The 54,400-nt window shown below is 64.7% G+C and carries 58 protein-coding genes, 1 tRNA gene and 2 pseudogenes (1 of these 61 cut by a window edge); 23 read left to right on the forward strand and 38 right to left on the reverse strand.

The window, feature by feature from the left end:
* Nucleotides 1-655: 655 nt before the first annotated feature.
* Nucleotides 656-1,453 (reverse strand): class I SAM-dependent methyltransferase, encoded by a 798-nt coding sequence (locus LG661_RS06495; RefSeq protein WP_407666667.1) that lies wholly within the window; start codon nt 1,451-1,453, stop codon nt 656-658.
* A 187-nt stretch (nt 1,454-1,640) separates the two neighbouring features.
* Between LG661_RS06495 and LG661_RS06500 the strand changes: the two genes are divergently transcribed.
* The 7 genes and pseudogenes from LG661_RS06500 (at nt 1,641) to rnd (ending at nt 9,981) form a co-directional block, all read left to right on the forward strand.
* On the forward strand, nt 1,641-2,777 hold the full coding sequence (locus LG661_RS06500) for an ABC transporter substrate-binding protein (RefSeq protein WP_230531067.1): 1,137 nt from the start codon (nt 1,641-1,643) through the stop codon (nt 2,775-2,777).
* A 4-nt stretch (nt 2,778-2,781) separates the two neighbouring features.
* Nucleotides 2,782-3,846: a FecCD family ABC transporter permease gene (locus LG661_RS06505; RefSeq protein WP_230531068.1), complete on the forward strand. Its 1,065-nt coding sequence runs from the start codon at nt 2,782-2,784 to the stop codon at nt 3,844-3,846.
* Complete coding sequence (locus LG661_RS06510) at nt 3,840-4,610, forward strand: ABC transporter ATP-binding protein (RefSeq protein ID WP_230531069.1); 771 nt, start codon at nt 3,840-3,842, stop codon at nt 4,608-4,610. The genes LG661_RS06505 and LG661_RS06510 overlap by 7 nt, the downstream gene beginning before the upstream one ends.
* Before the next feature lie 90 nt (nt 4,611-4,700).
* Entirely contained in the window at nt 4,701-5,072 is a 372-nt protein-coding gene (locus LG661_RS06515) for a hypothetical protein (RefSeq protein WP_230531070.1), read from the forward strand.
* Between the two features lie 98 nt (nt 5,073-5,170).
* The gene (locus tag LG661_RS06520; RefSeq protein ID WP_230531071.1) at nt 5,171-6,340 is read left to right on the forward strand and encodes an HlyD family efflux transporter periplasmic adaptor subunit; all 1,170 of its coding nucleotides are present in this window, start codon (nt 5,171-5,173) and stop codon (nt 6,338-6,340) included.
* A 21-nt stretch (nt 6,341-6,361) separates the two neighbouring features.
* Nucleotides 6,362-8,485: pseudogene (locus tag LG661_RS25345) on the forward strand (cysteine peptidase family C39 domain-containing protein); the annotation flags it as partial.
* Between the two features lie 335 nt (nt 8,486-8,820).
* Nucleotides 8,821-9,981, forward strand: coding sequence for a ribonuclease D (gene rnd, locus LG661_RS06535; protein WP_230531074.1), 1,161 nt, complete (start codon nt 8,821-8,823; stop codon nt 9,979-9,981).
* 108 nt (nt 9,982-10,089) lie between these two features.
* Here rnd and LG661_RS06540 read toward each other — a convergent pair whose 3' ends face one another.
* The 11 genes and pseudogenes from LG661_RS06540 to LG661_RS06590 all read right to left on the reverse strand — a co-directional run bounded on the left by LG661_RS06540 (nt 10,090) and on the right by LG661_RS06590 (nt 20,455).
* Nucleotides 10,090-10,584 carry a M10 family metallopeptidase C-terminal domain-containing protein gene (locus LG661_RS06540; RefSeq protein ID WP_230531075.1) on the reverse strand — a complete coding sequence of 165 codons (495 nt, stop codon included), beginning with the start codon at nt 10,582-10,584 and terminating at the stop codon, nt 10,090-10,092.
* On the reverse strand, nt 10,544-11,608 hold the full coding sequence (locus LG661_RS06545; protein ID WP_230531076.1) for a calcium-binding protein: 1,065 nt from the start codon (nt 11,606-11,608) through the stop codon (nt 10,544-10,546). The genes LG661_RS06540 and LG661_RS06545 overlap by 41 nt, the downstream gene beginning before the upstream one ends.
* 329 nt (nt 11,609-11,937) lie before the next feature.
* On the reverse strand, nt 11,938-12,504 hold the full coding sequence (locus LG661_RS06550; RefSeq protein WP_230531077.1) for a hypothetical protein: 567 nt from the start codon (nt 12,502-12,504) through the stop codon (nt 11,938-11,940).
* Nucleotides 12,504-12,928: pseudogene (locus tag LG661_RS06555) on the reverse strand (DUF305 domain-containing protein). The gene LG661_RS06550 and the pseudogene LG661_RS06555 overlap by 1 nt, the downstream one beginning before the upstream one ends.
* Complete coding sequence (locus tag LG661_RS06560; RefSeq protein ID WP_230531078.1) at nt 12,901-13,620, reverse strand: c-type cytochrome; 720 nt, start codon at nt 13,618-13,620, stop codon at nt 12,901-12,903. Before LG661_RS06560 ends, LG661_RS06555 begins: the two are co-directional and overlap by 28 nt.
* 137 nt (nt 13,621-13,757) lie before the next feature.
* The gene (gene ppx, locus LG661_RS06565; protein ID WP_230531079.1) at nt 13,758-15,284 is read right to left on the reverse strand and encodes an exopolyphosphatase; all 1,527 of its coding nucleotides are present in this window, start codon (nt 15,282-15,284) and stop codon (nt 13,758-13,760) included.
* A gap of 1 nt (nt 15,285) precedes the next feature.
* A complete protein-coding gene (locus LG661_RS06570) occupies nt 15,286-17,553 on the reverse strand; it encodes an RNA degradosome polyphosphate kinase (protein ID WP_407666668.1) in 2,268 nt (755 codons plus the stop codon).
* 44 nt (nt 17,554-17,597) lie between these two features.
* Entirely contained in the window at nt 17,598-18,290 is a 693-nt protein-coding gene (locus LG661_RS06575; protein ID WP_230531080.1) for a P-loop NTPase family protein, read from the reverse strand.
* Nucleotides 18,283-19,410, reverse strand: a complete 1,128-nt coding sequence (locus LG661_RS06580) for an AI-2E family transporter (RefSeq protein ID WP_230531081.1) — start codon at nt 19,408-19,410, stop codon at nt 18,283-18,285. The genes LG661_RS06575 and LG661_RS06580 overlap by 8 nt, the downstream gene beginning before the upstream one ends.
* A gap of 27 nt (nt 19,411-19,437) precedes the next feature.
* On the reverse strand, nt 19,438-19,968 hold the full coding sequence (locus LG661_RS06585) for a CDP-alcohol phosphatidyltransferase family protein (protein WP_230531082.1): 531 nt from the start codon (nt 19,966-19,968) through the stop codon (nt 19,438-19,440).
* Between the two features lie 184 nt (nt 19,969-20,152).
* Nucleotides 20,153-20,455 (reverse strand): hypothetical protein, encoded by a 303-nt coding sequence (locus LG661_RS06590; protein ID WP_230531083.1) that lies wholly within the window; start codon nt 20,453-20,455, stop codon nt 20,153-20,155.
* 102 nt (nt 20,456-20,557) lie between these two features.
* On the opposite strand from LG661_RS06590, the gene LG661_RS06595 reads away from it, so the two are divergent.
* The 3 genes from LG661_RS06595 to purN all read left to right on the forward strand — a co-directional run bounded on the left by LG661_RS06595 (nt 20,558) and on the right by purN (nt 23,054).
* Nucleotides 20,558-21,241, forward strand: coding sequence for a helix-turn-helix transcriptional regulator (locus tag LG661_RS06595; RefSeq protein ID WP_230531084.1), 684 nt, complete (start codon nt 20,558-20,560; stop codon nt 21,239-21,241).
* A gap of 82 nt (nt 21,242-21,323) precedes the next feature.
* The gene (gene purM, locus LG661_RS06600; RefSeq protein ID WP_230531085.1) at nt 21,324-22,403 is read left to right on the forward strand and encodes a phosphoribosylformylglycinamidine cyclo-ligase; all 1,080 of its coding nucleotides are present in this window, start codon (nt 21,324-21,326) and stop codon (nt 22,401-22,403) included.
* A gap of 3 nt (nt 22,404-22,406) precedes the next feature.
* Entirely contained in the window at nt 22,407-23,054 is a 648-nt protein-coding gene (purN, locus tag LG661_RS06605; RefSeq protein ID WP_230531086.1) for a phosphoribosylglycinamide formyltransferase, read from the forward strand.
* Nucleotides 23,055-23,080: 26 nt separating this feature from the next.
* Here purN and LG661_RS06610 read toward each other — a convergent pair whose 3' ends face one another.
* The 4 genes from LG661_RS06610 to ndk all read right to left on the reverse strand — a co-directional run bounded on the left by LG661_RS06610 (nt 23,081) and on the right by ndk (nt 27,506).
* On the reverse strand, nt 23,081-24,097 hold the full coding sequence (locus tag LG661_RS06610; protein WP_230531087.1) for a sensor histidine kinase: 1,017 nt from the start codon (nt 24,095-24,097) through the stop codon (nt 23,081-23,083).
* A gap of 208 nt (nt 24,098-24,305) precedes the next feature.
* Nucleotides 24,306-24,668, reverse strand: a complete 363-nt coding sequence (locus tag LG661_RS06615) for a hypothetical protein (RefSeq protein WP_230531088.1) — start codon at nt 24,666-24,668, stop codon at nt 24,306-24,308.
* An 82-nt stretch (nt 24,669-24,750) separates the two neighbouring features.
* Nucleotides 24,751-26,889, reverse strand: coding sequence for a molybdopterin-containing oxidoreductase family protein (locus LG661_RS06620; RefSeq protein ID WP_230531089.1), 2,139 nt, complete (start codon nt 26,887-26,889; stop codon nt 24,751-24,753).
* A gap of 194 nt (nt 26,890-27,083) precedes the next feature.
* The gene (ndk, locus tag LG661_RS06625) at nt 27,084-27,506 is read right to left on the reverse strand and encodes a nucleoside-diphosphate kinase (RefSeq protein ID WP_173948225.1); all 423 of its coding nucleotides are present in this window, start codon (nt 27,504-27,506) and stop codon (nt 27,084-27,086) included.
* A 290-nt stretch (nt 27,507-27,796) separates the two neighbouring features.
* On the opposite strand from ndk, the gene LG661_RS06630 reads away from it, so the two are divergent.
* Together LG661_RS06630 and LG661_RS06635 are read left to right on the forward strand one after the other, a co-directional pair.
* Entirely contained in the window at nt 27,797-28,204 is a 408-nt protein-coding gene (locus tag LG661_RS06630; protein WP_230531090.1) for a DUF2147 domain-containing protein, read from the forward strand.
* 77 nt (nt 28,205-28,281) lie between these two features.
* A complete protein-coding gene (locus LG661_RS06635; RefSeq protein WP_230531091.1) occupies nt 28,282-28,632 on the forward strand; it encodes a hypothetical protein in 351 nt (116 codons plus the stop codon).
* A 35-nt stretch (nt 28,633-28,667) separates the two neighbouring features.
* Here the strand turns inward: LG661_RS06635 and LG661_RS06640 are convergent, their stop codons facing one another.
* Nucleotides 28,668-29,375 carry a glutathione S-transferase N-terminal domain-containing protein gene (locus LG661_RS06640; protein WP_230531092.1) on the reverse strand — a complete coding sequence of 236 codons (708 nt, stop codon included), beginning with the start codon at nt 29,373-29,375 and terminating at the stop codon, nt 28,668-28,670.
* Nucleotides 29,376-29,567: 192 nt separating this feature from the next.
* Between LG661_RS06640 and LG661_RS06645 the strand changes: the two genes are divergently transcribed.
* Nucleotides 29,568-29,732 (forward strand): hypothetical protein, encoded by a 165-nt coding sequence (locus LG661_RS06645; protein ID WP_230531093.1) that lies wholly within the window; start codon nt 29,568-29,570, stop codon nt 29,730-29,732.
* Between the two features lie 96 nt (nt 29,733-29,828).
* Here LG661_RS06645 and LG661_RS06650 read toward each other — a convergent pair whose 3' ends face one another.
* On the reverse strand, nt 29,829-30,287 hold the full coding sequence (locus LG661_RS06650; protein ID WP_230531094.1) for a GNAT family N-acetyltransferase: 459 nt from the start codon (nt 30,285-30,287) through the stop codon (nt 29,829-29,831).
* Nucleotides 30,284-30,925: a glutathione S-transferase family protein gene (locus tag LG661_RS06655; RefSeq protein WP_230531095.1), complete on the reverse strand. Its 642-nt coding sequence runs from the start codon at nt 30,923-30,925 to the stop codon at nt 30,284-30,286. The genes LG661_RS06650 and LG661_RS06655 overlap by 4 nt, the downstream gene beginning before the upstream one ends.
* A gap of 255 nt (nt 30,926-31,180) precedes the next feature.
* Between LG661_RS06655 and LG661_RS06660 the strand changes: the two genes are divergently transcribed.
* Nucleotides 31,181-32,587 carry an adenylate/guanylate cyclase domain-containing protein gene (locus LG661_RS06660; protein ID WP_230531096.1) on the forward strand — a complete coding sequence of 469 codons (1,407 nt, stop codon included), beginning with the start codon at nt 31,181-31,183 and terminating at the stop codon, nt 32,585-32,587.
* A 9-nt stretch (nt 32,588-32,596) separates the two neighbouring features.
* On the opposite strand, the gene LG661_RS06665 is transcribed toward LG661_RS06660, so the two are convergent.
* The 4 genes from LG661_RS06665 to gatB form a co-directional block, all read right to left on the reverse strand.
* Nucleotides 32,597-33,112: a GNAT family N-acetyltransferase gene (locus LG661_RS06665; RefSeq protein ID WP_230531097.1), complete on the reverse strand. Its 516-nt coding sequence runs from the start codon at nt 33,110-33,112 to the stop codon at nt 32,597-32,599.
* A gap of 15 nt (nt 33,113-33,127) precedes the next feature.
* Nucleotides 33,128-33,613, reverse strand: a complete 486-nt coding sequence (locus LG661_RS06670) for an acyltransferase family protein (RefSeq protein ID WP_230531098.1) — start codon at nt 33,611-33,613, stop codon at nt 33,128-33,130.
* Entirely contained in the window at nt 33,535-34,239 is a 705-nt protein-coding gene (locus LG661_RS06675; protein ID WP_268995439.1) for an acyltransferase family protein, read from the reverse strand. The genes LG661_RS06670 and LG661_RS06675 overlap by 79 nt, the downstream gene beginning before the upstream one ends.
* Before the next feature lie 117 nt (nt 34,240-34,356).
* Nucleotides 34,357-35,832 (reverse strand): Asp-tRNA(Asn)/Glu-tRNA(Gln) amidotransferase subunit GatB, encoded by a 1,476-nt coding sequence (gene gatB / locus LG661_RS06680; protein WP_230531099.1) that lies wholly within the window; start codon nt 35,830-35,832, stop codon nt 34,357-34,359.
* A 220-nt stretch (nt 35,833-36,052) separates the two neighbouring features.
* Here gatB and LG661_RS06685 point away from each other — a divergent pair, with 220 nt between their 5' ends.
* A complete protein-coding gene (locus LG661_RS06685) occupies nt 36,053-36,361 on the forward strand; it encodes a hypothetical protein (protein ID WP_230531100.1) in 309 nt (102 codons plus the stop codon).
* Between the two features lie 66 nt (nt 36,362-36,427).
* On the opposite strand, the gene LG661_RS06690 is transcribed toward LG661_RS06685, so the two are convergent.
* Nucleotides 36,428-37,348 carry a DMT family transporter gene (locus LG661_RS06690; RefSeq protein WP_230531101.1) on the reverse strand — a complete coding sequence of 307 codons (921 nt, stop codon included), beginning with the start codon at nt 37,346-37,348 and terminating at the stop codon, nt 36,428-36,430.
* Nucleotides 37,349-37,483: 135 nt separating this feature from the next.
* On the opposite strand from LG661_RS06690, the gene LG661_RS06695 reads away from it, so the two are divergent.
* On the forward strand, nt 37,484-38,182 hold the full coding sequence (locus tag LG661_RS06695) for an ArsR/SmtB family transcription factor (RefSeq protein ID WP_322098842.1): 699 nt from the start codon (nt 37,484-37,486) through the stop codon (nt 38,180-38,182).
* Between the two features lie 5 nt (nt 38,183-38,187).
* On the opposite strand, the gene LG661_RS06700 is transcribed toward LG661_RS06695, so the two are convergent.
* The 4 genes from LG661_RS06700 to LG661_RS06715 all read right to left on the reverse strand — a co-directional run bounded on the left by LG661_RS06700 (nt 38,188) and on the right by LG661_RS06715 (nt 41,311).
* On the reverse strand, nt 38,188-38,487 hold the full coding sequence (locus LG661_RS06700; RefSeq protein ID WP_230531102.1) for a hypothetical protein: 300 nt from the start codon (nt 38,485-38,487) through the stop codon (nt 38,188-38,190).
* Nucleotides 38,484-40,004, reverse strand: coding sequence for an Asp-tRNA(Asn)/Glu-tRNA(Gln) amidotransferase subunit GatA (gatA, locus tag LG661_RS06705; RefSeq protein WP_230531103.1), 1,521 nt, complete (start codon nt 40,002-40,004; stop codon nt 38,484-38,486). Before gatA ends, LG661_RS06700 begins: the two co-directional genes overlap by 4 nt.
* Nucleotides 40,005-40,124: 120 nt before the next feature.
* Nucleotides 40,125-40,412 carry an Asp-tRNA(Asn)/Glu-tRNA(Gln) amidotransferase subunit GatC gene (gene gatC / locus LG661_RS06710; protein WP_230531104.1) on the reverse strand — a complete coding sequence of 96 codons (288 nt, stop codon included), beginning with the start codon at nt 40,410-40,412 and terminating at the stop codon, nt 40,125-40,127.
* Nucleotides 40,413-40,609: 197 nt separating this feature from the next.
* The gene (locus LG661_RS06715; RefSeq protein WP_230531105.1) at nt 40,610-41,311 is read right to left on the reverse strand and encodes a metal-dependent hydrolase; all 702 of its coding nucleotides are present in this window, start codon (nt 41,309-41,311) and stop codon (nt 40,610-40,612) included.
* 129 nt (nt 41,312-41,440) lie between these two features.
* On the opposite strand from LG661_RS06715, the gene LG661_RS06720 reads away from it, so the two are divergent.
* The 5 genes from LG661_RS06720 to ruvX all read left to right on the forward strand — a co-directional run bounded on the left by LG661_RS06720 (nt 41,441) and on the right by ruvX (nt 46,305).
* Entirely contained in the window at nt 41,441-42,706 is a 1,266-nt protein-coding gene (locus LG661_RS06720) for an ABC transporter substrate-binding protein (protein WP_230531106.1), read from the forward strand.
* Nucleotides 42,703-43,674 (forward strand): carbohydrate ABC transporter permease, encoded by a 972-nt coding sequence (locus LG661_RS06725; RefSeq protein ID WP_230531107.1) that lies wholly within the window; start codon nt 42,703-42,705, stop codon nt 43,672-43,674. The genes LG661_RS06720 and LG661_RS06725 overlap by 4 nt, the downstream gene beginning before the upstream one ends.
* Nucleotides 43,671-44,495 carry a carbohydrate ABC transporter permease gene (locus tag LG661_RS06730; RefSeq protein ID WP_230531108.1) on the forward strand — a complete coding sequence of 275 codons (825 nt, stop codon included), beginning with the start codon at nt 43,671-43,673 and terminating at the stop codon, nt 44,493-44,495. Before LG661_RS06725 ends, LG661_RS06730 begins: the two co-directional genes overlap by 4 nt.
* Nucleotides 44,496-44,514: 19 nt before the next feature.
* Nucleotides 44,515-45,654 (forward strand): ABC transporter ATP-binding protein, encoded by a 1,140-nt coding sequence (locus LG661_RS06735; RefSeq protein WP_230531109.1) that lies wholly within the window; start codon nt 44,515-44,517, stop codon nt 45,652-45,654.
* A gap of 75 nt (nt 45,655-45,729) precedes the next feature.
* The gene (gene ruvX / locus LG661_RS06740) at nt 45,730-46,305 is read left to right on the forward strand and encodes a Holliday junction resolvase RuvX (RefSeq protein WP_230531110.1); all 576 of its coding nucleotides are present in this window, start codon (nt 45,730-45,732) and stop codon (nt 46,303-46,305) included.
* Nucleotides 46,306-46,310: 5 nt separating this feature from the next.
* Here ruvX and LG661_RS06745 read toward each other — a convergent pair whose 3' ends face one another.
* The 3 genes from LG661_RS06745 to LG661_RS06755 all read right to left on the reverse strand — a co-directional run bounded on the left by LG661_RS06745 (nt 46,311) and on the right by LG661_RS06755 (nt 47,790).
* Nucleotides 46,311-46,724, reverse strand: coding sequence for a hypothetical protein (locus LG661_RS06745; protein ID WP_230531111.1), 414 nt, complete (start codon nt 46,722-46,724; stop codon nt 46,311-46,313).
* Between the two features lie 158 nt (nt 46,725-46,882).
* The gene (locus tag LG661_RS06750) at nt 46,883-47,050 is read right to left on the reverse strand and encodes a hypothetical protein (protein ID WP_230531112.1); all 168 of its coding nucleotides are present in this window, start codon (nt 47,048-47,050) and stop codon (nt 46,883-46,885) included.
* A 185-nt stretch (nt 47,051-47,235) separates the two neighbouring features.
* Nucleotides 47,236-47,790, reverse strand: coding sequence for a M10 family metallopeptidase C-terminal domain-containing protein (locus tag LG661_RS06755; protein WP_268995438.1), 555 nt, complete (start codon nt 47,788-47,790; stop codon nt 47,236-47,238).
* A 326-nt stretch (nt 47,791-48,116) separates the two neighbouring features.
* Here LG661_RS06755 and LG661_RS06760 point away from each other — a divergent pair.
* Nucleotides 48,117-48,190, forward strand: a tRNA-Gln gene (locus tag LG661_RS06760).
* Nucleotides 48,191-49,021: 831 nt separating this feature from the next.
* Here the strand turns inward: LG661_RS06760 and LG661_RS06765 are convergent.
* Nucleotides 49,022-49,612: a hypothetical protein gene (locus tag LG661_RS06765; RefSeq protein WP_230531114.1), complete on the reverse strand. Its 591-nt coding sequence runs from the start codon at nt 49,610-49,612 to the stop codon at nt 49,022-49,024.
* A gap of 89 nt (nt 49,613-49,701) precedes the next feature.
* Here LG661_RS06765 and LG661_RS06770 point away from each other — a divergent pair, with 89 nt between their 5' ends.
* Nucleotides 49,702-49,992, forward strand: coding sequence for a DUF7696 family protein (locus LG661_RS06770; protein WP_230531115.1), 291 nt, complete (start codon nt 49,702-49,704; stop codon nt 49,990-49,992).
* 1,118 nt (nt 49,993-51,110) lie between these two features.
* On the opposite strand, the gene LG661_RS06775 is transcribed toward LG661_RS06770, so the two are convergent.
* From LG661_RS06775 to LG661_RS06800, 6 genes are all read right to left on the reverse strand, one after another.
* Nucleotides 51,111-51,470: a hypothetical protein gene (locus LG661_RS06775; RefSeq protein WP_230531116.1), complete on the reverse strand. Its 360-nt coding sequence runs from the start codon at nt 51,468-51,470 to the stop codon at nt 51,111-51,113.
* A gap of 53 nt (nt 51,471-51,523) precedes the next feature.
* On the reverse strand, nt 51,524-51,709 hold the full coding sequence (locus LG661_RS06780; RefSeq protein ID WP_230531117.1) for a hypothetical protein: 186 nt from the start codon (nt 51,707-51,709) through the stop codon (nt 51,524-51,526).
* A gap of 51 nt (nt 51,710-51,760) precedes the next feature.
* Nucleotides 51,761-52,471: an NlpC/P60 family protein gene (locus LG661_RS06785; protein WP_230531118.1), complete on the reverse strand. Its 711-nt coding sequence runs from the start codon at nt 52,469-52,471 to the stop codon at nt 51,761-51,763.
* A 68-nt stretch (nt 52,472-52,539) separates the two neighbouring features.
* Nucleotides 52,540-53,568: an acyltransferase family protein gene (locus LG661_RS06790; protein WP_230531119.1), complete on the reverse strand. Its 1,029-nt coding sequence runs from the start codon at nt 53,566-53,568 to the stop codon at nt 52,540-52,542.
* A gap of 62 nt (nt 53,569-53,630) precedes the next feature.
* Complete coding sequence (locus tag LG661_RS06795; RefSeq protein WP_230531120.1) at nt 53,631-54,029, reverse strand: hypothetical protein; 399 nt, start codon at nt 54,027-54,029, stop codon at nt 53,631-53,633.
* Nucleotides 54,029-54,400, reverse strand: the final stretch of a protein-coding gene (locus LG661_RS06800) for a glycine-rich domain-containing protein (protein ID WP_230531121.1). The gene runs 528 nt beyond the window's last position; only the last 372 of its 900 coding nucleotides appear in the window; the start codon falls outside the window, past its right edge; its stop codon occupies nt 54,029-54,031. The genes LG661_RS06795 and LG661_RS06800 overlap by 1 nt, the downstream gene beginning before the upstream one ends.

The following is a 54,400-nucleotide window of genomic DNA, read 5'->3' on the forward strand; positions in this document are numbered from 1 at the left end:
ATATAGCTCAGCTTAGGACAGCAATCAAGAACAAAAGCAGAACATTCTTGCCTGCCCCGTCTCCATCCTCATCCTGGGAGTTCGGCTCCTATGGCGCGACAGCCCTCCTCCCCCAAAGGCCCGGGCCTGCCCGGGACCTGCTTGCTCTTGCGCAAGTCGGGAACACCCGACTTGCGGTGGGGAGGAGTGGGAGGTGGGGGAGTGAGCGATAGCCTATGAGGGTCAGGCGCCGGCCCCCCCACCCCCACCCTTGATCCCTCTCCACAAGGGGGAGGGAGAAGACGTGTGCGCCTCAGAATGAACCATCAAAGTCCGCCCTGCCCCACCTCATCCTGAGGAGCCGCGAAAGCGGCGTCTCGAAGGAGGCTCCAGTGCGCGCTGGAGACGCCCTCGTCCTTCGAGACGCTTCGCTCCTCAGGATGAGGGCTAGGGGGGTCAGAGAGGACTGCGGGGAACAAAACAAGCCCGGATGTGGTGGGTGTCATTCCCGGCCGGAGATGGCGCAGCCATCGCAGGGGAAGGGACTCCATAGCGCCGCGCCTGTGCGTGGATCCCCTTCCCGGCTGCTTCGCCGCCGCCGGGGATGACACGTGCATTCCCCTCCCCCTTGGGGAGGGGCCGGGGGTGCCAGTGCCTCACCTAGGCTACGGCCCCCTCACCTCTTCACGGCGGCGATGGCGTAGCGGTGCTGGATGGCCCGCTCGAGGCCTTTGAGCAGGGGCATGTGCCTGGCCTGCTCGCGGTGGATCCGCTTGAGATCGCGGTCCACAGCAATTTCGGAGAAGCCGGCCTCGCGGAGCAGCTTCTTGAGCTCGGCCGCCTGCGCTCCCTTCGAGAAATAGACCTGCCGGAGGATCCGTTCGTGGGTCTCGCGCATGGCGTCCGGCATGTGCGGAGCCGATGCGCCATTGCCGGAGAAGCGCTGGAGGACGCGGATCATGCGCTTGATGAACGTGTCCGAGACGAAGTCGCCGTCAACGATGAGGACCTTGCCGCCCGGCTTCAGGAGGGAATGCCACTCCCGGAACGCCGCCGGAGGATCGACCAGCGTCCAGACCAGGTGGCGCGTGACGATCACGTCGTAGCTCTCCGGGGTCTCGAGGGTGCGCTCCGCATCGCCCATGACGAAGCGAATGTCGGCTCCGCGGGTTTCGGCCTTGGCGCGGGCCCGCGACAGCATCGCCTCCGACCAGTCGAGCCCGGTCACCTGGAAGCCGAGCCCGTGGAGCAGGTGCGAGATCACCCCCGTCCCGCTCGCAAGGTCCAGCGCCCGGCGGCCCTCGCCGGGACCGAGATGGCGCAGGAATAGCTCGCGCCAGGCCTCTCGCTCTGCCTCCGAGAAGATTTCGTGCCCGACCTGTTCATCGAAGGTCGCCGCACGGGCCGACCAATAATCGCGGATTTCATCACGAAGAGAATAGTTCGATGTCGTCAAAGGGAGCCCCTCATCCATCAGGCGCCGCGTGCACTACCGTTCGAACAAAGAATAGTCAAACTATATTCATTCTAAACTACGGAATATAAATGTTCTAAACAACGCCTGTTCTGGCGCTCATTGAAGTATTTCTAAAAGATAATTCTTGATGTACTTCAAACGCCATCATAGGAGGAGCCACTTCCCTCACGACATGAGGCACATCATGCAACTTCCAAAACTCGCCCTCTGCGCGGCCCTGGCGCTCGTCGCCCTTCTGCCCGTTCCCTCCAAGGCGGCCGACACGATCAAGGTCACCGATGTCACCGGCCGCCAGGTCGAGGTGAAAGCCTCGGTCAACAAAGTGATCCTGGGCGAAGGACGGCAGATCTATTTCGTCGCCGCCCTCGACAGTGAGGATCCGTTCAAGCGCGTCGTCGGCTGGCGCGACGATTTCGAGAAGGCCGATCTCGACGGCTACAGGGATTACCTTGCCAAGTACCCGCATATCGCCAAGCTGCCGAAGTTCGGCGGATCGAAGGAAGGCACCTTCGACATCGAGCAGGCCGTCGCGCTCGCTCCCGACGTCATGATCATGAACGTCGAGTCAAAGACGGCGACCGACGATTCGAAGCTGATCGAGAAGCTCGCCAAGGTCGGCATCCCGGTGGTCTTCGTGGACTTCCGCGACAAGCCCTTCGAGAACACCGAGCCGAGCATGCGCCTGATCGGCAAGCTCTTCGGCAAAGAAGCCAAGGCCGAGGAGTTCATCGCCTTCCGCAAGGAGCAGATCGCGCGCGTCACCGAGCGCCTCGCCAAGGCGAACCCCGCCAAGCCCGTGGTGATGATGGAGCGCGCCGCGGGCTACAGCGACGATTGCTGCATGTCCTTCGGCAACGAGAATTTCGGCAAGATGGTCGAGATCGCGGGCGGCACCAACATGGCCTCCAAGATCATTCCCGGCACCTTCGGCGTCGTGAACCCGGAGCAGATCATCGCCTCGAACCCGGACCATGTCATCGCCACGGGCTCGAACTGGGAACTCTACGTGCCCGGCGGCAAGTGGGTCGGCGTGGGCTCGGGCGCCGACAAGGCCGTCGCCCGCAAGAAGCTCGCGGACCTGATGACTCGTCCCGCCTATACCGGCGTGAAGGCGGTGCAGGACAAGCAGGTCCACGCCATCTGGCACCAGTTCTACAACAGCCCCTACCAGTTCGTGGCCGTCCAGCAGATCGCCAAGTGGCTGCATCCGGAGCTGTTCAAGGACCTCGATCCGGACCAGACCATGCGCACCCTCTACGAGCGCTTCCTGCCGGTGGCCTACAAGCCGGGCTACTGGGTGTCCCTGTCGGACAAGGAATAACCCCTTGGCCCATTCGGCATCCATTGCAGCAAGACCGGGGCGCGGTGCCTACCGCGCCCTCGTCCAGCGCAAGAAGCTCGTGCTTCTTGCGCTGTCCGCCGTCCTGATCCTCTCCGTCATTGCAGACCTGGCCCTGGGGCCGGCCCGCTACAGCATGCGCGAGGTCGTGCTCGCGCTCGCAGGATCGCCTGAAATATCCCACCAGGTCTCCGTCGTGATCTGGGACATCCGGATGCCGGTCGCCCTCATGGCGGTGGTCGTGGGCGCGGCGCTCTCGGCGGCGGGCGCGCAGATGCAGACCATCCTCAACAATCCGCTCGCCAGCCCGTTCACGCTCGGCATCTCGGCGGCTGCGAGCTTCGGCGCGTCCATCGCCCTGGTCTTCGGGGTCGGCCTCCTTCCCTTCGCCATCGAATACGTGGTGTCGATCAACGCCCTGCTCATGGCGATGGGGGCTGCCCTGTTCATCCACCTGATGAGCCAGAGGCGCGGCGTGACGGTCGAGACCATCGTGCTTCTTGGCATCACCCTCGTCTTCACCTTCAATGCCCTGCTCGCCCTCGTGCAGTTCCTCGCCTCCGAGCAGGCGCTGGCGGCCGTCGTGTTCTGGACCATGGGCAGCCTCACCCGCGCGACCTGGCCGAAGCTTGCGATCACGACCCTTGTGGTTGTCGTCGCCCTCCCGCTCTTCTTCCGCCGCGCCTGGGGCCTGACAGCGCTTCGCCTGGGCGAGGACAAGGCGGCGAGCTTCGGGGTGAATGTCCGCTGGCTTCGCCTAGAGACGATGCTGATCGTCAGCGTGCTCGCGGCCGTGCCCGTCGCCTTCGTGGGCACCATCGGCTTCGTCGGGCTCGTCGGCCCGCACATCGCCCGCATGATGATCGGCGAGGACCAGCGCTTCTTCCTGCCGGCCTCCGCCTTGTCCGGAGCCGCGATGCTGTCGCTGACCTCGGTGATCAGCAAGTCCCTCATTCCGGGCAGCATCATCCCCATCGGCATCATCACCGCGCTCGTCGGCGTGCCGTTCCTGTTCAGCCTGATCATGACCAACCGGAGACGGGCATGGTAGCCACATTGCAGCTCAACGACGTGGGCGTCCGCTACGGGAAACTGGATGTCCTCTCGGGGATCACCACCCCCGTGCTGAAGGGCGGCGAGGTGACGGCGGTGATCGGCCCGAACGCCGCCGGCAAGTCGAGCCTGTTCCGCCGCATCGCGGGGCTGCTCGGCGGACCGGGAGACATTGCGGTCGGCGGCCTCTCGGGCGGGTTTTCGTCCGGCATCTGCTACATGCCCCAGGACACCTCCGTGAACACGGTCCTGACAGTCTACGAGTCCGTTCTGCTGGCGCGCAAGCAGGGCGCGGACCTCCGGGTCGGCGACGAGGACCTCGAAGCCGTGGACGCGATTCTGGCCTCGCTCAACATCGAGCGCATCGCCTTCAAGAGCCTGTGCGAGCTCAGCGGCGGACAGCGGCAGCTGGTGTCGCTCGCCCAGACCCTGGTGCGGGAGCCGGAGATCCTGCTCTTGGACGAGCCGACGAGCGCCCTCGACCTCCACCGGCAGGTCGAGGTCTTGGCTCTCATCAGGAGCCTGTCGCAGCAGCGGCAGATCTGCGTGGTGTTGGCGATCCATGACCTCAACCAGGTCCTGCGGGTGGCGGATCGGGTCATGGTGATCGATGCGGGAACGATGGTGAAATGCGGTCCCGCCGAGGCCGTGATCACGCCGGATCTCCTGCGAAATGTCTACAGGGTCGACGGCCGGATCGAGCGATGCTCCCGCCTCTGCGCACAGGTCATCATCGACGGCCCGGTCGAACCCCACGACTAGGGTCGGAAACAGGCCACGACCCTTGAAATTCAAGGGTTTTCAGCACTCAAAGGCCTTGCAGAACAAAGCAGGAATCCCCATATCCTGCCTATGGTCACCACCTTTGCGACATCCCTGCTGAAGCCCGCCCGGAACGCGCCCGTCGAGGAGCGGATCGAGGGCAATTGGCGCGTCTATCCCCTGGAGGGCGCGCTGGAGCTCGACTATGTGGACCAGGCCGGAAACCAGAGCCGGCGCTGGGTGATCGCGCGCGAGCTGAAGGTCGGCCCCGGCAAGATGCTGCTCGGCGGCATCGACATCCTGTCCGACGACGGCTATCGCGGCTTCCGGGTCGACCGGATCCAGCGCCTGGAGGATGCGGAGACCGGTCTCGCGGTCGAGCACAACATCCTGGACTGGCTGATGAAGCGGGCCGAGCGGCAGACTCGCGACCGGCGCAGATACGCCCGCCAGATGGCCTGATCCTGAGCCGCGGTTTTCTCTGACGCAGCCCCGAAGCCTTTTCGAACAACCACCTTTCTGCGACATAGTATCACATCATGTTGCGTTGAGGGGTTCGGGTGTCGCGTCAGTCCTTGTTCCGGCCGCAGGCCGTCGCGGCGGCGACGGGTGAGCACTCGGCCGTATCGCTGCCGGTCGCGCCGCTCTTGTGGCTGCTGCTCGGCGGCTTTCTCGTCGCCTGCGCCCTGATCGTCGTCCTCTTTCTCGGCACCGCCGAATATGCCCGCAAGGAAACCGCGAAAGGCGAGCGGATCGCGGCGGGTGCGCCGCCCTTCACGATCGGCTCGCAGCAGGGGCTAGAGGCCGGCGGCACCCTGGACGGGGCGGTTCTCGCCTCCCTCGAAACCCAGGTTCAGGTACTCAAGGATCAGATCGCCGCCGATCCGGCCCGCACGGAGAACGAGATCCGCCGCCTCGATGCGACGATCGCCGCAGCAACCGCCGAGCGGGATGCGCTTTCCGCTCAGCGCAGCCTGATGGCTGAGCGCATCCGCATGACGGAGGAGCGGCGGGACACCGTCGCCGCCCTCGCCCGGCAGGGCCACACCACCCGCGCCGCCCTGCAGGAGCAGGACGAGGCGCTGCTCTCCCGGAAGCAGTCCCTCGCCGAGATCGACAGGGCGCTGGCGGCAGCCGAAAAGGAACTGGGTCAGACGAAGCTCCAGCGCGAGCAACTGCCCGTGCAGCAGGCCGAGCGCCTGTCGCAGCTGCGGCTCAACCTCGCCGACCGGGAGCGCCAGCGGGCGGAGGTGCTGTCGCAGCGGGGCGCAGGTCATCGCCGCCCCATCGCAGGCCGCATCACGGCGCTGCAGGCCGCCCCCGGCCAGATCGTCGATGCGAACCGTCCCCTCCTCACCATCCTGCCGGAGGATGCGGGGCTTCTTGCGGAGCTCTTCGTGCCGAGCCGGGCCATCGGCTTCGTTGAGCCGGGCCAGCGGGTGCGGCTGATGGTGGACGCCTTCCCCTATCAGCGCTTCGGCACGCAGCACGGCACGGTCGAAACGGTCTCGCAGGCGGTGCTCTCGCCCGACGAGGTCATCGGCAAGGTCTCGCTCAGCGAACCCGCCTACCGGGTCACCGTGCGCCTCGACCGGCAGGACGTGGACGCCTTCGGGCGTCGGGTCGCCCTCCAGCCGGACATGACCCTCAAGGCCGATATCGTGCTGGAGGACCGCTCCCTGCTGGCTTGGCTGTTCGAGCCCCTCATCAGCGTCAGGGGACGGATGTGAAGCTCTCCGCCTCCCTCGATTATTTCGGCGCTCCGCGCCTGCCCGCCATCATCCAGTCCGAGGCGGCGGAATGCGGGCTGGCCTGCCTCGCCATGGTCGCGACCTATCACGGGCGCGAGGTGGACCTCGCCGCCCTGCGGCGCCTGTTCTCGATCTCGCTAAAGGGCGTCACGCTCAAGGACGTGCTCGTCATGGGCCAGCGCCTCGGCATGACCGGGCGCGGCCTGAGGCTGGAGCCGGAACAGCTCAAGGCCATCAAGCTCCCCTGCATCCTGCACTGGGACATGAACCATTTCGTGGTGCTCAAAGAGGTCGGCGCCCGGAAGGTGACGATCCACGATCCTGCGCTGGGCATCCGCACCCTCTCCCTCGACGAGGTGGGGCATCACTTCACCGGCATCGCGCTCGAGCTGACCCCGACCGAAGGTTTCGAGCGCAAGAAGGAGCGCTCCCGTTTGAGCCTTACCGCCCTCTGGGGGCGGATGCGGGGCGTGAGGCGCGCGCTCGCCCAGGCGCTGGCGCTCTCGGCCGTGCTGCAGCTCGTCGTGCTCGCCGCCCCCTTCTACATGCAGCTTGCCGTAGACGAGGCGGTGATGAAGGGCGACCAGGGGCTGCTCGCGGCGCTTGCCCTCGGCTTCGGCCTTCTCATGCTCATCCATATCGGTGCGGATTGGCTGCGCTCTCATGTGCTGCTGTTCCTGGGCGGCGCGCTCAATTTCCAGATGGGGGCGAACCTCTTCCACCATCTCGTGCGCCTTCCCTTGAGCTGGTTCGAGAAGCGGCACATCGGCGATCTCGTCTCGCGCTTCCGCTCGGCCGAGCCGATCCAGAACCTGATTTCCGAGGGGCTCGTGGCGGCTTTGGTCGACGGGGTCATGGCGACGCTCACCCTCGTCATGATCCTGATCTACAGCCCGAGCCTGTCGGGCATCGTCTTTGCGGCGCTCGCGCTCTATGCGCTTCGCGCTCTACCGGGCGCTGCGCCAGCGGCAGGAGGAGATGGTCGAGGCGGCCGCCAAGGAGCAGACCACCTTCATCGAGACCGCCCGCGCCATCCAGAGCATCAAGATCTTCGGGCGCGAGCCGGACCGGGAAGCCGTGTGGCAGAACCGCTATGCAGAATCCATCAGCCGCGGCATCCGGCAGGGCCGCTTCACCATCGGCTTCAAGACGGCCAACGACCTGATCTACGGCATCGAGAACGTGCTCGTGGTCTGGCTCGGCGCCAAGGCCATCATGGCGAACGACATGACCATCGGCATGCTCTACGCCTTCATGGCCTACAAGGAGCAGTTCCTCTCCAAGGCCACGAACCTGATCGAGACCGGCATCCAGTACCGGATGCTCGACCTCCATCTCGACCGCCTCTCCGACATCGCGCTTGCCGAGCGCGAGCAGGACCGGCAAGGCGACAGCCTCGTGGCGCGGCCCGTCCAGGGCTCCGTGGAGCTGAAAGGCGTGAGCTTCCGCTACGCCGACACCGAGCCGGAGGTTCTCACCGGCGTGGGCCTGAAGGTCGAGGCGGGCGAGTTCGTCGCCATCACCAGTCCCTCGGGCGGGGGCAAGACGACCCTGCTCAAGGTCATGCTGGGCCTGTTCCGGCCGCTGGAGGGAACGGTGCTCGTGGACGGCACGCCCCTCGACCATCTCGGTCGCCAGGCCTTCCGTTCGCAGGTCGGCGTGGTGATGCAGGACGACCAGCTGCTCTCAGGGTCCATCGCCGAGAACATCTGCTTCTTCGAGATGCGCATCGATCTCGACTGGATGCGCGCCTGCGCCGGCATCGCCGGGATCGACGACGAGATCATGGCCATGCCCATGAACTACAACACGCTCATCGGCGACATGGGCACGACGCTGTCCGGCGGGCAGCGCCAGCGGGTGCTGCTGGCCCGCGCCCTCTACCGCAGGCCCCGCATCCTCTTCATGGACGAGGGCACCTCGAACCTCGATCTCGACAAGGAGCGGGAGGTGAACCGGGCGCTGGCGGAGCTGAAGATCACACGGATCGTCATCGCCCACCGCCCGGAGACGATCCGCGCGGCGGACCGGATCGTGGTCCTGCGCGACGGCCGCGTCTCCCCGCCCCTGGATGCCGACGCCCTCGCCTTCGCGGAAGCGGCCCGGCAGGGATTGGGGCGCGCCTGAAAGCGACAGGGGCGCAACCTGCGATAGGCTACGCCCCTGCCGTAATCCGAACGAGCTCGGATCAGTAGAGAATGACCCGACGGCCACCGCCGACCTCAGCGAGTTCCTTCTCGCTCAGCTCGACGGGCGTCTCGTCCTTCATCACTTCGGTCATGATGACCTCCTCACCCTGTGGGTGCAGTGGTTATTCCCTGGCCGACGGTCTGAGTTACAACATAACAATATCCGGCTACGAGGAGTCAATTCCTCTTATTTTACCTTACCTTAGAGCAATTGGCGGGAAGCCTTCACTCGGACTCGCAGGCTGTTTCCGGATCGGCTATGAACGAGCCATGGACCTGATCACCTCCACCGACGCGCTTTCCGCCGCCTGCAGCCGCCTCGCAGCCCATCCGTTCGTCACGGTCGATACGGAGTTCCTGCGCGAGACCACCTATTATCCGAAGCTCTGCCTGATCCAGATGGCGGGGCCGGAGCCCGCGGACGCCTACCTCATCGATCCCCTCGCCGAGGGCATGAGCCTCGAGCCCTTCATGGCGCTGATGGCGGACCCGAACGTGGTGAAGGTCTTCCACTCCGCCCGCCAGGACCTGGAGATCATCTGGAACTTAGGGGGCATCGTGCCCACCCCCCTCTTCGACACGCAGGTCGCCGCCATGGTCTGCGGCTACGGCGATTCCGTCTCCTACGAGCAGCTCGTCAACGACCTTGCCAAGGCGAAGGTCGACAAGTCCTCCCGCTTCACCGACTGGTCGCGCCGCCCCCTCACCGACGCCCAGCTCACCTACGCCCTGTCGGACGTCACCCACCTGGTGCAGGTCTACGAGGCGCTGATGGCGCAGCTGGAGGAGAACGGCCGCCTGTCGTGGCTGGCCGAGGAGATGGCGATCCTCTCCGCGCCCGAGACCTATCAGGCCGATCCGACGAATGCCTGGAAGCGGCTCGCCGGACGCCTGCGCAAGGCCCGCGAGGTTGCGGTTCTCATGGAGGTCGCAGCCTGGCGCGAGCGCGAGGCGCAGAACCGGGACGTGCCCCGCGGGCGCATCCTCAAGGACGACGCGGTCATCGACCTCGCCATTTCGGCTCCGCGCAGCATCGAGGCGCTGGGCCGCCTGCGCTCGATCCCCAACGGCTTCGAGCGCTCCCGCACGGGAGCCGACATCCTGGAGGCGGTGGAGCGCGGCCTCGCCCGCGATCCGGCGACCGTTCCCATGCCCGAGCGCAACCGCGGCCACGGCAATACCGGCTCGACGGTCGATCTCCTGAAGGTCCTCCTCAAGGCGGTGGCCGAGAAGGAGGGCGTCGCACCGAAGATCATCGCCACGGTCGAGGAGCTGGAAGCCATCGCGGAGAGCGACGCCGCCGACGTCCCCTCCATGCATGGCTGGCGGCGGGAGATCTTCGGAGAGAAGGCTCTGGCGCTCAAGAACGGAACGCTCGGCCTAGTGCTCGAGCGCGGACGGGTGAAGTTGCGGGCGGTTTCAGCGGCCTGACATCGGCAAAAGCCGATGCCCTTGCCGATGCGAGCGTTCGAGAACGTAATCCTCAATTGTGCAAAGACCCCGCGGCGTCCCGCGGGGTCTTTGTTGTAGCGTCCGGGATCAGATGAACAGCAGGTCGCTGTACTTCAGCGTGGTCTTGTTGCTGAACTTGGCGATCTCGGTCATGCCGGCAGAGCCGGACCCGTCCTTGTCGTAGTAGAGGATGCCTGTCTTCTTATTGTACACGAGGAAGTCATCCTTATCCTTGGCCTTGTCCCCGACCTTGAAGAAGGACTTGCTGAGCTTGGCCGGCTTCTTCTCGGTGCCCTTCTTGATCTTCGCGTAGAGGGACTTGCTGGACTTGAACAGGGAGTTCTCGAGCCACAGGTCGTCATGGGCGCTCTTGAAGTCCTTGATCGTGTCCATGCTCGACTTGCTGAACTTGGAATCGAACACGAACTTGTCCTTGCCGGATCCGCCGATCACCAGGTCCTTGCCGCCCTTGCCGTAGAGCTTGTCGTTTCCGCTGCCGCCGTTGAGGGTGTTCTTCCCGCCGGTGCCCAGCAGGATGTTGTCACGCGCATTGCCGATGAGGGATGCGGCGCTCCCGGTCACGTAGACGAAATCGATGCCGGAATCGGCGCTCAGGGCGAAGCTGGAGCTCGCATAGACGACATCGTAGCCGCTGCTGTCGACGATCCTGTCGCCGGCATTGTCGACATGATAGACGTCGTTTCCACCGCCGCCCTGCATGAAATTGGCGCCGCCCTTGCCGGTTGCTTCCCTCGTTGCCGACGAGCACCCGCGTGTACTCGTTGCCGGTCAGGTTGATCGGAGCGGTGCCGGCGGCAGCCTGCAGGACTTCGACCGCAGCGACGCCTACCGAATAGCTCACGCTCGCAATCACCGTATCCGTTCCGGCAGCATAGGAATTCTCGCGGATGTAGTCCGCGGCGTTGTCGACATAGATGAGGTCGCTGCCTTCGCCGCCCTGGAACTCATCGGCGCCGACGCCGCCGTCCATCGTATCGTCGCCAGCGCCCCCGATGATCAGATCCTTGCCGTTGCCGCCGAAGATGAAGTTGGCACCGGCACTTCCAGTCAAACTATCGTCATAACCGGAGCCGATCACGTTCTCGAAATTGGTCCAGGTGTCGCTCCGGGAATCGTTGTCGCCGCCGCCGCCAGCGGCAAGGCTCACGGTGACGCGGCTGTTCGACAATTCATAGGACACGGTGTCGATGCCGTCGCCGGTATTCTTGGATGCGTCCTTCAGGTTGATCACAATGCCCGTCGTGGCGTCCGCGTACGAGGCATGGTCCCTGTAGGTGCTGCCTGTCCCACCATCCAGGATGTCCGCGCCCTCGCCGCCGATCAGCGTGTCGTCGCCATTGTCGCCGCCGACGAGAGAGTCCTTGCCGGCCCCACCATCGAGGACATCCCGATCTGTGCCGCCCGAGAGCGTGTCGTCGCCGTCATAGCCATTGATCGTGTCATTTCCAGTTTGCCCATCAATGGTATCCGGATCGGCCGTCCCGTTGATCAGGTCGGGATCTATCGTCGCTGGGGGCGATGCGGCGAGAGCGCCTGCTGCCATCGGGTCGGACAGCTCATCGGAGCTCGCAGTAGCGGGTGTCATGGTGATCCTCATTTGTCATAAAATAACAGTTACTGTTTGCATTCTTGAAAATGCAGATCGGCCTTAATGCACACGGGATTTGTCCGCACAAGTAGTCGGAATCCGCCTCAAACATCATTTCCCGGACGTCAAAACTGTAAGCTTAGCTTTTTCAGAGGCTTATTTTTCGCGACGAATTTGACCTGCCGCGCGCCATGTGCGCCTACACACCCAACGGCACTATAACTTTGTTTCCAAATACCTCGACTTTTATTCCTCTAGGGAATCATCGGCCATCTCAACGACGACGCAGCGCCGGTCCCGAGGCCGAATCTATTCGCGGGAGGAGGTCATCCGGGGCGCGGCGAAGCAGTTGAGGTAGCCGCGATAGCCGGCTCGGAAATCCGGCTGATCTCGAAGACCATGTCCGCACGCTGGCTCTGCGCGCCGTCGCGCTCTTGCGCCTCCTCGCCTTCGACAGGCGCGACCGCCACACGGACGGGGTCGGCGAGGAGGAGAAAGCGGGCTGGCGGCGCGCCGCCGCCCGCCAGCGCCAGCTCCGACGCGAGCGCAACGAGAGACCCGTTCAGCTTGACGACGCCGCCGGTCGCCGTCCCGTCCGGCTGCATCCCGACAGCCAGGACCGGCCGGCCCGCCCTCGTATAGTGGAAATCGCAGCGAGGCCCCGCCCCGACGACCTTCTGGATCTCCGCATCGACCATCGGCGCGGGATCGAGGGTTGGGATGTGGGCGCCGGACAGAACTTCGGATGCCGGCAGGACCCTGGCGACGCCGTGCACCTGCGGAGGATTGACGATGTCGTCCGGCGCTTCGCTTTCGCCGCACGCCGCCAGGGCTCCGAGCGCAAGAGCGAGGGGCAGCGGCCTCCATCCGTGTCGTGACAGGAATGCCCTCATCAGGCCCGCGCCTCCAGATCGGCGGCGAGATACTTCATTTCCGCGATCTTGCGCTCCTGCGCCTCGATGATCTCGTCCGCGAGCTTGCGAACGCGGGGATCGGAGATCTGCGCCCGCTCGCTCGTCATGATCGCGATCGAGTGATGCGGGATCATCGCTTTCATGTATTCGACATCGTCCACCGTGGCCTGGCTGCGCACGAGCCAGAGGGACAGGGCGAAGACGGCGATGGAGCCTCCGAAGATCGCGAGGTTGAACGCCATCTTCTTGTACATGTCGATCTGGTCGAGCCCATGACGAGCGCCATCCAGGCGCGGGTCTCGCTCCAGAACACGTGCTCGGCGGCATAGGTGTTCAGATACATCAGACCGTACATCACGACCGTGGAAGTCGCGATCATCGCGGCGAAGCGCCAGTAGGACATGCCCATGAGATGCCTGCTCCGAAATCAGTGTGGATGCTCGCCATGCGAACCGGCATCTGCGGGCGCCGGACTTTGCATCCCGCCGCCATGAGCCCCGGTGGTCTGCGGTTCGCCGCCATGGTGCCCCCACCGCCATGCCCTCCGGCGCTGCCGAGAGCCGCATAGCGCTCGGGCGCCATGGCGGGCAGTTGCTTCACGAAGGCCACGATGTTCCAGATGGCCTGATCGTCGTGGCTCGGTCCGAAGGCCGGCATGCCGGACATCTTTACCCCGTGCCTCACGATCCAGAACACCTCCTCGGGCTCCCAGCGGGCCGCGGCCTCGCTCAGATGCGGCGGTCTCGGCCGCGTGCCGCTCGCCCACTCGGCCCGCTCGACGCCGGGACCCGCATGGCAGTGCTGGCACATGGCCTTGTAAGGCCCCGCTCCGGCTGCGACCATGGCGGGGGTGAACTCCGCCGGCGCGGCGATGTCGTCGGCGCGGCTCTCGACGGAGTTGTGGAAGGTCGTGTCGAACGCCCAGCGCGTGAAGGACGCATGCTCCTCCGTCGCGGCGACGTTGTAGGCGCCCGAGTAGACGACGACGAGGCCGATGATCCCGGCGATCGCCAGGACACTCAGGGCCCCCGTCCCGATGCCGAGTCCCGTGAGCTTCCTGCCGCGGCCCTTTTCCCTATTCCTGTCGTCAGCCATGCCCTGTCGCACCCTGTCCACGTGGTGTTTACGGTATGGTTGAAATCAGTCACGGGACGTTGTTCCACGATGAGGGGAAAACCCCTACACCGGCTGTTCCGGCACTCTGGGAAGGATGCGGATGAGGTCGGCTCCGACTACCCCACGATCTCGATGACCGGCTCCATGGTGAGGAGCTTGGCGATGCCCTTCATGCGGCCGGTGAGGCGCTCGTTGGCCAGGGGCTCGAGGCGCGCCGGAAGCTGCAGGATCACGTGGCCGTCCCGCGCCCTCAATGGGGCCTGGGGCAGGATGCCGTCCATGGCGACCGAGACCGGGTACGCGACGCGCATCATGGCGGCGAGCAGGCGCGCCCGCTCCATGAGCCGGGGCCCGGCCAGGGACTTGATGCGGGAACTCACCTTGTCCGGCGAGAGGCCCTCGTGGCGGAAGAAGATCGAGAGCGCGAGATAGGCGCGGCCGGGATGATCGAGGCCTGCGAAGGCTCCATAGGCGATGAGATTCAGGCTCTGCTCGCCCCGGTAATCGGGATGGGCGCGCCAGCCGATATCGGCCAGCAGGCAGCCCGCATGGCGCAGGCGGCGCTCCGTCTCCGTTTCCGGCAGGCCGAGGCTCTGCACGAAGGCGTCCGTCCATTCCCGCAATTCCTCGCCGTGGCGGGGCGAGCGGGAGCGCAGGAGGTTGAAGTCGCTCGCCGCCGACAGAAGCGGATCGAGCGCCCGGGTCTGCGGATCGAGCCGGTCGAACAGAAGCCCCTCGCGCACGCCATAGGCGGAGATCGCGATCTCCTTCGGCTGGCCGAGCCGGATGATCTCCTCCAGCAGCACCGCGCCGTAGCACAGAAGCGGGCGGCGGGCCTCGGAGACGCTCTCGATGTCCTTGAGGGTCTTGGTGTCGACCTCCTCGACGAGCCGGAGAAAGTCGAGCCCATCCTGCGGGTTCAGAGTGTAGCTATGCATCACGTGGAGCGGATAATCCCACGTCGCCTGATGCAGGCGGGCCAGCGCGCGCCAGGTGCCGCCGACCGCATAGAACGTGCGCCCGTGAAGGCTCTCGAGGTATTCCGGCGCCTTTTCGAGCGCGGCGCGCACGATCTTCTGCGCCTTCTTCGGGGAGCCGCCGCTGAGATCCTGCAGGGCAAGCCCGCCGAGGCGCAGGGTGACTCCCTCCCCCACCCGCGAGCCCTTCACGTCCACGAGTTCGAGGCTGCCGCCTCCCATGTCGCCGACAATGCCGTCGGGATTGTGGAACCCCGCCACGACGCCGAGCGCCGAGAAGCGTGCCTCCTCGGCTCCCGAGAGGAGATTGATGGGGCGGCCGCAGGCCTCGGCGGCCGCCTGCAGGAAATCGGGGCCGTTGGAGGCATCCCGCGCAGCCGCAGTGGCGAGCACGAAGACCTGGGAGACGTGCATCGTCTCGCACAGGACCTTGAACCGGGCGAGCGCCCGCAGGGCCCGGTCGACAGCGTCGTCGTCGAGGCGGCCGGTGGTCGCCACGTGACGGCCCAGGCCGCAGAGGACCTTCTCGTTGTAGATGGGGGTGACCGCCCGGGCGAGACCCTCATAGGCGACGAGGCGGACCGAGTTCGAGCCGATGTCGATGATGGCGACCGGTTGGCCGATCTTCAGGCGCCCCTGGGCCTCGCGACGCTCCACGATCTGCATGTCATCCCTGTCCGCGCTTCGCGAGCGCCTTTGGGCTGGAGGTCTTGAGGGACTTGCCACGGCCCGACAAGCTCGGATTGGTCATGAAATACTTGTGCGCGTTGAACGGCTCCTCGCCCTTCGGAGTGATCCGTCGGCTGGTTCCGTCCGGCAGGACGGTCCAGCTCTGCTCGTTGTCGAGGAGATTCGCCAGCATGATCTGGTCCAGAACCTGCTGATGGACGGTCGGGTTGAGGATCGGCAGCAGCGCCTCCACGCGGCGGTCCAGGTTGCGCGACATGAGGTCGGCCGAGGCGATGTAGACATGCGCCTTCGGGCTCGGCAGTCCCTGGCCGTTGCCGAAGGCATAGATGCGCGTGTGCTCCAGGAAGCGCCCGACGATGGACTTGACCCGGATGTTCTCGGACAGCCCCTTGATGCCGGGCCTGAGGCCGCAGATGCCGCGCACGATCAGGTCGATCTGCACCCCCGCCGCCGAGGCGTCGTAGAGCGCGTCGATGATGCCGCCATCCACCAGCGAATTGCACTTGCCCCAGATCGCCGCCGGCCGCCCCGCCTTGGCATGGGCGATCTCCTCCCCGATGTGCTGGAGAAGGCGCTGTCTCAGGGTCAGCGGCGAAACCGCCATGCGCTCGAGCTCCGCCGGCTCCGCATAGCCCGTCACGTAGTTGAAGATGCGCGACACGTCCCGCCCGATCACCGGATCGGCGGTGAAATAGGACAGGTCCGTATAGATGCGCGCGGTGATCGGGTGGTAGTTGCCCGTTCCCACATGGCAGTAGGTGATCAGCTGATTGCCCTCGCGCCGGACCACCATGGAAAGCTTGGCGTGGGTCTTGAGCTCGATGAAGCCGAACACCACCTGCGCGCCCGCGCGCTCCAGATCCCGCGCCCAGCGGATGTTGGCTTCCTCGTCGAAGCGGGCCTTCAGCTCCACGAGAGCCGTGACGGACTTGCCCGCCTCCGCGGCCTCCGCCAGCGCCGCGACGATGGGCGACTCGGAGGAGGTGCGGTAGAGGGTCTGCTTGATCGCCACCACGTTCGGATCCCGCGCCGCCTGGCGCAGGAACTGCACCACCGCGTCGAAGGACTCGTAGGGATGGTGGACGATGATGTCCTTCTGACGGATCGCGGCGAAGCAATCGCCGCTATGCTCGCGGATGCGCTCGGGAAAGCGCGGGTTGTAGGGCTTGAACTTGAGGTCCGGGCGTTCGAGCGCGACGAGCTGCGACAGGTCCCGCAGGCCCATCATGCCCTCGACGACGAAGACCTCGTCGGCGGCGACCTCCATCTCCTCGGCCACGAAGAGGCGAAGATCCTCGGGCATGGCGGCCTCGACCTCCAGGCGGATCACGATGCCCCGGCGGCGCTGCTTGAGAGCCGTCTCGAACAGGCGCACCAGATCCTCGGCCTCCTCCTCCACCTCGATGTCGCTGTCGCGGATCACCCGGAAAGCGCCCTGCCCCTCCACGGCGTAGCCGGGGAAGAGACGGTTCGTGTAGAGCACGATCATCTGCTCCAGAGCGATGAAGCGGCTCGCGCCCGTCTCGGCGAAGTCCGGCAGGCGGATGAAGCGCTCGCCCCTGGACGGCAGGCGGATCAGGGCGTTCAGCACCTTGCCGTCGCTCTGGCGCACCAGCTTGAGGGCAATCGACGAGCCCAGGTTGGGAATGAACGGGAAGGGATGCGCCGGATCGATGGCGAGCGGCGTGAGCACGGGGAAGATGTGGTTGAGGAAGTAGTCCTCGAGCCAGGAGGCCTCCGCCTTCGTCAGGCCCGCCCCATCGACGAGAACGATGCCCTCCTCGAGCAGCGCATCGCGCAATTCGCGCCAGCGCCTCTGCTGGTCGGTGGCGAGGTGCGAGACCTCGACGGCGATCTTGCTGAGTTGCTCCTGGGGGGTGAGCCCGTCCTGCGAGGTGGTCGCCACGCCCGAGCGCACCTGGCCGCGAAGCCCCGCGACGCGGACCATGAAGAACTCGTCAAGATTGTCGGCGGAGATCGACAGGAAGCGCAGCTGCTCCAGGAGCGGATGGTTCCGGTTCGAGGCCTCTTCGAAGACCCGCCGGTTGAACTGGAGCCAGGACAATTCGCGATTGATGTAGCGCTGCGGGAACTGACGCAGCACGGCCCCGTCGAACTCCACCTCCGGCGGCGCCTTCGGCAGGGGCGCCTCGCTGACCGTCTCGACTTCCTTCAACGCCATGGTGCTGAGCACTTCGGCCTCCGCCATCTTCTTACGGGAGGTCCGTTTTGCTTTGGACTTCATGACAGTTTCACGACGGTCCGATGACAGGTCGTCAGGGTCAAGTTTCACTCGGTCTCATCCGTTTCTTGTGCGGCCCCAAGGATCTCCGCGGCCATGGCCCGCGATATGCGCCGCCCGCGGCTCAGCGCCTCCTTGTCGAGGAGAGCGACGACCTCGGACGCCTTGGCGAGGGAGCGTTCGATCCGAAGAGCTATATAGTCCACAACGGAGGTGTCGACCACGAGTTGCCTGTCGACGAAAAGCTTCACGAGCACCGCCTTGAGAAGCGCGTCGTCCGGCGCCTCCACCGCGACGCCGGGCGCAAGCCGCAGGCGCGACAGAAGGTCCGGCGTCCTCAATCCCCAGCGGTCGGGCGGCGTCTCGCAGGTGATCAGGACATAGGCCTTCTTCTCGCGGGCAAGGTTGAGCAGGTGGAACAGGGCCGCCTCGTCCCTCTCTGCCCGGTCCATGTCCTCGATGGCGAGCGCGCCGTTGGAGACGAGGTGCGGCACCTGGTCCCGCGCGATCTCGACGGCGTCGATGGTCCAGGCATGGGCGTTCGTCGCCCAGATCGCCGCCAAGTGGCTCTTGCCGCAGCCGCGCGGTCCCGTGAGCAGCAGGATGTTGTCCGGCCAGTCGGGCCAGCTCTCGATCAGTCCATAGGCCCGCTCGTTGGAGGGGCTGACGAGAAAATCCTCCGGGCCGAAGCGCGGCTCGAGCGCCAGGTCGAAGGCGAGCTGCTTGGGAGCCTCACGCATCGGCGTCGGCCTTCGGTTTCTCGGCCTCGATCTCGATGCGTGGGGTCAGGATGACCGGCTCGGTTCCGCGAAAGAGCGGGCTTGCCAGATACTGCCGGAGCGCGAAACGGGCGATGACGCCGATGGCGGCGGCCAGCGGCACGGCCAGAAGCAACCCGACGAAGCCGAAGAGCGCGCCGAAGGCCACCAGCGCGAACATGAGCCAGACGGGATGGAGGCCGACGGAATCCCCCACCAGTTTCGGCGAGAGGATGTTGCCCTCCACGAACTGGCCGAAGACGAAGATGCCGAGCGTGGCCAGGATCATGGCGTAGTCGGGCCAGAACTGCACGATGGCGACGCCCACCGACAGGATGAGGCCCGTGAGCGAGCCGACATAGGGAATGAAGCTCAAGAAACCGGCGGTCATGCCGATCAGCGCGCCGAAGTTGAGCCCGATCAGCGCGAGGCTCACGGCATAGAAGGTGCCGAGAATAATGCAGACCAGGGCCTGCCCACGGACGAAGCCCGCGATCGCTCGATCGATGTCGCGGGCGATATGCCGGATCGTGTCGCGATGGCGCATGGGCAGCCAGGAATCCACCGTGCGCACCATGCGGTCCCAGTCGACCAGCATGTAGAAGGCCACCACCGGCGTCACCACCAGCAGGGAGAAGATGCCCAGCAGGGCCTGGCCGCCGGACCATAATCCCTGCATGAAGGCGGCGAACCAGGCAACGCCCTGGCTGATGAGGTTGGCGACGGAAGGCGGCGCGGCGGGAAGCGCCTCCTCGATGCCGAGACGCTCGATGAGCGGGCCGATCTGCTCGGCTCCGAGCTCCTGGAGCCTCGCCACATAGCCGGGCAGACGCTCCACGAAAGCGCCTACCTGCTGCGCCGCGAATGGCACCAGGACCACCAGGGTGAGGATGAAGACGAGGACGAAGAGAACGAGGATGAGGAGACTGGCGCCGAGCCGCCCGATGCCGATCCTCTGCAGACGGTCGGCCAGGGGATCGAGCAGGTAGGCCAGCGCGAAGCCCGCCACGAAGGGCAGGAGGATGCCCCGCAGGACGAACAACAGCAGCACCGTGACCGCGAGGGCCGCAATCCAGAAGCCGATCTGCCGTTGGACCGTCACGTGGGTCTCCATGCGTAACCCTGGCCGTCAGCTCCCCATGTGCCGCAGCCAGCCCCCGAGATAGGCACCGGCGGAGGCGACGGTCAAGGCTGCGACCACAAGCATCGCCACATCTTCAAGCCCCGCCAGCTCCGCCCCGAACGCGTTGGCCGCAAGAACAAAGGCCGCGAAGGCGATCTGCGCCGCCGTGTTGAGCTTGCTGACGAGGAGAGGCTTGATTTCCACGGGACGGCTCATGACCCAGGAGAGAAGCACCGCGGCCACTATCATCACGTCTCTCGACACGACGATGATGGACAGCCAGCTCGGGATCGCCCCGACCACGGCCAGGGTGACATAGATCGAAACCAGGAGAGCCTTGTCGGCGATAGGATCGATATAGGCTCCGAACTCGCTCCTCATATCGAAATGCCGGGCGATGAACCCGTCGATCCCGTCCGAAATGCCCGCCACCACGAACAGCACGAAGGCCGCTGCCCATTGCTGCTGCATGATCATGACGATCACGATGGGCACGATGATGAGGCGGCCGATGGTAATGATGTTGGGGATGGTCATCGGACCACGATGATGGCGGTTCCGGAGATGGAGTTCAATGACCATGGCACCAGGGCCGGAGAAGATGGTTATCGTCTCTCCAGCGTCGCCGCCAAGGCTGTTCCAGCCATTCGTGGACAAGATATGGATCCCCGGACCAAGTCCGGGCACGAGGAGGGAAATGCGATGCCAGACCTACAGGCCGTCACACCATGAATGTCTGGATCAGATTTCCATGGTGCATGTGGTTGAAGTCGGGATCAGCCAGCTTGATGAACTCCGCGAAGGAGGGTGATTTCGGGAAGTCCTCTAGCGCCTGAAGCGCCTGCTCCATCGTTTCCCACTCGACCACGTCAATCCAGACATCCTTCTCGTCGTCGTAATAGGTTTTGCGAATCTTGAAACCCGGCGCGGTGCGCAGGAACTCGTTCAAGCTGAGGGCTGCGCGTTTCGCATCCTCGAAGCCCACGTCCTTGCGGAAGCGATAGAGGGGGATCTCGAAAGCCATTCTCGGTTTCTCCTGTCAGCCGGACGATCTTGTCCGGGCAGGCATGGACATGACGCTCCTCTCCTGACAGTTTTCGTCAGGAGCAACGAGATATCCACCCTCATGCGCGTCGTCCGCCTGTTCCAGATCCTCGACCGGCTGAGAGGCCTCCGCCTGCCGAAGAATGCGGAGGTCATGGCCGCTGAGCTCGGGGTCTCCGTGCGGACGATCTATCGCGATGTCGCCACGCTCCAGAGCCTGGGAGCCCCCATCGAGGGGCAGGCAGGCGTCGGGTACGTGCTCCGCAAGGGATTCTTTCTGCCGCCCCTGATGTTCGACGAGGACGAGATGGAGGCGCTCGTCCTCGGCACGCGCATGGTGGCGGCGCGTGCAGATCCGGATCTGGCGCAGGCGGGCCAACGGGCCGCAGCCAAGATCACGCAGGTCCTGCGGGGCGACACGAGACGCATGCCGGACGAATTGCCGTTCAAGGCGGTCAAGCGCCGGACGGAGACCGCGGAGGACGAGGCCGGCTTCCTGCGTCTTCTGCGCCATGCCATCCGGTACAGGCGGGTGGTGAAGGCGGTCTATTGGGATCTTCAGAACCGGATCAGCGAGCGGCGCCTTCGCCCCCTTGGTCTGACGGCGTTCGATCTCGTATGGATGCTGACGGCCTGGTGCGAGGAGCGGCAGGATTTCAGGAATTTCCGGCTCGAACGCTTTCGAAGCGTGACGGAGACGGGAGATCGCTTCGCGCCGGAACCGGGGAAGCGTTTCGAGGACTTCCTCAAGCTCATTCCCTCGTAGTTGCTTCCCTGGGGCGGGGCAGAGGAAACCCCTTGCGTCCGCCCGCCTCTCGCCTTACTGCCCCCACAACACGGGGTGCGCCATGACGACCGAGAAGCCCGAGAAGCAGACGAACGGCCTGACCTATGCCCAAGCGGGCGTCGATATCGACGCGGGCAACGCCATGGTCGACCAGATCAAGCCCCTGGTGCGGTCCACGCGCCGCCCCGGAGCGGATGCGGAGATCGGCGGGTTCGGCGGGCTCTTCGACCTGAAGGCCGCGGGCTTCAAGGATCCGATCCTGGTCGCGGCCAATGACGGCGTCGGCACCAAGGTGAAGATCGCCATCGATACGGGCATCCACGACACCATCGGCATCGACCTGGTCGCCATGTGCGTGAACGACATCATCGTGCAGGGCGCGGAGCCGCTGTTCTTCCTCGATTATTTCGCCACCGGAAAGCTCTCGCCGGAGGTCGGCGTCCATATCGTGAAAGGCATCGCCGAGGGCTGCCTCCAGGCGGGCTGCGCGCTCATCGGCGGCGAGACGGCCGAGATGCCGGGGCTCTACGCCAAGGGCGACTACGATCTGGCGGGCTTCTCGGTCGGTGCGGCCGAGCGCGGCACCCTGCTGCCGAAGGACGTGGGCGTGGGCGACGTTCTCATCGGCCTGCCCTCCTCCGGGGTTCACTCCAACGGCTTCTCGCTCGTGCGCCGCATCGTCGAGCATTCGGGTCTCGCCTGGGATGCGCCCGCCCCGTTTGCGGAGGGCCGGACCCTCGCCCAGGCCCTGCTCGAGCCGACCCGGATCTATGTGAAGCCTGTGCTGGAGGTTCTCAGAGGCGGCGACGGCGTCAACGCGCTCTGCCACATCACCGGCGGCGGCTTCCCGGACAACATCCCGCGCGTGCTCCCCGATGGCGTCGGCGTGCGGCTCGACCTCGACGCCATAGCGGCTCCGCCCGTCTTCGACTGGCTCAGCCGGACCGGCGGCGTCGCGGAGACGGAGATGCTGCGCACCTTCAACTGCGGCATCGGCATGATCGTCGTCGCCTCCGCCGACAAGGCCGAGGATGTCATGGCGCGCCTGCGCGAGGCGGGCGAAGCGCCCGTGCGCATCGGCGAGACGGTCGCGCATGAGGGCGGCGAGCGGGTGAGGACGGCAGGCTCCCTGAAGCTCTAAAAGATGTCCCGCCGCCGCATCGCCATCCTGATCTCGGGCCGGGGCTCGAACATGGTCTCGCTGATCGAGGCCGCCCGCGCCCCGGATTTTCCCGGCGAGATCTTCCTCGTCCTCTCCAACCGTCCCGATGCGGGCGGGCTGGATCTGGCGCGGGAGGCAGGCCTTCCGGCACTCGCCATCGATCACAAGGCCTATTCCACCCGCGAGAGCTTCGAGCAGGCGCTGGATGCGACATTGACCGAGCACGGCATCGAATTCATCTGCCTTGCAGGCTTCATGCGGGTGCTGACTAACTGGTTCGTGGAGCGCTGGGCGGGCCGGATGCTCAACATCCACCCTTCCCTCCTGCCCTTATTTCGGGGCACGCAGACCCACCGGCGGGCGCTCGACGAAGGCGTGCTGGTGCACGGCTGCACCGTCCATTTCGTGGTGCCGGAGCTCGATGCCGGCCCCATCGTGGCCCAGGCCGTTGTGCCGGTCGTGCCCGGCGATACGGAGGAGAGCCTCGCCGCGCGCATCCTCGTCCAGGAGCACAAGCTCTATCCCCAGGCGCTGCGCATGGTCTGCGACGGCAGCGCGAGGCTGGAGAATGGGCGGGTGGCGTTCTCGCAAAGCTGGGATGCCGGCGGCGCGCTGCATTCACCGGGCTGAGGAATCCGTCCGGGACCCTCGAGCGTTTATTCCACGACGGGAAACTCGACGGTGGCCAGCGTTCCCGGCCTTCCGCTGTCAGGCTGGATGTCGAAGGTGCCGCCCAGTTGAGCGGTCATGGAGCGGACGAGACGCTGCCCCAATCCGGAGGGCTTGTTGGGCTCCTGCGGGGACATCCCGACTCCGTCGTCCACCACCACGAGCCTGAACCGGTCTCCCTCGCGCGAGAAACGGACGGATATCGTGCCGCTCCGTTCCTCCGGGAAGGCATATTTGAGACTGTTGGTCACGAGCTCGTTGATGATCAGCCCGATGGCCACGCTCCGCTCCTGCGTGAGCCAGCACCGTTCCGTCTCGATCCTCATCACGATCGGCCGCAGCCCGATGACCGCGGCTTTCAGGTCATCGCAGAGTTCGGTGATGAAGTCGCTCACGTTGATCACCGCATTGACGCCCTCCCCGAGCCTCAGGCGCTCGTGCACCCGGCTCAGAACGTGGATGCGGTCGGCGGTGGAGGCCAGCACCGACCGGGCGGTCTGATCCTGCACCGCCCGCTCCTGGAGCCGCACCAGGGCGGTCAGTGTCGCCAGATCGTTCTTCATCCGGTGCCCGGCCTCCCGGAGCAGCAGGTCCCTCTCCTGTTCGGCCGCCGCAAGGCGCTTGTTGGCCAGGGTGAGGCTGTGAGCCGTCGTGTGCAGGGCCTCGATGATGCCGGCCGTTGTCAGGCCGATCACCAGGAAGAAGATCATTCCGGTGATCTGGCGCGGGTCCTCCACCTCGAACCGGCCAACCGGCTCGATGAAGAAGACGGTTGCAAGGACAGCGCTCAGGACGACCGAATAGAAGCCCGTTCCGCGGTTGAAGAGCGAGGCGTTGATGATGATGGATGCGAAGAAAAGCAGGAACGGATAGGCCGGGAGGTAGTCGTCGAGGGCCAGACGAGCCATAAGCGCGAGCGCAACGACAAGGGTTGCGCCGAGATACCGCGCCCAGACCGGCCAATTCCTCGTCTGGAATGTATAGGTGAACAGGTTCTGCATCATGATGGACGCAGCGTTAAGCTTTAAGAGAGCTTCCTGTTCCCGCGGCCGAGGCCCCGATTCCGCCTGGGCAGCGTTAAAGACCGCCCGCAGCGGAAAAGCGCCGCCTTAGAGCGGGTTGCGTTCCGGTGGAATTGCAACCCGCTCTAGAGATCTTTGGTTTATCGCCATTTCGGACGGAAAACCGGTTCCCACTTTTTCTGAAATGGCTCTAGATCTGCGGGCGCACGAGCTTGCAGGAATCGATGGCCTTCAGGGCCTTCTCGCGGGCGCTGTCGTTGAACACGCCCGTGTCGCGATAGGCCTGGACCTCCTCGGCGCTCATCGCCCGCAGGGTCCGGCCTGCATAACAGTCGCACTTCTTGGCGAGCGAGAACTCGCTGACCTGCTGGATCCGCGCCTGACCAATGGCGCAGATCTGGCGCACCTTCTCCTGCAATTCGGGGATGCTCGCCGTCTTGAGCGCCGGGTCCGGCTGGTACAGGGTCGGGGTGTTCGACGCGGCGGCATAGGCGGCCGTTGCGCCGGCCAGCGTGAAGGCGGCGGCGACCAGCGTGCGGAGAATGGACGGCATGGGGTGTTTCCCGGAAGGGATGGAATTACGGTTCTAAAGACAGGCTTGGCCGTTCAGGATCAAGAGGGCCTGCGCAACAGCCTCAGGTTTCGGCTAACGAGGCGTTAAGTCCGGCCGCCGCTTCCGGGAAGGGAGCGACCTTGTCGAGTGCGACCCGGTTGTCGTGGAAGGCTGCGCCGCCGTAAGGCGCCACCTGATCGCCGCCCGTGAGCGTATTGATGCCGCGCCCGTAAGGATGCGCCGCATTCGGCCAGATCCCTTCCGCGATCAGCACCCCGCGCCTCACCCCGTCGAAGAGACGGGCGCGCAGGAAGACCTCGCCGCGCCCGTTCCTCAGCCGGACCCAGTCCCCGTCCGCGATGCCCTGCCTCTCCGCGTCGAGCGGATGGATCATCACCTCGGGCCTACCCTCCTTCGCCTGGGAGGTCGGTGTCTCGGTGAAGGTGGAGTTCAGGAAGTTGCGCGCCGGGCTCGTGGCGAGGCGGAACGGGTGCTCCTCCGTCGCGTCCTCGATGACGGCCCAGTGATCGGGCAGCGCGGGCAGTTGCTCCCACGGCCCCATCGGCCCGTTGTTGTTGGAGGGGATCGCCGTCCAGTCCGGCCTGAACCGGAACTTCCCGTCCTGGTAGGCGAAACCGTTGAGGTAATGCGCCTCCTCGAACGGAGGCTGCGCGTCCACATGGACCTGCGCCTCCAGTTCCTCGATCCCGCCCCAGCCGGAATGTTTCAGCGTCCAGTCGATGATCGCGCGCGGCTCCATCTCGAAGCCACGATGCTCCGCGCCGACGCGGCGGGCGATCTCGCGGATGACCTCGTGGTTGGAGCGGCATTCGCCCGGCGGGTCGATGAGCTTCGGCCCTATCTGGTAGTACTGGTGCCCGCCGCCGGAGTAGAGGTCGTCATGCTCCATGAACATGGTCGCGGGCAGCACGATGTCGGCCATAAGCGCCGTCTCGGTCATGAACTGCTCGTGGACGCAGACGAACAGGTCCTCGCGGGAAAATCCCCGCTTCACCAGCTCCTGTTCCGGCGCGACGGAGACCGGGTTGGTGTTCTGGACCAGCATGGCCTTCACCGGAGGACCGTCGTAGAGCGCCGTCGCATCGCCGGTGAGCACGCGACCGATCTGCGACTGGTCGAGCTTGCGCACCGTGGGATCGATGGCGTCGTGGCCCTCGATCAGCGCCTTGTTCCAGCGATAGATCGCGCCGTTGTTGTGGAAGGCCCCGCCGCCCTCGTGCCGCCATGCGCCCGTGACCGCTGCGATGCAGGACGCCGCGTGCATGTTGACGGAACCGTTGCGCTGGCGCCCGAAGCCGTAGCCGAGGCGGAAATATGTGCGCCTGCGCTCGCCGACGAGCTTCGCGAAGGCCTCGATCTCCTCCACCGACAGTCCCGTGATCGCCGAGGCCCAGGCGGGATCGCGGGCGCGCAGATGCGCCTCCAGCTCACGCGGGCAATCGGTGTAGCGCTCCAGGTACTCCCAGTCCGCATGGCCGTCGCGGAAGAGCACGTGCATGACCGCGCAGGCGAGCGCCCCGTCGGTGCCGGGACGGACCAGCAGCGCCATGTCGGCCTGCTTCATGGTGGCGTTCATGTAGATGTCGATGGCGACGATCTTGGCCCCGCGCTCCTTCCGGGCGCGCATGGCATGGGTCATCACGTTGACCTGGGTATGGACCGGGTTGGTGCCCCAGATCACGATGCAGTCCGACACGCCCATCTCGCGCGGATCGGGTCCTGCGAGCCTGCCCGTGCCCGCGACGAAGCCCGTATAGGCGGTGGCCGTGCAGATGGTGGAGTACTGGCCGGAATAGCGCTTCACGTGGCGCAGGCGGTTGATGCCGTCGCGCATCACGTAGCCCATGGTGCCGGCATAGTAATAAGGCCAGACCGATTGCAGGCCGAACTCGGCTTCCGCCCTCAGGAACTCCCGCGCGACATGGTCGAGAGCCTCGTCCCAGGAGATGCGCTCGAACTGCCCCGATCCCTTCGGGCCGGTGCGCCTGAGCGGATGGAGGAGCCTTTCGGGATGATGGATGCGCTCCGCATAGCGCGCGACCTTGGCGCAGATCACGCCCGCCGTGTAGCGGTTCGTCTTCGCCCCATGCACCCGCCCGATGGACTGGCCGTCAATCACCTCGACATCGAGGGAGCAGGCCGAGGGGCAGTCATGCGGGCAGATGGAGGACCGGCGTTCGATGCGGGGAGCGTGAGTCATGGCGGGCGCATGATGAGCGAGCGGCAGGCCAAAGAAAAGGCCGCCCGGAGGCGGCCACGAGAGGTGTCCTCATCCTGAGGAGCGAGCTTGCTCGCGTCTCGAAGGATCAGGACACCGCTTCCAGTGCAGGCTGGAAACGCCCTCGTCCTTCGAGACAGCGCTCCGCGCCTCCTCAGGATGAGCGCTTTGTGGTATCAGCCGACGATCTCGTTGCCCGAGAAGAACTGGGCGATCTCGATCTTGGCGTTGTCCTGGCTGTCGGAGCCGTGGACCGAGTTCTCGCCGATGGACTTGGCGTAGAGCTTGCGGATGGTGCCCTCGGCGGCGCTCTCCGGGTTCGTGGCGCCCATGATCTCGCGGTAGCGGAGCACGGCGTTCTCGCCTTCGAGCACCTGAACGACCACGGGGGCGGAGATCATGAAGTCCACGAGCTCGCCGAAGAAGGGACGCTCCTTGTGGACCGCGTAGAAGGTCTCGGCCTCGCGGCGGGACATGAGGATGCGCTTCTGCGCCACGATGCGCAGGCCGGCCTTCTCGATGACGGCGTTGATGGCGCCGGTCAGGTTCCGCTCGGTCGCGTCGGGCTTGATGATGGAGAAAGTGCGCTCGATGGCCATGATGAACTCGCTCTTGGCAGGAAAATTGAAGTGCGGCGCTTATAACGGCGCCTCCCCCGCCCCTCAAGCGCCTTTTCGCGCCTGCGAAGGCCCGAGGCCGCCTTATCCCGCTTGGGAAGCGTAACCTTCTCTCCTAAAGCATCGGACCCAAAGGTAGATTTGCACCTTTGGGTCCGATGCTTTCTCTTTGGATGAGAGCATCGTTGGAGCGGAAAACCGGATCCACTTTTCCGCACGATGCTCTACTCTCCTCCCCGGATCGACCCGGCGAAGGCCGACATGGAGGAAATATGAAGACATCTCTGACCCTTGCCGTCCTCGGCCTCGCTCTCCTGGCAGGCTCGGCCCAGGCTCAGCCTGCGGACCCCACCGGCACATACTTGAGCGAAAGCGGCGAGACCCGGGTGAAGATCGCCCGGTGCGGCCAGGCCTATTGCGGCACCATCGTCGCGGTCCAGGGCGAGGCCAAGGACGTGAACAACCCGGATGCCGGCCTCAAGAACCGCAGTCTTGTCGGCGTCCAGATGATCTCGAACATCCAGCCGACGGGCGAAGGCTTCTCCGGCCAGCTCTACAACTACAAGGACGGCAAGACCTATACGGGCAAGATGACCTTCGAGGGCAAGGCCATGAAGCTCTCCGGCTGCATCCTCGGCGGCCTGATCTGCCGCTCCCAGACCTGGACGGAGATGAACTAGGCACCGCCGCCCTGCCCGGCCTTGCGCCGGGCATGTGCAGCCCTCATAAGGCAGCTCTCTCGAACCGGAGGGGCACGATGAGCCGCCTGACCTTCCCGATTTCCGCCCTTTCGGCCCTGCTGATCCTGCCCGCCTTGAGCGGGGTTTCTCCTGTCACGGCGCAGGAGAAGCAGCCGCAGAGCTGGGTCGAGGTGAAATGCGCCCGCTACACGAAAGCCTGGGGCGAGGCCCTCGCGCATCGCGGTAGGAAGGGCCTGAGCGCGGATTTCCTCGACCGGCACGAAGCCTTCATCGCCTCCGGCTGCACGGCCAGGGCCGATGTCTGCCCCCGCTCCCTGGAGGAGCTGGATCTCGCCAACATGATGGTCGTCGCGGCGATGAATGCGGGCACGGCGAGCACCTTCCCGCCCTTCGCCTGCCGCAAGTGAGGGTCCATGGCCGGGTCCTCCCCGGCCATGCGACGTCAGCGCGCCTTCTGCCCGAACAGAACGGCCTGGACCTTCGGGTCCGTCAGGTCTGTCTTCTCCCGGTCCTCCGCGCCGACGGCGAGACCGCGCTTGGCGGCCGGGCGTTCCAGCACGGCGTTGAGCCAGCGCTTGGCGTGCGGGAAATCCTCGATGTTCTGCCCCTGGCGCTCCCAGAGCTTCGCCCAGGGGGCGATGGCCATGTCGGCGATGGAGTATTCGCCCGCCACGAATTCCCGGTCCTCGAGGCGCTTGTTCAGCACGCCGTAGAGCCGGTTGGTCTCGTTGGTGTAGCGGTCGATGGCGTAGGGCACCTTCTCCGGCGCGTAGATGCGGAAATGGTGCGTCTGGCCGAGCATGGGGCCGAAGCCGCCCATCTGCCAGAATAGCCATTGCTCGACCTCGACGCGCTTGCGCTCGTCCTGCGGATAGAACCGGCCCGTCTTGCGGCCGAGATATTGCAGGATCGCGCCGGACTCGAAGACGGAGATGGGCTGGCCGTCCGGCCCGTCGTGGTCGACGATGGCGGGCATTTTGTTGTTGGGCGAAATCGCGAGGAAGTCCGGCTGGAACTGGTCGCCCTTGCCGATATTCACCGGGTGGATCGCATAGGGCAGCCCGCATTCCTCGAGCATGATGGTGATCTTCCATCCGTTCGGGGTCGGCCAGTAATAGAGATCGATCGGTCGTTGGGCGGAAGCCGCCATGGCATACCTCTCTTCCATGGAATGACGCAGGTCGGTGGCGGTGAAATTAATCCATAAGACGGGCCCGGACACCACCGCCCGGGGTGAAATTTCGTGGAAAGGCCGCATGGCAGGCGCGACGGCCTTGTATGTTTCAATGTTTCAGATGAGATATCTCCCGCGCTGGTTGAAGGCGCGATGGGGGATCCGATCATGAACCGCATGACGAGCGCGGCGCTCGCCGCCCGCGAGCGCATGGCCAAATGCAGCCTCGAGTGGAAAGCCGCCAAGGGAGGCGGTAAGCTCAACACCGGCATGACCTGGCCGAAGTTCTGGAGCGCGTGCAACAAGCGGCTGAAGGGCGATCCGAAGGCCTGAAGCGCTGACGCCGTGATCACCGGCCCTGTGCCGGTGATCACGACCTTCCAAAGCGCCGCACCGTTCCGCATCGGGATGGCCGAGACTGCGAATAAACTAAAACTTCTTCTTGAAGCCCTCGTGCGAGCGCTCGAACCCTAAGCGCTCGTAAAAGCGATGGGCGTTCTTGCGGGTCTTGTTGGAGGTCAGTTCCAGCATGGCGGCCCCGTTCGCGCGGGCATGCTCCTCGGCGAAGGCCATTATCCTGGCGCCGATGCCGCCCGAGCGCCGCGCGGCCTTCACCTTCACGCTCTCGACCTTCACCCGCAACGCCCCGCGCCCGGTGAGATTGGGGATGAAGGTAAGCTGGAAGGTGCCGACGATCTCGCCTCCGTCGAGGGCGACGAAGAGCCGGTTCTCGGGGCTGCGCTCGATGGCGGCGAAGGCGGCCTCATAGGCCGGCCGGGTCTCCGGGCTCCACACGTCGCCGTGCGAACCGAGCGCGTCCTCCTCGTGGAGGCGGATGATCGCTTCGAGATCCTCCGCCCTCGCCTCGCGGATGACGAGGCCGCTCATGCGGCGGCCCGGCTTTCCATCGGCAGGAGGTTCGGCGGAGCCGCGAAGCCCGGCAGGGCCTCGAAGCGCTCCATCCATGCTGTGACATGGGCGTAGGGAGCAAGATCCACCGCAGCATCGCCAGCGAAGACGAGGACGCCGAAGATATCGATATCGGCGATGGTGGCGTTCTCGTACACAACCCAGTTCCGCCCGGCGAGATGCTGGTCCAGGACCTTCAGCGCGGAAGCGGCCTCGGCGGCGCACATGTCGAGGATTTCCTGGCCGCCCTTGCGGAAGCCGAGCCTGATGCTCCGCGAACGGAAGATCGCAGGCGCCAGGCGGTCGAAATCCCAGTAAAGCCATTCACGCGCCTGCAGGCGCTCGTCGAGGCTCGCTCCGCCGAACTTGCCCGTCGTATCGGCGAGATATTCCAGAATCGCGGCCGACTGGCAGAGCTGGCGCCCGTTGTTCCGGTCGAGCAGCATCGGCACCTGCCCGTAGCGCTGCCTAGCGAGATAGGCCGACTGCTTGTGCTCGCCCTGCATCATGTTCACGTGAACATAGTCGAACGGCTCGCCGGCCAGCGTCAGCATGAGCCCGACCTTGTAGGTCGGTCCCGAAAAGGCGATCCCGTGGAGTTCGAAGCGTGCGGGCATAATCAGAATTCCCTTTCAAGCGATTCCGCTGCCGCGAACCTTAGCCGATGGACCTGCGCTCCGAAAGGACTGGAATCTCAGCCGGAAAGGGGAAGCTCGCTCCGCACCCGTCCCGACGCCGCACAGGCGCAGTTTTGCCCGACGAGGCCCTTAAAATCTCCGGCTTCCCTGTCCACAACGCGCCGACCGGTGGTATACTGGCCAGCCGGTTGCTTTCGTTCTCAAGGCCTGTCCGCACCTCGAAGGAGGTCGCCCATGAGCGAAGACCAGACACTCTTCACGATCCTGCGCCAGTCTGCCGATGGGGCCGTCGCCGACGCCATCGAGCGGCTGATCCATGAGGCTCCCGACCGCGAACTCAACCGCGTGAATGCGCTCGCCTTCGCCGCCAAGAACGGGCTCGACGAGGAGCGTACCATCGCCGCCTTCCTCCATGCGGCGCGGCTCGGGATCTTCGAGATGTCCTGGAACGTGCTGTGCCCCGGATGCGGCGGCGTGCTCGATGAAGGCACCTCCCTCAAGTCGCTGGACAAGAACGAGTACAGCTGCGCCCTCTGCGCCGCGGGCTACGAGCCCACCCTCGACGAAATGGTCGAGGTGACGTTCACGGTCAGCCCGCGGGTGCGGAAGATCGAGGCCCATGAGCCGGATATGCTCCCCATGCTGGAATATATGCGGCAGATCTTCTGGAGTTCGGGCGCCGACATTCCCGATAATTTCGCCGAAATCGCCGAGGAGATCGTCCTCGATGCGGTGGATCTTCCGCCCGGAGAGCGGGCGCTCCTGTCGCTGCAATTACCGCCGGAATTCGTGATCGTCTTCGATCCGGTCACGCATGCCGCACAATTCATCCACGTGAAGGGCGAGCCCACCCGCGAGCGCCAGAACCTGGCGCTGGTGCTCAACGACACGCATACGCAGAACGAGGAGCTGGAGCTGCGTCCCGGGCCCTTGCGCCTCTCCATCGAGAACCGCACTCAGCGACGCGCCCTGCCGGCCGTCTGGGTGGCGGGCGACACGCTGCCTGAGCTTGTTGGCAAGCGCCGGCCCTTCCTCACCGCCAAGCGCCTGCTGACGAACCAGACTTTCAGGGATCTCTACAGGACCGACACTCTCGATGTCGACCAGCGCCTGAAGATCACGAGCCTGACCTTCCTGTTCACCGACCTCAAAGGATCGACGGAGCTCTACGAGCGCGTCGGGGATCTCGTGGCCTATGATCTGGTGCGGGCGCATTTCCATGTCCTGAACGAGATCGTCGCCTCCGAGGCCGGAGCGGTGGTCAAGACCATCGGCGACGCGGTGATGGCGACCTTCCCGACACCGGACCATGCGATCTCCGCAGCGCTGCGGATGCGGGAGGCCATGCGGAGCCTCAACGAGGAGCGCGGTCGGGAGGAGCTGCTGCTCAAGATCGGCCTCCATGAGGGGCCGTGCCTCGCGGTCATGCTCAACGACCGGCAGGATTACTTCGGTCAGACGGTGAACATCGCCTCCCGTGTCCAGGGGCTTGCCATGTCGCGCTCGATCTTCGCGACAGGCAGGGTGGTCGAGAATCCGGATGCCTTCAAGGTGATCGAAACGCATGGCCTGAGCCCGATGCTCCAGAAGACGGCCCTTCGGGGCATCAACGACGAGCTCTCGATCTACGAGATTCCGTGAACCGAGGCCTCACAACGCCTTCTCGAAGCGGTATTCCGCCGAGTGCGAGATATCGTCGAGCATGCGCTGGCAGTCGGCCTGCACATAGCCGAGCCGCCTGTAGAGACGATGGGCCGTGGTGAAGCGGGCGTCGGACCAGAAGAAGAGGCGGGCGGCTCCCTTCCCGCGGGCATGATCCTCCACATGGCGCACCAGGAAGGAGCCCAGCCCCCTGCCCCGCCGGTCGGGACGCACATAGAGCCGGTGCAGTTCGGCCGTGCCGGTCTCCGGGAAATCCACTGCGACGCAGGCGCAGACATGCCCGCGCTCATCCTCCACCACCCAGAACACTCCGCCCTTTTTCGCGAAGGACGAGCCGGGCGAGATCAGATCCGGCAGATCGCCGTGGGGGTCGACGAAGCATCCCGGATACTCCGCGAAGCAGAGGGAGATCAGCCCGAAAAGATCCTGCGCATCCGCATCGCGGGCGGGGCGCAGCGCAGGCGCATCCTCCTTTGCGGCAGCGGCGATGTCCTGAAGCGCCATGGCGCGATCCTGTCCTTATCCGGCAGCACTCGGAAATGCCGTGACAACAGCGCGTCGCCGGCCGAAGAGCGCCTTTCGCACGCTGTCCGTATGACGCTCCGTGGCCTGTGCGAAAATAAAGGCTGTGACCATGGCGGCAGCCACCAGACCGGCAAAGACGGCAAAAGCCGGCAAGCCGGGCTGCGCCAGAACCGCCGGCCAGCCGAACCGCTCGATCAGCGCGCCGGCGAAAACCGTCACCGGCACATGGATGAGATAGAGCGAATAGGAGAAATCCGCGCCCACCTTGATCGGGGCGCGGAGCGGACACCAGGCGAGCAGACGCGCATTCGCGACGGAGAGCGCTGCGCCGAGGCCCACGAGGAGATCGGTTCCAACCGGGGGCAGCACCTGCAGGCGTGAGGTCACCAGACCCGCCCCGATCAGGCCAAGCCCGGCGAGCCCCGCGACCAGGGGCAGTTCGCGCCTGCGGACCACATGCGCCGCGAGCGCTCCAGCCATCCAGACTGCAAGCCACGGCAGCCCGTGATGAGACTGCCCGCAAAGTAGGACACGCCCGCCAAGAGCAAGGCGGCCGCGGCCACCCTCGCAATGATCGGCAGCCGCGCAAGCGCGATGCCGAACAGGAGTGGCGCAAGCATGTAGAACCCCCACACGTAACCGAGCGACCAGAGGGGCGGGTTCGCGCCCAGAGGCTTGCAGAAGATGCCCTGCACGGCTGCAAGATTGCAGGCCATCTGGCCCCAGGTCCAATCGGAGGTGACGCCGATGGGCATGAGGGGGCGCTCGCCATAGAACCGGGTGTCGAGCAGATGGGCTCGTCCCGCCCAATCGAGCAGCAGGGTCAAAGCCAGCGCCGGCAGGAGCACCAGGTAGATACGCACGAAACGGCTGGCGAGATAGCCCTTCGGCTCGAACCGCCCTTCACGGATCGCGCGCCATGCACCGCCGCCAACCAGAAAGCCGCTGACGGCGAAGAAGATCGCGACTCCCTCCCGGTGGATGCCGGTGAGAAAGTAGAACGCTTTCGTCGTCAGGCTCGCCTGGGCGACGTCCTGAAAGCTCACGAAGAGAAGCCCGCGCGTGTGCCCGAAAAGATCCGGCAGCGCGGCGGCAAAGCGCAGCAGGTCGAGAAAGGGCCAGTGCGCCGCCCCCGGAGAGGCGGCAGCGGGGCTACCGCCGGACTACTGGGCTGCGCTCATGGGCCGTCCCGTCTGTCGCCTGCGCTCGGAACGAGCCCCGGATCACTCGATCCCGAGCTTGGACTTCAGGATTTCGTTGACCGCCTGCGGGTTGGCCTTGCCGCCGGTCTGCTTCATGACCTGGCCGACGAACCAGCCGAGGAGGGTCGGCTTCGCCTTGGCCTGCTCCACCTTGTCCGGGTTGGCGGCGATGACCTCGTCGATGGCCTTCTCGATGGCCCCGGCATCGGTCACCTGCTTCATGCCGCGCTTTTCCACGATGTCGCGCGGGTCGCCGCCCTCGGTGAAGACGATCTCGAACAGGTCCTTGGCGATCTTCCCGGAGATCACCTGCTCGCCGATCAGGTCGATGATGCCGCCGAGTTGGGCGGCCGAGACCGGCGATTCCGTGATGTCCTTGCCTTCCTTGTTCAGGCGGCCGAAGAGCTCGTTGATGATCCAGTTCGCGGCGGCCTTGCCGTCGCGGCCCTTCGCCACCTCCTCGAAGTAGTCGGCGGAGGAGCGCTCGGCCACCAGCACGCTGGCGTCGTAGGGCGAGAGGCCGTAATCCGCCATGAAGCGGGCCTTCTTCTGGTCCGGCAACTCCGGCAGGCCTTTCGCCAGATCGTCCACATAGGCCTGGTCGAACTCGAGTGGCAGCAGGTCCGGATCGGGGAAGTAGCGGTAGTCGTGCGCCTCTTCCTTGGAGCGCATGGAGCGCGTCTCGCCCTTGTTGGGATCGAAGAGGCGGGTCTCCTGGTCGATCTTGCCGCCATCCTCCAGGATCGCGATCTGGCGGCGCGCCTCGACTTCGATGGCCTGGCCGATGAAGCGGATGGAGTTGACGTTCTTGATCTCGCAGCGCGTCCCGAATTCATCGCCGGGGCGGCGGACCGATACGTTCACGTCGGCGCGGAGATTGCCCTTGTCCATGTCGCCGTCGCAGGTGCCGAGATAGCGCAGGATCGTGCGCAGCTTGGTCACGTAGGCGCGCGCCTCGTCCGCCGAGCGCAGGTCGGGCTTGGACACGATCTCCATGAGCGCCACGCCCGAGCGGTTGAGGTCGACGAAGCTCAGGGTCGGGTGCAGGTCGTGAATCGACTTGCCCGCATCCTGCTCGAGATGCAGGCGTTCGATGCGCACCGTGATCGTCTCGCCGGTCTCCGGCACGTCCACGATCACCTCGCCCTCGCCCACGATGGGGCTCTTGTACTGGCTGATCTGGTAGCCCTGGGGCAGGTCGGGATAGAAATAGTTCTTCCGGTCGAAGGTGCTCTTCAGGTTGATCTCGGCCTTGAGGCCGAGCCCCGTGCGGATCGCCTGGCGCACGCATTCCTCGTTGATCACGGGCAGCATGCCGGGCATGGCCGCGTCCACGAGGGAGACATGGCTGTTGGGATCGCCGCCGAAAGCCGTCGCAGCGCCGGAAAACAGCTTCGCCTGGCTCGTCACCTGGGCATGGATTTCCATGCCGATGACGATTTCCCAATCGCCTGTCGCGCCTTTGATGAGCTTTTTGGGGTTCACCGGAGCGTTCATGAGCCTCGCGCCTTTATTTCTCGCCGTTCCTGCCCGGAGTAAGAGCCAGATAGGGGCGGGTCAACCCCCCTCAACATGAACGTCCGTTCAGACTAGCGTGAATTATTGTTAGGATCTTTTATGATTTGTGCACGACGATTCAAGTTCAAAGCCAAGCTCCGATGAAACCGCATCCCTCATTCGGCGTTGAACGGGTGTAAAACGGTCAAGGAGTGAAAAAATGGCTATGGATCCCATGGATCGCGAACCGAACGTCTACAATCGCGACACGAACGTCAACGATCGCAAAGATCGTGGCTCCAATACACTTGCTTGGGTGATCGGCGGTCTTGTCATCGCCCTCGGCCTGCTCGCCTTCCTGTTCTATGACGGCGGCCGCGACGAGGTGACGACGACCGGCACGGTCCAGACCGAAACAGTTCCGGTTGCCCCTGTTACTCCCGCTCCTCCGGCTGCAGACGCCCCTGTGGCTCCGGCCCCGGCTCCGGTCGCCCCGGCTGCCCCCGTGGCTCCGGCCAACCCGCAGTAACGAAGCGTCTCGCGTTACACTGCACGAAATGGGCCTGGCAGGAGCCAGGCCCATTTTGCTGTCCGCTCACGCGAGGGCGGCGGCCGGCCGCTTTCTCTGCGGGAGCGTCATGAGGGCCACGCCCAACAGGATGCAGACCAGCCCGATCCAGGCCGTCGGGTCGAGGCTCTCTCCGAGGAAATACGCGCCGATGGCCACGCCGATGGGAGCGCGCAGGTAGGCCTGCGCGGTCGTGCCGACGGATCCGAGCGTGTGGATCAGGCGGAAATAGATCACGAAGGCCATGGCGGTGGAGAAGACCGCAAGCGCCACCAGCGCCATGACGGATTCGCCCGAAGGGGCCAGGGTCCAGGGCCGGTCGACAAGAAGGCTGACGGGGATCAGGATCGCGGCCCCCGAGAGAAGTGATCCCGCGGCGGGAGCCATGGGGTCGAGATTCTTGAAATTGCGCCCGAAGATCGCCGCACCCGCATAGCACACGGTCGCCAGCACGACCGCCAACTGAGCCAACAGCGCCTCGCCCACATGGGTCAGCGCCTGATTGCCGATGATCACGCAGGTGCCCGCAAGCCCCACGGCCACGCCGGCGAACTTGCGAAAGCCCGTTGCCTCGTGGCGCGACCAGAACAGCGTGATCAGGAAGGTGAAGACCGGCGTTATGGAATTGAGGATCACCGCCAGCCCGGCATCGATGGAGGTCTCGGCCCAGGCGATGAGGGTGAAGGGAATGGCGCTGTTCAGACAGGCCTGGACCGTGAAGTTGCGCCAGCTCGTCCGGGCCCAGGGCAGGCTCACCCCTCGCCCGCGCATGACGAGCACCAGGAGGCTCCCGGCAATCAGCGTGCGCGCCGCGATCAGGGTGACGGGCGGGATCGTCTCGATGCCGATCTTGATGAAGGTATAGGCCGCAGCCCACAGGGTCGCGAGGGCCGCGAGCAGCGCAAGCTCGAGGGCATAGTTGGTCTTCACCGGGTGGGCTATTGGCATGGAATCGCATCCCTTCTTGCAGTCTGAAGCGGTGCGAAACTGGCACGGGATATCGCCCCTGTCGCCACGGAACGCTTCGGCCGGGGCCGAAGCGTTCCGTGCTGACCGGATGCCTCGCCTGGTCTAGGATCGGTCATGACTCCCATGGTCTCAGGCATCGCCCTTGCGGAGATCGCGGCCCTGATAGGGGACGTGGCCCGCGCTAACATCCTCTCCGCCCTCATGGACGGACGCGCCCTGACCGCCAGCGAACTGGCCTGGCACGGCGGCGTCAGCGCATCGACGGCAAGCGGTCATCTCGCCAAGCTCTGCGAGGCCAACCTGATCGCCCTGGAGCGCCAGGGACGACACCGATATTACCGCCTCGCCTCCGCGGAAGTGGCGCAGGCCATCGAGGCGCTCATGACCGTGGTTTCCTTCGCCCCGAAGCGGCACCGCCCGGTTGGGCCCAGGGACGAGGCCCTGCGCCGGGCCCGCACCTGCTACGATCATCTGGCCGGCCGCCTCGGCATCGCCGTGACCGACGCCCTCACCTCGCGAGGGCATGTTCTTCTCTCGGAGAGCGCCGGAAGCCTCACCGGCGAGGGTCAGCGCTTTCTCTGCACCATCGGGGTCGAGGTCGAGGCCGAACGAAAGGGCCAGCGCGCCCTCTGCCGTACCTGCCTCGACTGGAGCGAGCGCCGCCCTCACCTCGCCGGGCATCTCGGCTCGGCGCTCTGCACAAGGTTTTTCGAACTGGGCTGGACCGAACGCATCAGGGACAGCCGCGCTCTCGCGATCACGACCGAAGGGCAGAAAGGCCTCAAAGAGGCCTTCGGCATCGAGCTCCCGTAGCCGCCTCAGCGGCGGATCAGGCGGCTGGCGGCAAAGGCTGCCCCGGCCCAGATGAGGGCGGCGATGAAGCGGACGGGAAACAGCGTCAGCCCATCAGCGCGCACAGGCGCGATCCAGGGCAGCCCCGCGCGGCTGACGAGCCACGAGACGAGCGCGGAGAGGCCCAGAGCGGCGATGGCCGCCACCAGGATCTTGCCGAACTGGTCGGCCTTCCAGCCGAGCCAGACGGCGATGAGGATCAGCACCGGATCGAAGGCCGCAGGCAGCCAGTCCCAGAGATGGACGACGGGGACGGTCGGCGTCACGCGTTCGCCCACCAGGGCTGCGGCAGCCTGATGCGTCCCGCCGCATCCTCGATCACCTGGCCTGCGGCGAAGAGGGTCTCCTCGTCGAAGGCGCGGCCGATGAGCTGGAGGCCCAGCGGCAGGCCCTGGGCATCGAGCCCGGCCGGAACCGCAATGCCCGGCAGGCCGGCCATGTTCACGGTCACCGTGAAGATGTCGTTGAGATACATCTCCACCGGATCGTCCGAGCCCTTCTCGCCGATGCCGAAGGCGGCTGACGGCGTGGCCGGGGTCAGGATCGCGTGGACGCCCTGGGCATAGACCTGCTCGAAGTCGCGCTTGATGAGGGTGCGGATCTTCTGGGCGCGGACGTAATAGGCGTCGTAATAGCCTGCCGACAGCACATAGGTGCCGATCATGATGCGGCGCTTGACCTCGCGGCCGAAACCGGCGGCGCGGGTCTTCTCGTAGAGATCGGCGATATCCTTGCCGTTCTCGCGCAGGCCGTAGCGCACTCCGTCATAACGGGCGAGGTTGGAGGAAGCCTCCGCGGGAGCCACGATGTAGTAGGCGGGCAGCGCGTACTTGGTATGCGGCAGCGAAACCTCGACGATCTCGGCGCCGGCCTGGCGCAGCCATTCCGTGCCCTGCTGCCAGAGCTTTTCGATCTCCGGCGACATGCCGTCGATCCGGTATTCCTTCGGGATGCCGATCTTCAGCCCCTTCACGCCGCGCGAGACGGCCGCCTCGAAATCCGGCACGGGCAGGTCGGCGCAGGTGGTGTCCTTGGCGTCCGGCCCGGACATGGAGCGCAGCATGATGGCCGCATCCCGCACGGTGCGGGCAATGGGACCGGCCTGATCCAGCGACGAGGCGAAGGCCACCGTGCCCCAGCGGGAGACGCGTCCGTAGGTCGGCTTGATGCCGACCGTGCCGGTGAAGGCCGCCGGCTGGCGGATGGAGCCGCCGGTGTCGGTGGCCGTGGCGCCCAGGCACAGATGCGCGGCAACGGCCGCTGCCGAACCGCCCGAGGATCCGCCCGGAACGAGGTGCGTGCCCTCGACCGCGCCGGAAGCACCCGCGCTCACGTTCGAGCCCTCGCGCCGCCAGGGCGAGACGACGGGCCCGAAGGCGCTGGTCTCGTTGGAGGAGCCCATGGCGAACTCGTCCATGTTGAGCTTGCCCAGCATCACGGCGCCGCCGTTCCAGAGATTCCGGGTGACGGTGGACTCGTAGGGCGGGTTGAAGTTGTCGAGGATCTTCGATCCCGCGGTGGAGACCACGCCTTCCGTGCAGAAGAGGTCCTTCACGCCGAGCGGGATGCCCTCGAGCGCCCGGCCCTCGCCCTTCGCCAGCTTCTCGTCCGAGGCCTTGGCCATGGAGAGGGCCTTCTCGGGCGTCTCGAGCACGTAGGCGTTGAGCGCCCTCGCCTTCTCGATGGCGTCGACATGAGCCTTGGCGAGTTCCGTCGCGGAGAAGCTCTTGGCCTTCAGTCCGTCACGGGCTTCGGCGATCGTCAGATGGGTCAGTTCGGTCACGGGACTTGATCTCTCATCCGTCGGACGGCCGGGCTTGTCCCCAGGCCATCCACATCTGTTCATCAGGAATTCCCTGGCTTGCATGGCGCTCGCCGGGGCAGGTCGAAAGGGCTTTGCGCCTTATTCGACCACTTTGGGCACGAGGAAGAAGTTGTCTTCCGTGGCGGGGGCGTTTTGGACGATCTTCTCCGGATAGCCGCCATCGGTCACCCCGTCCTGGCGCTTCTTCATGACCATGGGCGTGACGGAGGTCATCGGCTCCACGCCGTCCACGTTCACCTCGTTGAGTTGCTCGACGAAGGAGAGAATCGCGTTGAGCTCGCCCTGGAGGTGCGGCACCTCCTCGTCCGTCACGGCGATGCGCGCCAGATGCGCGATGCGGCGGACCGTTTTCTCATCGACCGACATGAATGGCCATACCCCTTGGAAACTGCTGGGCGGGCTATAACACCCGCCCGCCGAAGGGCGCAACGGCGGATATGGAGCAAAACCCGCTCCGGACCTGCCTGTCATGGCCGGGCTTGTCCCGGCCATCCCGATCCGAGGAGCCCTGCTCCATTCCCATCGAGATCACCGGCATGGGGCGGGTGATCTCGGGGGTACGATCAGATCGTAACTCCCACCGTCTTGTGGGGGACAACAACCTGGATGCCCTTCCCGTCCAGGGCGGCCACGAAGCGGTCGGCATCGGGGACCAGCGGCGGGAAGGAGGCGTAGTGGCAGGGAATGGCTGACTTCGCTCCGCTGAAATAGCGCTGGACCGCCAGGGCGGCGACTTCCGGCCCCATGGTGAAGCGGTCGCCGATGGGGGCGATCACCACGTCCGGCTTGTGGATCTCGGCGATCAGCGCCATGTCGCCGAAAATGTCGGTGTCGCCCATGTGATAGACCGTCGGCTCGCCCGGCGCCTTCACGACGACGCCGTTGGCGTTGCCCAGCGGGAAGTTCACATCCATCTCGACGAGCCCCGCAGAATGGTCAGCCCGCACGAGGCTGACGGTGAAGCCGCCCTGGTCCGTCGTGCCGCCCGTGTTCATCGGGTCGAAGTTCTCCAGCCCCTGCTTGGCCAGGTACATGCAGAGTTCGAAATTGGTGACGACCTTGGCCCCCGTAGCCTTCGCGATCTCGACCGTATCGCCCACGTGATCCCCGTGGCCGTGGGTGATGAGGATGTGGGTCACGCCCTCGCACAGTTTGTCCCGGTCCCCCTGGAAAGCGGGGTTTCCGGTGAAGAACGGGTCGATCAGGACGACCTTGTCGGCAAAATCGAGTCGGAAGGCGGAGTGGCCGAACCATGTGATTTTCATGGGCAAATCCTCGTTTGGGCAGCCTGAAGATGGGGCGGAAGCGCCCCACGGCCATGTTTCAATGGAACAAAATGGCGGCTCAGGACTTATCTCCATCAAGCTAAGCAATAACCACGGAGGAGGAAAGCCATGTCCCGTACCCTAGCAACCCTTGCCGCAGCGGCCGGATTGCTCCTCTCGACGGGCGCTCACGCCGTCGAGATTTCCCTCTCGTGCAGCGCCCTCGGCAAGGAATACGAGGTCTGCAAGGAGGGCGCAGACGCCTGGGCGCAGAAGACCGGCAACACGGTCAAGATCGTCTCGACGCCCAATTCCGCCACCGAGCGGCTCGCCCTCTATCAGCAGCTTCTGGCGGCCGGCGCTGGCGATATCGACGTGTTCCAGATCGACGTGGTCTGGCCCGGCATTCTCGGTGAGCATTTCAAGGACCTGACGGCCGAGGCCACAGGCCTCAACGAGCACATTCCGGCGATGGTGGACGTCGCCCGCGTGGGCGGCAAGGTCGTCGCCATGCCGTGGTTCGCCGATGCCGGCCTGCTCTATTACCGGCAGGATCTGCTGGACAAGTATAACCGCCAGGTGCCGCAGACCTGGGCCGAACTGACGGAAACCGCCCGCATCATCCAGGAAGGCGAGCGCAAGGCCGGCAACAACGATTTCTGGGGCTATGTCTGGCAGGGCCGCGCCTATGAGGGCCTGACCACCAACGCCCTCGAATGGGTCGCCTCCAATAACGGCGGCACCATCGTCAATGACACGGGCGAGATCACCATCGACAACCCGAATGCAGCCGAGGCCCTGAAGACCGCTGCGGGCTGGGTCGGCACCGTCACGCCCGAAGGCGTCCTCAACTATACGGAAGAGGAATCGCGCGGCGTCTTCCAGGCCGGCAACGCCGCCTTCATGCGCAACTGGCCCTACGCCTGGGCCCTCGCCCAATCCGACGACAGCACCATCAAGGGCAAGGTCGGCGTTGCTCCCCTGCCCCGCGGCGGCGCGGACGGACGTCATGCCGGCACACTCGGCGGCCAACTCCTCGCCGTGTCGAGATATTCCAAGAACGCCGATGCCGCGACCGATCTCGTCATGTACCTGACGGGTCAGGAGGAGCAGAAGCGCCGGGCCATCGAGGGCTCCTTCAACCCGACGATCCTGAGCCTCTACGAGGATGCGGACATCAAGAAGTCCGCTCCCTTCATCGGCAACCTCCGCGAGGTCTTCGCCAATGCGGTGCCTCGCCCCTCCGGCGTCACGGGCGAGGACTACAACAAGGTCTCGACCGAGTTCTTCAACACGGTCCACCAGGTCCTTTCCAAGCGCGCCGAGCCGGCCCAGGCGCTCACCCGCCTCGACCGGGATCTCAAACGGATCAAGCGTGACGGCTGGCAGCAATGAGCCAGTCCGTCGCGACCGGAATAGCCCCCGTGCAAAGCGTTGCGCGGGGGCGCCGTTCCTCCCTGACGCGCTCGCGCATCAGGGCGGCCTGGACCTTCATCGCGCCGACGGTGATCGTCCTTGCCCTGATCGCCGGCTGGCCCCTGGCGCGGACGATCTGGTTCAGCTTCACGGACGCCAGCCTCAATAACCTCAACGATTACGAGTTCATCGGCTTCGAGAACTACCTCGCCAGTTACGGCGGGGAGTGGTTCGGGCTCCTGACCGATCCAGACTGGTGGCACGCCGTGTGGAACACAGTGTGGTTCGCCCTCGTCTCCGTGTCCATCGAGACCGTGCTCGGCACCGTGGTGGCCCTGATCCTGAACGCGGCCTTTCCTGGACGCGGCATCATGCGGGCGGTCATCCTGATTCCCTGGGCGATTCCGACGGTCGTCTCCGCCAAGATGTGGAACTGGATGCTCCATGACCAGTTCGGCGTCATCAACGACATGCTGCTCAATCTGGGGCTCATCGCGGCGCCCATCACCTGGACCGCCAACCCGGACACGGCGCTGTGGACGGTCGTGATGGTCGACGTCTGGAAGACCACGCCCTTCATGGCGCTTCTCATCCTCGCCGCCCTGCAGATGCTGCCCGGGGACATCTACGAGGCCGCCCGCGTCGACGGCGTTCATCCGGTGAAGGTCTTCTTCCGGGTCACCCTGCCGCTCATCCGCCCGGCGCTCCTCGTGGCGGTGATCTTCCGCGCCCTCGATGCGCTGCGGGTCTTCGACCTGATCTACGTGCTCACCGCCAATTCCCGGGACACCATGTCGATGTCCGTCTATGCGCGCCAGCAGCTCGTGGATTTCCAGGAGGTTGGCGTCGGCTCTGCGGCCTCGACCCTCATCTTCCTCATCATCGCCCTCCTGGTCGTCATCACCATGGTCGCCGGACGGGTCCGCTTCGGGGAGGAGGCACGATGAAGCACGCAACCCGCATCGGCTTCTGGCTCCTCGTGATCGCCATCGGCCTGTTCTCTCTGTTCCCCTTCTATTACGCGGTGATCTCGTCGTTCCGCTCGGGAACCGCGCTCTTCTCCGTCGCCTATTTCCCGGAAAGCTTCGACCTCTCGAACTATGTCGCGGTCTTCGAGCGCCAGCCCTTCGGCCAGAACATCCTGAACTCCATCATCGTGGCGGGCTCGGTGGTCGCCCTGTCCCTGGCGCTCGGGATCACCGCAGCCTATGCCTTCGGACGCATCGCCTTCCGGGGGCGCTCGCTCCTGCTGTTCACGATCCTGGGCGTCTCGATGTTCCCCCAGGTGGCGGTGCTCTCCGGCATGTTCGAGCTGATCCGCAGCTTCGGCCTCTACAACACCCTTCCGGGCCTGATCCTCGCGAACCTCATGCTCACCCTGCCCTTCACGGTCTGGGTGCTCACCACCTTCATGCGCGAGCTGCCGAAGGAAATCGAGGAGGCGGCCTTCGTGGACGGCGCGACGCCCTGGATCGTCGTGCGGCGCGTGTTCCTGCCGCTGATGATGCCGGCCGCGGTGACGACAGGGCTCCTCGCCTTCATCGTCGCCTGGAACGAGTTTCTTTTCGCCCTCACCTTCACCCTCACCAACGAGCAGCGCACCGTGCCGCCGGCCATCGCCCTGATGAGCGGCCGGACCGCCTATGAGCTGCCCTGGGGATCGATCATGGCGGCATCCGTCATCGTCACCCTGCCGATCATCGCCCTGGTGCTCGTCTTCCAGCGCAAGATTGTTGCGGGCCTGACGGCGGGCGCGGTCAAGGGCTAAGCCACAAGGGGGATCATCCATGGCTGATGTCGTTCTGAAAAATGTCCAGAAGTCCTTCGGCAGGGCCCGGGTCATCCACGGCGTGGACCTTGATATCCGCGACGGGGAATTCGTGGTCTTCGTCGGACCGTCAGGCTGCGGGAAGTCCACCCTGCTGCGCCTGATCGCAGGCCTCGAGGACATCACCGGCGGCGATCTCTTCATCGGCGGCGAGCGGGTGACCGAACTGCCGCCCGCCAAGCGCGGCATCGCGATGGTGTTCCAGTCCTATGCGCTCTATCCCCACATGAGCGTCTACGACAACATGGCCTTCGGCCTCGAACTGGCGAAGTCCTCCAAGCAGGAGATCGACCAGCGCGTGCGCGAGGCGGCCCGCATGCTGCAGATCGAGAACCTGCTCGACCGCAAGCCGCGGCAGCTCTCCGGCGGCCAGCGCCAGCGCGTCGCCATTGGCCGCGCCATCGTGCGCGACCCGAAGGTCTTCCTCTTCGACGAGCCGCTCTCGAATCTCGACGCGGCCCTGCGCGTCCAGACCCGGATCGAGATCGCCAAGCTCCACACCGACACCCGCGCCACCATGATCTACGTGACCCACGACCAGGTGGAGGCCATGACGCTCGCCGACCGGATCGTGGTTCTCAATGCGGGCCGGATCGAGCAGGTCGGCTCCCCGCTGGAGCTCTACCACCGGCCGGCCAACCTGTTCGTCGCCGGCTTCATCGGCTCGCCGCAGATGAACTTCATCGAATGTCAGGTGGCAGGCGTCGGGCCCGACGAGGTTCTGGTGCACCTGCCCAATGGCAGCTCGGTTGCGGTGCCTGTCGCGCCGGACGGCGTACAGCCGGGCGAAACGCTCACCCTCGGCGTCAGGCCCGACCACGTTCAGGTGAGCTCCAGAGGCCCCCTCACCGGCCGCGTCGAGCTGGTGGAGGAGCTTGGGGAGAATCATCTCCTCTACGTGGAGACAGGCCAGGGCAGCCGGATCACGGTGCGCGAGCCGGGCGATGCGCGGCACGAGGCCGGCAGCACCGTGACGCTCGATCTCGCGCCCGAGTTCTGCCACCTGTTCAAGACTTCCGGCGAAGCGCTGCCCGCACGGAACAGAGCCGCGGGCAGCGCCTTATCATCCCCAAGCAGGATGACCAGCAGCATCGCCTGACTTCGCCCCTCGACCCTGGGCGACTTCCTCTATACTGGCTGTGATCCGGCAGGAGCGGGATGAGGAGTCTGTCCCATGATCCACAAGGATGACGAGCTGACGGCCCTCATGGAAGGGCTCGGCCCCCGCGCGCGCCTCATGGGCGTCGATCTCGGCACCAAGACCATCGGGCTCGCCCTCTCGGACGTCGAGCGGCGGATCGCGACGCCGCTCGAGACCATCAAGCGGGTGAAGTTCACGCCGGACGCCGAGCGCATCAAGGCGTTGGTCGAGCGCTACGACGTGGGCGGGCTCGTGATCGGGCTGCCCCTCAACATGGATGGCACGGAAGGTCCGCGCTCCCAGGCGACCCGCGCCTTCGTGCGCAACCTGAAGCCGATCGTCGACAGGCCGATGCTGTTCTGGGACGAGCGCCTGTCCACCGTCGCCGTGACGCGGACATTGCTGGATGCCGACGCCTCACGGGCCAAGCGGGCCGACGCCGTCGACAAGATGGCGGCCGCCTACATCCTGCAGGGTGCGCTCGACCGCCACGAGCGGATCATGGCGGACAAGGAAGCGGCGGAGGACGAGGCCGGAACGCGATCCGGCCTCGACGTCGATCTCAATCCGATGCCGGAGGCCGGCATTCTCAAGGATTACGAGGATTAGCGGGTTCAGTACCCGTTCGCCCGGTTCCAGGCCCGCTGCTTCTCCTTGAAGATTTCCTTCTGGTTGCGGCGGTATTCCTTCATGTAGTCCTTGGCCGCTTCCTTGTCATAGATGACGCCGGTGCGCTCACGACCACCCCGCCCGGGAACGGGAACGGCATAGCCCGGAGGACGCGGGGCGAAGCGAGGCGGCGGCGGGCCGTAATAGCGCGGCGGAGGCCCGTAGTAACGGGGCGGCGGCGGGCCATAGTAATAGACCGGCGGCGGGGGCGGCGGATCGTAGGAATAGTAGAACTGGACGTTCTGGACCGAAGCCGGCGCATCCGTCTCCACGAAGGGAATCGGCGCTGCCTGCGCGCTGACGGCGCCGAGAGCCATGCCCCCTGCGACCGCACCGAGAACCCATTGAGCGAGTTTCATAGGCGTCATCTCCCGCCCGGCGCAACTTTGCCCGGACCTTGACGGAGATACTGCCACGCTTCGGCTAAACAGGATATGAACCAGCGTGCCGCCCGCGGAGTACCGCCAAGCCTATCGGGGCGCTCTCGAAAAGCCGCTTTCGCGAAATCAGGGCGGGCTTACTTGTTCGGCGGCTCGCGATTGATCGGCAGGCATCTGCCGCCGATCTCCTGCTGACCCACCAGGCACCCGCTCTCCTGAACCCCTGGAGGGGTCGTTGAGCCGGTCGTGTTGACACACGCGGCGAGCAGAAACGCTGTTGGAACTGCTGCAATCAATGCCTTCATCCTGGCCTCCCTGCGGCTCCTGACTCAGCGAACAACGCGGGGCTCCAAGGAGGGTTGTAGGGCATCAACTGATTATGATCGGGATCGCCCTGCCGGCAGGCGGCTGAATGCAGGCTTTTCCGGAGGGGCGGGAAGGTTTCCGCCCCTTACCCTTCGCACGGCAGGTCTGTCGGCCTTGTCCGCATTCAGATGGCGAAGAAGTCCTTGTGGGTCATCTTGAGCCCCTTATCGAGCTTGGCGAACTGGATCGCCGCCTTCGAACCCGAGCCGTCCGGATCGTAGTACAGCGCGCCGGTGCTCTTGTTGTAGATGATCCGGTCATCCCGATCATGGGCCTTCGAGCCGGTCCAGAAGGCGCCCGACTTCAGGTAATCACCGACATTGCTGATCCCCTTGAAATATGACTTGTCGAGGGCGATCGTGTCGTCCTTCGTGCTGAAATCGGTGATGGTGTCGATCTCGGACTTCGACACCTTGCTCTCGAAAACAAAAAAGTCCTTGCCGGAACCGCCCGTCAGGGTGTCTCGCCCTCTGCCGCCGCCCAGAACGTCGCTGCCCGATTCACCATAGATCTTATCGTTGCCGTAGCCGCCATAGATCGCATCCTGGCCGCCCCGCCCCCAAAGAGAGTCATTCCCTCTCAAGCCATCCAGGAAATTGACCGAGCTGTCTCCATAGATGCGATCACCGCCGCTGGTCCCTTTCCCAATGCCATCTTTGTCAACCTTAACCGTCGCCATAATGTGCTCTCTCCAATCCTAAGATCCGACTTTCCGCCATACGACATGCCGTACCAAGCTTTACAGGCCCATGAACCATCAGGTTATAATGTCGTAGCTTCCTTTAGGGCAGTAGCGCATTCTTATTCCCATATGAAGCTTGTTCTGTGCTTGAGAGCACTTTCCTGTTTCGGCAAAGGTGCATGCCCAAAAACATGCCGGTTTTCCCAACCTGAAGGCTTGACGGCGCAATGAAACGCCCCTAGATCACCCCTCACCACGGACGTTGATCCAATCGATCGCCAAGGGCCCAGCCCTTAAAATGCGAGCAGGATCAACAGGATCGGTGGGGGATAGTTTAATGGTAGAACAGCGGACTCTGACTCCGCTAGTCTTGGTTCGAATCCAGGTCCCCCAGCCATTTCAAATCATTGAGATAATCTGATTTGAGCACCTGTACCGGCAAGGCCGTTTTACAGGCATTTTACACTTCCTGTTCCCCAGAAGCCCCTACCTAGGACCCTTCCCTGTTTTAATCCTTGGCTGTCGGACTGGCAGGTTCGATCGGGCAGAGACACAGTCTCCAAAGTGGTGCGATGATGAGGCTCCCAAAGATCGCAGGCCACGCCTGGCATGAACTGCCCACAGTCGTCATCCTCGGGCTCGTGATTGGGCTGGGTTTCGGACAGGCGGTAAAGCTCTCTGCGCCTGAGCCCGCTGTGGCAATCACAAAATCTAAGCCTTAGTTGGGTGCCCTGCTTTTGTTCATGGTAGTTCCGGCGGGACTAGAGCTGGCAACCAGACCGCTATGAGCGCCCTGGCTGACCCTGCAACTGAGCATAACTAAGTAGCGGGCTGATTTAGGGCTTCAGGAAAAGCTGGCTCCCGATAGCCGTCTTGCCGCGGCCACCACCCAAGCGTGCCCAAGACAATCTCAACCCCACCGGGTAGGATAACAATACAGAATGAGGGGATGGGGCTATGACTGAGAGTTTGACGCCAAAAGAGCGGGAGTTCCTGGCAAGGGTGCGGAATGGTCGGGTTCTCCCCTATGCCAGCAGATCAGAGAGCGAGTGGCGGCAGCGCCTGAAACACCGCGGCCTTATCGCCATAGATGGCTTTCGGCCCCGAACCTGGATTTTGACGGACAAGGGAATGGCTGCGCTCACCGCAGCCCATCTCCAGAAGGAGGAAGAGGGTTAGAGATGCCCGAGACTATCCGGTGTGGTTCGGATACAGCAGAAAGAAGGGTCTAGTCGATTCCCAGAACCGAAAAGGCGGTCGTCACCAGATTGGCACCGCCAACAAAGCACCCGATTGATAGTGCCGCGAGGACAATGGCTATCCTGTAGGTCCACCCTATCGCTTTTCGGGTCGCAGGCTTCTCCTCAATTGGCTTGTGGTGGAGGAAATCAAAAAGCGGACCTGGCCCCGGATAACTGTTGGCGATCAAGTTCCAGTTGAAGAACCCTATCAACGCGACCAATGCTGCAGAACACAGCCCTATAGCAAAACAGTAGAATGCGGGGACAATCTTCTTTCCCAAAGAAATTGCAGCCAACACATTCAGGTCGTTCTTCCCATACATTGAACCAATGAACGTAAGCAGAGCGAGTATTGCTCCACCATTCAGTAGAAACACGGACTTTATGAAGGTTTGCCCGTGCTCTTTGCTAAATGATTGAGAATGAATGCGCTCCTGCCCCAACTGATCGGCATACTTCTCGAACGCAAGTTTGCGACGTTCTATGGCCTCGGAACGCAGCTCCTCGCGAATCTTTAGAAGCTCCTGCTCAGTACCCGGGGCAAAAAATAGATCGACCTGCCCCGCCCGTCTGTTCATCGTCTCTGGAGTCGCCGCCCATCAACGCCCTCTCGCAACATCGCTGAACACCTGCAATACAGCTAAGCTCTCACAGGCATTTGCGCCATGTGTCATTTGACGACATACCTGATTCCACCTACTCCCGCGACACCACGGCCATCTCCCAACTCACTGCCCAGCCCGTCAGCACCTGGTCCGAGGAATGGCGTGTTGAGACCGAAGCCCGCGCTGTCCTGGCCATGTCCAACGAGCAGCGAGATGCTTTCTTCAACGGCCGGAAAGATGCCGATGGGAAGACCATCGACCGTGGCGTGATCGGAATCCGGGGCCTGAAAGCAGCGGAAGAGATCAAGGCGACAGTGGAGAAGCTGCAAGCGGCTCGCGCCCGCCGGGCATAGGAGGATTCGACTCCTCTCCGGTCTCGTGGCATGTTCTTGGTCCGTTCCAGAAATACCGGACCCTGAATGCCCGCCCCGAACCAATCGCAAACTCAGTATCGAGCAAGTGCTCGAGGCCCGGATGCGGTATGCCAACGGCGAAAGAAGCTTCACCGAGATGGGCAAAGCCTATGGCGTGAGCCGGGAATCCCTCAAGGAGGCTGTTCTCGGAGAGACCTTTAAGCATCTCCCCATGCCACCGAATGGCTTCCGGTGAGCGATCGCCGCGGCACTATTTGCTGCCATTGATGGCGCAGCCCATTGGGAGCATTCTTGGCGGGTTTCAGGCTACTGAGGCTACCATGCTGGAGCACGCCCCGCGGTGGGCCTCCTCGAGCGAGGTCAGAGAAAGGGCTTGGGAACAACGCAGCGGCCCATATGGATCCGGCTTCGTTACCGCTTATCGACACGGCAGTAGCCCTGCACACGCCCAGTGTACCGCCATGATCTTCTTGTGTACCACCGGCACTCGATCCAGTCCGCCCCCCTATCGTGAATATTCACACGGTGCCGTGCTCCGTGTCCAGCTGTCTTGATGGCGCGGGCAGTTCTAGGATTGATCCGCACCCCAGCTGGCGCGACAAATTTGATTTCGCCGCCTCGCGAAGGAAGCGCGATATTCCACGTTTCTACGTTGTAGTGCTTGGTCACGCAGTAGCTGGCATACCTGCTGCAGTCTAGTTCCTGCCTCAGATCGATTACCGTTGGTGGCCACTCCTCCACTGGAGGGTGCCCTAAAGATGTCACCTCGTCGAGACCCGCCATCTCGGAAGTGCTCTGGCAGCCTGCCAAACCGGCGACAGCAACAACAGCAATGATGAAGTTCCTCATTCAGCAACTCCGCCAATCGTGGCTCTAGCAGAATCTTGGCCGGAGATGTCCATATTGTCAAAGACGTGATCATTCGCCCCTCATGTCCGGAATCAAGTCCTGCAAATCTTGCTCACTTAGCCTTCGCTAGCCGCAAAAGACGCAAAAGCCCCTCCCCGGCCCGAACCGGAGAGGGGAAGGTGGAAGGATCAGAGGCGGTGTTCGACCCGTCGCTCCAGCGCGAACTGAGGCCGCTGGGCGAACTCGTTCTAGGCCGACGGCTTGGGACCGCGCTCGAGGAGATCGAGCGGACGCTTTCGGAACTGCCGGCCGAGATGGTAGAGCCCGGTCGCGATCGACATGCCGAGCAGCCCGCACATGAAGGCAGAAGCGTGCTCGAGCTGTGACCCCTGGACTGCCGTGAACCAGGGTCCGACCACCTCGATCGCGAGGGGCGTCAGGTAGATGGAGGTGATGCAGCCGACCACGGCCGTCGCCGCCCGCTGCAGGATGGATCCGCCGGAAATCGTCGCCGAGACCAAGCCTCCGAAGAAGGAGGCAGCAACGACAGACGCTTTCACGCCGATGAGTGCCTGCAATGGATCAGGCGGGTGGAAAGGATCGGCCATGGATGCCCCAGTTGGCGCTTCGATTGAGGTGGTTGTGGCGGCTCTGGGCCAGCTTACCGGCGCCCGACCGGCGTCGACGTGACGAAGCGCAGACCGATGTTGAGCAGAGCCACGATGCCCGGCGCGACGATCGCCGCGCGGGGGTCGACGCTGTTCCAGTCGATGTTGGCGAGGTAGCCGACGCCGGCCGTCAAGGCGGCGATACCGGCATTCACGGCAATGGTGCGATAGCCTTTCATGGGATGTCCTTTCAGAAGGTGCCCGGCGGGCCCGGCCGGGTGCGGGATCGGTCAGGCCTCGTTCGTGGACAGCCTGCCCCCGACAGCCGAGACCGGAATGCGGGAGGCGTCCGGCAGCGGCGCTGTCGCCAGCCAGCGGTAGCCGAGCAGGCGATCGGTCGAGAGCCAGGACAGCGAGACCGCGTTGCCCTGGTTGCCGCCGCGCACGAGCACGGCGGCGCCGTCGGTTGCGACCGCCTCGACAAAGCCGACATGACCCTGCCAGCCATTGCGCTTGCCGCGCCAGAACACGGCCACGGCGCCCCGGGCCGGCTCTTTGATTGGCTTGCCGAACTTCATCCAGTTGCGGGCCCCGAAGGGGTTGTCCGGCAAGGGCTCGTTCGGCAGGGTGGTGGCGATGCACCAGCCCACGAACGTGCCGCACCAGGCGGTCTCGTCGTCCCGCCAGGGAGCCTTGAGCCGCTCCAGCCATTTCAGGATCGTCGGGCTGTGCTGCTTGCCCGCGATCTCGCGCACCCCGGTGAGGCGGATGGCCTCGTGGTACCAGGGCGCGGCGAGCCCTTTGGCCGGTGCAGGCTTGGCCTCGCCCGGGAAGAGGAGTTTCAGGGTGGCGTCATCCATCAGGCCGGTGACCTTCAGGTCATGGCCTCGCTGGAAGCGCTCGATAGCGCCGCGGGTCAGGCGGCCCATGATGCCGTCGAGGGGACCAGGTGAGAATCCGCGCGCAAAAAGAGCGCGCTGAACGTCGAGGACGCTGCGCATGGACAGGCTCCGGCTGTGAGGACAACAAAAAGCCGCCCGAAGGCGGCCTGGTCTGCTGTATGGGTGACTTACAAAGCGCGGCTTGGTGCCGCCGTCATGCGTCTTCGCGCAGTCATCGCTTCCCTTAGCCAGGCCTGCCCTGGCTTCTCGATGCAACGGTAGCTGACCCAGGAAAGTCCCAGGCACAGCGCCATGAACCCGATCCCGGTCAAGACCGGATGGTCATAAGGACGATAGGGCAGCAACAAAGGGCCCACGATCTCGATCAGCATGTAGTGCCAGATGTAGAGGGAGTATGACACCACCCCGACAAAGGCCAGTCCCCTAAGCGGCCACGACGATGCAGCGTCTCTCAACGCGGAGGCTGCGCAGAACAGCCCCACCGCCCAAGCAACATTGACGATCATGTGCGAGAAGCCAAAAGCCCCCAGGGTCGCCGCCGTCGCCACCGTTACCAGAGCCGCCGCCCGCGTTGGTGCGACCTTGTACTGTGCCAGCGTCATGCCGATGGCGAACAGGAAACACAGCCGCAGGAACGGGCTGAACATTCCAGCATGAGTCCACCCCCACCACGTTCCAAGGAGCATCAGCCCGACGACAGCCGGGAAGAATCGACGCCCGAGGAACAGAAACGGCACGAGGCAATAAAACACCGCCTCGTGCGTTAGGGTCCACAGAATGGGATTGATCGCTCTAGAGACAGAGGGATCAAGGGACTGCGAGAAGACGATATGTCGTGCCACCGTATAGGGGGTGATGTCGGTGGCAAACGACGAGAGCGCCGGGAACGCCACAACGGCAAAGGCCAGTGAGACGTAATAGAGGGGCATGATCCGAGCTGCCCGATGGACCAGATACGTTGTCAACCCGCCGTCCTTCGGCAGCACCCTCTCTGCTGATGTCCAGATCAGAAACCCGGACAGGATAAAGAACACATAGACGCCAATCTCCCCGAGATGCCCCTTATAAGGCAGCAATGGGTCGTACCGGATAAGGTAATAGGCATCTGCGTGGGACAGAAGCACGAGAAGAGCCGCGCATCCCCGCAGGGCATCGAGAATGATCGTATCTTTGGAGAGGGAATGCTTGATGAACACGATGGTATCTTCTGGCTTATTGGGCCTGATACCATCGACGGAGCGGACAGGACAAGTAGGCTTTAGATGCTCGGGGCGAGGAGTTCGTCCGCCCGTTCAGCCCCGAACGCCGCGACAAAACCGGCTTTCAGCTGCGCGAAGAGAGCATGATCGTGCTGGATTGTATCGACTGCATGGAAAAAAGCATCGAGTTTTACCCCCATCGCCCTGATCCCCGCCAGGATCGTTTCCGCCTCGGCGTCGTCCTGACATCGGTCGAACACGTCCGACTTGTGGGTAAAGGCGGGGCTGGCTATGACCTCGGCAGGCGCAGGAGGGGCAAACCCTGCTTGATCGCAGGTCCAGCCATCCCGCACCTCCGCGTCGCACGCCACCCACACAAGGCTCTCATGATAGCGCCCAGCAGGGTCAAGGCCGGAGATCTCCCGAACAACGCCGTCAATGATTAAGGCCCACTGCATCAGTAATACTCCTCAACGATCACAATACCGGGTTGACCAGTTGCCCCGACATTGCCCGCTTGGCTGATGCCGTTGGCTCCACCCGCCGCGCCCGATCCGTAGCCATAGCCGTTATTGCCCGCTCCTGAGCTTGTGACCGTGATAGCGGGATGCCCGAAACCGAAGGGCGAATTGCCGCCCGCCCCGCCGACCACTGCCGCATTGGAAAGAGCCATGCCGAGCCCGCCCCTCTGACCGGGGATGTTGATGTCGCCGCCCGTGCCCGCGCCGCCTACTGCCGGGGAGGCATTCGACACCCATGGGGTTCCGCTGCTGGGGCCTGCCTGGGAGCCCTTGCTCCCGCCCGTGGCCGAGCAGTGCGAGCCGAAGGA

Origin of the sequence: Microvirga roseola (assembly GCF_020866965.1) — a bacterium.
GTDB classification, from domain to species: Bacteria; Pseudomonadota; Alphaproteobacteria; order Rhizobiales; family Beijerinckiaceae; genus Microvirga; species Microvirga roseola.

What these genes read in the sequence shown, in the direction of transcription:
- LG661_RS06495 (WP_407666667.1), bottom strand. Translation starts at nt 1,453, where the DNA reads ATGGATGAGGGGCTCCCTTTGACGACATCGAACTATTCTCTTCGTGAT.
- LG661_RS06500 (WP_230531067.1), top strand. Translation starts at nt 1,641, where the DNA reads ATGCAACTTCCAAAACTCGCCCTCTGCGCGGCCCTGGCGCTCGTCGCC.
- LG661_RS06510 (WP_230531069.1), top strand. Translation starts at nt 3,840, where the DNA reads ATGGTAGCCACATTGCAGCTCAACGACGTGGGCGTCCGCTACGGGAAA.
- LG661_RS06515 (WP_230531070.1), top strand. Translation starts at nt 4,701, where the DNA reads ATGGTCACCACCTTTGCGACATCCCTGCTGAAGCCCGCCCGGAACGCG.
- rnd (WP_230531074.1), top strand. Translation starts at nt 8,821, where the DNA reads ATGGACCTGATCACCTCCACCGACGCGCTTTCCGCCGCCTGCAGCCGC.
- LG661_RS06545 (WP_230531076.1), bottom strand. Translation starts at nt 11,608, where the DNA reads ATGACACCCGCTACTGCGAGCTCCGATGAGCTGTCCGACCCGATGGCA.
- LG661_RS06550 (WP_230531077.1), bottom strand. Translation starts at nt 12,504, where the DNA reads ATGAGGGCATTCCTGTCACGACACGGATGGAGGCCGCTGCCCCTCGCT.
- LG661_RS06560 (WP_230531078.1), bottom strand. Translation starts at nt 13,620, where the DNA reads ATGGCTGACGACAGGAATAGGGAAAAGGGCCGCGGCAGGAAGCTCACG.
- ppx (WP_230531079.1), bottom strand. Translation starts at nt 15,284, where the DNA reads ATGCAGATCGTGGAGCGTCGCGAGGCCCAGGGGCGCCTGAAGATCGGC.
- LG661_RS06570 (WP_407666668.1), bottom strand. Translation starts at nt 17,553, where the DNA reads ATGAAGTCCAAAGCAAAACGGACCTCCCGTAAGAAGATGGCGGAGGCC.
- LG661_RS06575 (WP_230531080.1), bottom strand. Translation starts at nt 18,290, where the DNA reads ATGCGTGAGGCTCCCAAGCAGCTCGCCTTCGACCTGGCGCTCGAGCCG.
- LG661_RS06585 (WP_230531082.1), bottom strand. Translation starts at nt 19,968, where the DNA reads ATGACCATCCCCAACATCATTACCATCGGCCGCCTCATCATCGTGCCC.
- LG661_RS06590 (WP_230531083.1), bottom strand. Translation starts at nt 20,455, where the DNA reads ATGGCTTTCGAGATCCCCCTCTATCGCTTCCGCAAGGACGTGGGCTTC.
- LG661_RS06595 (WP_230531084.1), top strand. Translation starts at nt 20,558, where the DNA reads ATGCGCGTCGTCCGCCTGTTCCAGATCCTCGACCGGCTGAGAGGCCTC.
- purM (WP_230531085.1), top strand. Translation starts at nt 21,324, where the DNA reads ATGACGACCGAGAAGCCCGAGAAGCAGACGAACGGCCTGACCTATGCC.
- purN (WP_230531086.1), top strand. Translation starts at nt 22,407, where the DNA reads ATGTCCCGCCGCCGCATCGCCATCCTGATCTCGGGCCGGGGCTCGAAC.
- LG661_RS06610 (WP_230531087.1), bottom strand. Translation starts at nt 24,097, where the DNA reads ATGATGCAGAACCTGTTCACCTATACATTCCAGACGAGGAATTGGCCG.
- LG661_RS06615 (WP_230531088.1), bottom strand. Translation starts at nt 24,668, where the DNA reads ATGCCGTCCATTCTCCGCACGCTGGTCGCCGCCGCCTTCACGCTGGCC.
- LG661_RS06620 (WP_230531089.1), bottom strand. Translation starts at nt 26,889, where the DNA reads ATGACTCACGCTCCCCGCATCGAACGCCGGTCCTCCATCTGCCCGCAT.
- ndk (WP_173948225.1), bottom strand. Translation starts at nt 27,506, where the DNA reads ATGGCCATCGAGCGCACTTTCTCCATCATCAAGCCCGACGCGACCGAG.
- LG661_RS06630 (WP_230531090.1), top strand. Translation starts at nt 27,797, where the DNA reads ATGAAGACATCTCTGACCCTTGCCGTCCTCGGCCTCGCTCTCCTGGCA.
- LG661_RS06635 (WP_230531091.1), top strand. Translation starts at nt 28,282, where the DNA reads ATGAGCCGCCTGACCTTCCCGATTTCCGCCCTTTCGGCCCTGCTGATC.
- LG661_RS06640 (WP_230531092.1), bottom strand. Translation starts at nt 29,375, where the DNA reads ATGGCGGCTTCCGCCCAACGACCGATCGATCTCTATTACTGGCCGACC.
- LG661_RS06645 (WP_230531093.1), top strand. Translation starts at nt 29,568, where the DNA reads ATGAACCGCATGACGAGCGCGGCGCTCGCCGCCCGCGAGCGCATGGCC.
- LG661_RS06650 (WP_230531094.1), bottom strand. Translation starts at nt 30,287, where the DNA reads ATGAGCGGCCTCGTCATCCGCGAGGCGAGGGCGGAGGATCTCGAAGCG.
- LG661_RS06655 (WP_230531095.1), bottom strand. Translation starts at nt 30,925, where the DNA reads ATGCCCGCACGCTTCGAACTCCACGGGATCGCCTTTTCGGGACCGACC.
- LG661_RS06660 (WP_230531096.1), top strand. Translation starts at nt 31,181, where the DNA reads ATGAGCGAAGACCAGACACTCTTCACGATCCTGCGCCAGTCTGCCGAT.
- LG661_RS06665 (WP_230531097.1), bottom strand. Translation starts at nt 33,112, where the DNA reads ATGGCGCTTCAGGACATCGCCGCTGCCGCAAAGGAGGATGCGCCTGCG.
- LG661_RS06670 (WP_230531098.1), bottom strand. Translation starts at nt 33,613, where the DNA reads ATGGCTGGAGCGCTCGCGGCGCATGTGGTCCGCAGGCGCGAACTGCCC.
- gatB (WP_230531099.1), bottom strand. Translation starts at nt 35,832, where the DNA reads ATGAACGCTCCGGTGAACCCCAAAAAGCTCATCAAAGGCGCGACAGGC.
- LG661_RS06685 (WP_230531100.1), top strand. Translation starts at nt 36,053, where the DNA reads ATGGCTATGGATCCCATGGATCGCGAACCGAACGTCTACAATCGCGAC.
- LG661_RS06690 (WP_230531101.1), bottom strand. Translation starts at nt 37,348, where the DNA reads ATGCCAATAGCCCACCCGGTGAAGACCAACTATGCCCTCGAGCTTGCG.
- LG661_RS06695 (WP_322098842.1), top strand. Translation starts at nt 37,484, where the DNA reads ATGACTCCCATGGTCTCAGGCATCGCCCTTGCGGAGATCGCGGCCCTG.
- gatC (WP_230531104.1), bottom strand. Translation starts at nt 40,412, where the DNA reads ATGTCGGTCGATGAGAAAACGGTCCGCCGCATCGCGCATCTGGCGCGC.
- LG661_RS06715 (WP_230531105.1), bottom strand. Translation starts at nt 41,311, where the DNA reads ATGAAAATCACATGGTTCGGCCACTCCGCCTTCCGACTCGATTTTGCC.
- LG661_RS06720 (WP_230531106.1), top strand. Translation starts at nt 41,441, where the DNA reads ATGTCCCGTACCCTAGCAACCCTTGCCGCAGCGGCCGGATTGCTCCTC.
- LG661_RS06725 (WP_230531107.1), top strand. Translation starts at nt 42,703, where the DNA reads ATGAGCCAGTCCGTCGCGACCGGAATAGCCCCCGTGCAAAGCGTTGCG.
- LG661_RS06730 (WP_230531108.1), top strand. Translation starts at nt 43,671, where the DNA reads ATGAAGCACGCAACCCGCATCGGCTTCTGGCTCCTCGTGATCGCCATC.
- LG661_RS06735 (WP_230531109.1), top strand. Translation starts at nt 44,515, where the DNA reads ATGGCTGATGTCGTTCTGAAAAATGTCCAGAAGTCCTTCGGCAGGGCC.
- ruvX (WP_230531110.1), top strand. Translation starts at nt 45,730, where the DNA reads ATGATCCACAAGGATGACGAGCTGACGGCCCTCATGGAAGGGCTCGGC.
- LG661_RS06745 (WP_230531111.1), bottom strand. Translation starts at nt 46,724, where the DNA reads ATGAAACTCGCTCAATGGGTTCTCGGTGCGGTCGCAGGGGGCATGGCT.
- LG661_RS06750 (WP_230531112.1), bottom strand. Translation starts at nt 47,050, where the DNA reads ATGAAGGCATTGATTGCAGCAGTTCCAACAGCGTTTCTGCTCGCCGCG.
- LG661_RS06755 (WP_268995438.1), bottom strand. Translation starts at nt 47,790, where the DNA reads ATGGCGACGGTTAAGGTTGACAAAGATGGCATTGGGAAAGGGACCAGC.
- LG661_RS06765 (WP_230531114.1), bottom strand. Translation starts at nt 49,612, where the DNA reads ATGAACAGACGGGCGGGGCAGGTCGATCTATTTTTTGCCCCGGGTACT.
- LG661_RS06775 (WP_230531116.1), bottom strand. Translation starts at nt 51,470, where the DNA reads ATGGCCGATCCTTTCCACCCGCCTGATCCATTGCAGGCACTCATCGGC.
- LG661_RS06780 (WP_230531117.1), bottom strand. Translation starts at nt 51,709, where the DNA reads ATGAAAGGCTATCGCACCATTGCCGTGAATGCCGGTATCGCCGCCTTG.
- LG661_RS06785 (WP_230531118.1), bottom strand. Translation starts at nt 52,471, where the DNA reads ATGCGCAGCGTCCTCGACGTTCAGCGCGCTCTTTTTGCGCGCGGATTC.
- LG661_RS06795 (WP_230531120.1), bottom strand. Translation starts at nt 54,029, where the DNA reads ATGCAGTGGGCCTTAATCATTGACGGCGTTGTTCGGGAGATCTCCGGC.